41 protein-coding genes (1 of these 41 only partly in view) are annotated in these 57671 nt (G+C 70.9%); 20 read left to right on the top strand and 21 right to left on the bottom strand.

Annotation, left to right across the window (positions count from 1 at the left end; genetic code table 11):
* Positions 1-760 carry the 5' portion of an SDR family NAD(P)-dependent oxidoreductase gene (locus HH310_RS30555; protein WP_169179162.1) on the bottom strand. It extends 62 nt beyond the left edge of the window, so 760 of the gene's 822 nt are visible here — the first part of the coding sequence; it begins with the start codon at positions 758-760; its stop codon lies beyond the left edge, outside the window.
* 103 nt (positions 761-863) lie between these two features.
* Between HH310_RS30555 and HH310_RS30550 the strand changes: the two genes are divergently transcribed.
* Complete coding sequence (locus HH310_RS30550) at positions 864-1544, top strand: TetR/AcrR family transcriptional regulator (RefSeq protein ID WP_169179161.1); 681 nt, start codon at positions 864-866, stop codon at positions 1542-1544.
* Position 1545: 1 nt separating this feature from the next.
* On the opposite strand, the gene HH310_RS30545 is transcribed toward HH310_RS30550, so the two are convergent.
* Positions 1546-3489 carry a protease pro-enzyme activation domain-containing protein gene (locus HH310_RS30545; protein ID WP_169179160.1) on the bottom strand — a complete coding sequence of 648 codons (1944 nt, stop codon included), beginning with the start codon at positions 3487-3489 and terminating at the stop codon, positions 1546-1548.
* 129 nt (positions 3490-3618) lie between these two features.
* Here HH310_RS30545 and HH310_RS30540 point away from each other — a divergent pair, with 129 nt between their 5' ends.
* The 3 genes from HH310_RS30540 to HH310_RS30530 are packed head-to-tail and all read left to right on the top strand — an operon-like array spanning position 3619 to position 5755.
* Complete coding sequence (locus tag HH310_RS30540) at positions 3619-4251, top strand: B3/4 domain-containing protein (protein WP_169179159.1); 633 nt, start codon at positions 3619-3621, stop codon at positions 4249-4251.
* A 28-nt stretch (positions 4252-4279) separates the two neighbouring features.
* Positions 4280-4834, top strand: a complete 555-nt coding sequence (hpt, locus tag HH310_RS30535) for a hypoxanthine phosphoribosyltransferase (RefSeq protein ID WP_169179158.1) — start codon at positions 4280-4282, stop codon at positions 4832-4834.
* 51 nt (positions 4835-4885) lie between these two features.
* Positions 4886-5755 (top strand): PAC2 family protein, encoded by an 870-nt coding sequence (locus HH310_RS30530; protein ID WP_169179157.1) that lies wholly within the window; start codon positions 4886-4888, stop codon positions 5753-5755.
* Positions 5756-5976: 221 nt separating this feature from the next.
* Here the strand turns inward: HH310_RS30530 and HH310_RS30525 are convergent, their stop codons facing one another.
* On the bottom strand, positions 5977-6171 hold the full coding sequence (locus HH310_RS30525) for a DUF397 domain-containing protein (RefSeq protein ID WP_169179156.1): 195 nt from the start codon (positions 6169-6171) through the stop codon (positions 5977-5979).
* A gap of 138 nt (positions 6172-6309) precedes the next feature.
* Here HH310_RS30525 and HH310_RS30520 point away from each other — a divergent pair, with 138 nt between their 5' ends.
* Both HH310_RS30520 and HH310_RS45570 read left to right on the top strand, forming a co-directional pair.
* A complete protein-coding gene (locus HH310_RS30520; RefSeq protein WP_169179155.1) occupies positions 6310-7101 on the top strand; it encodes a GntR family transcriptional regulator in 792 nt (263 codons plus the stop codon).
* Positions 7102-8436: 1335 nt separating this feature from the next.
* A complete protein-coding gene (locus tag HH310_RS45570) occupies positions 8437-9165 on the top strand; it encodes a GNAT family N-acetyltransferase (RefSeq protein ID WP_211192792.1) in 729 nt (242 codons plus the stop codon).
* Here HH310_RS45570 and HH310_RS30510 read toward each other — a convergent pair.
* The gene (locus HH310_RS30510) at positions 9116-9631 is read right to left on the bottom strand and encodes a GNAT family N-acetyltransferase (RefSeq protein ID WP_169179153.1); all 516 of its coding nucleotides are present in this window, start codon (positions 9629-9631) and stop codon (positions 9116-9118) included. The genes HH310_RS45570 and HH310_RS30510 overlap by 50 nt on opposite strands.
* A gap of 142 nt (positions 9632-9773) precedes the next feature.
* On the opposite strand from HH310_RS30510, the gene HH310_RS30505 reads away from it, so the two are divergent.
* The gene (locus tag HH310_RS30505; protein ID WP_169179152.1) at positions 9774-10943 is read left to right on the top strand and encodes an acyl-CoA dehydrogenase family protein; all 1170 of its coding nucleotides are present in this window, start codon (positions 9774-9776) and stop codon (positions 10941-10943) included.
* A 71-nt stretch (positions 10944-11014) separates the two neighbouring features.
* Here the strand turns inward: HH310_RS30505 and HH310_RS30500 are convergent, their stop codons facing one another.
* From HH310_RS30500 to HH310_RS30475, 6 genes are all read right to left on the bottom strand, one after another.
* Positions 11015-11437: a hypothetical protein gene (locus tag HH310_RS30500; protein WP_169179151.1), complete on the bottom strand. Its 423-nt coding sequence runs from the start codon at positions 11435-11437 to the stop codon at positions 11015-11017.
* A 194-nt stretch (positions 11438-11631) separates the two neighbouring features.
* Positions 11632-12870 (bottom strand): cysteine--1-D-myo-inosityl 2-amino-2-deoxy-alpha-D-glucopyranoside ligase, encoded by a 1239-nt coding sequence (gene mshC / locus HH310_RS30495; RefSeq protein ID WP_169179150.1) that lies wholly within the window; start codon positions 12868-12870, stop codon positions 11632-11634.
* 51 nt (positions 12871-12921) lie between these two features.
* The gene (locus tag HH310_RS30490) at positions 12922-13737 is read right to left on the bottom strand and encodes an SCO1664 family protein (RefSeq protein ID WP_169179149.1); all 816 of its coding nucleotides are present in this window, start codon (positions 13735-13737) and stop codon (positions 12922-12924) included.
* A gap of 7 nt (positions 13738-13744) precedes the next feature.
* Positions 13745-14335, bottom strand: a complete 591-nt coding sequence (locus HH310_RS30485) for a DUF3090 domain-containing protein (protein ID WP_169179148.1) — start codon at positions 14333-14335, stop codon at positions 13745-13747.
* 109 nt (positions 14336-14444) lie between these two features.
* The gene (locus HH310_RS30480; RefSeq protein ID WP_169179147.1) at positions 14445-15125 is read right to left on the bottom strand and encodes an MSMEG_4193 family putative phosphomutase; all 681 of its coding nucleotides are present in this window, start codon (positions 15123-15125) and stop codon (positions 14445-14447) included.
* On the bottom strand, positions 15125-16177 hold the full coding sequence (locus HH310_RS30475) for an LLM class F420-dependent oxidoreductase (RefSeq protein ID WP_169179146.1): 1053 nt from the start codon (positions 16175-16177) through the stop codon (positions 15125-15127). Before HH310_RS30475 ends, HH310_RS30480 begins: the two co-directional genes overlap by 1 nt.
* 122 nt (positions 16178-16299) lie before the next feature.
* Here HH310_RS30475 and HH310_RS30470 point away from each other — a divergent pair, with 122 nt between their 5' ends.
* Positions 16300-17286, top strand: a complete 987-nt coding sequence (locus HH310_RS30470; protein ID WP_169179145.1) for an aldo/keto reductase — start codon at positions 16300-16302, stop codon at positions 17284-17286.
* A 46-nt stretch (positions 17287-17332) separates the two neighbouring features.
* Positions 17333-17524 (top strand): DUF5703 family protein, encoded by a 192-nt coding sequence (locus HH310_RS30465; protein ID WP_169179144.1) that lies wholly within the window; start codon positions 17333-17335, stop codon positions 17522-17524.
* A 42-nt stretch (positions 17525-17566) separates the two neighbouring features.
* Here the strand turns inward: HH310_RS30465 and HH310_RS30460 are convergent, their stop codons facing one another.
* Positions 17567-18241, bottom strand: coding sequence for a hypothetical protein (locus tag HH310_RS30460; protein WP_169179143.1), 675 nt, complete (start codon positions 18239-18241; stop codon positions 17567-17569).
* 23 nt (positions 18242-18264) lie between these two features.
* Complete coding sequence (locus HH310_RS30455) at positions 18265-19572, bottom strand: M20/M25/M40 family metallo-hydrolase (protein ID WP_169179142.1); 1308 nt, start codon at positions 19570-19572, stop codon at positions 18265-18267.
* Positions 19573-19639: 67 nt separating this feature from the next.
* Between HH310_RS30455 and HH310_RS30450 the strand changes: the two genes are divergently transcribed.
* Both HH310_RS30450 and HH310_RS30445 read left to right on the top strand, forming a co-directional pair.
* Positions 19640-20227 (top strand): hemerythrin domain-containing protein, encoded by a 588-nt coding sequence (locus tag HH310_RS30450; RefSeq protein WP_312034415.1) that lies wholly within the window; start codon positions 19640-19642, stop codon positions 20225-20227.
* A 94-nt stretch (positions 20228-20321) separates the two neighbouring features.
* A complete protein-coding gene (locus HH310_RS30445) occupies positions 20322-21308 on the top strand; it encodes a LysR family transcriptional regulator (RefSeq protein ID WP_169179140.1) in 987 nt (328 codons plus the stop codon).
* 42 nt (positions 21309-21350) lie between these two features.
* Here the strand turns inward: HH310_RS30445 and HH310_RS30440 are convergent, their stop codons facing one another.
* Positions 21351-23897, bottom strand: coding sequence for an ATP-dependent Clp protease ATP-binding subunit (locus HH310_RS30440; protein WP_169179139.1), 2547 nt, complete (start codon positions 23895-23897; stop codon positions 21351-21353).
* Between the two features lie 129 nt (positions 23898-24026).
* Between HH310_RS30440 and HH310_RS30435 the strand changes: the two genes are divergently transcribed.
* The 5 genes from HH310_RS30435 (at position 24027) to HH310_RS30415 (ending at position 30123) form a co-directional block, all read left to right on the top strand.
* The gene (locus HH310_RS30435) at positions 24027-24407 is read left to right on the top strand and encodes a hypothetical protein (protein ID WP_169179138.1); all 381 of its coding nucleotides are present in this window, start codon (positions 24027-24029) and stop codon (positions 24405-24407) included.
* A gap of 1238 nt (positions 24408-25645) precedes the next feature.
* Positions 25646-25906 carry a hypothetical protein gene (locus HH310_RS30430; protein ID WP_169179186.1) on the top strand — a complete coding sequence of 87 codons (261 nt, stop codon included), beginning with the start codon at positions 25646-25648 and terminating at the stop codon, positions 25904-25906.
* Positions 25907-25910: 4 nt separating this feature from the next.
* Entirely contained in the window at positions 25911-26798 is an 888-nt protein-coding gene (locus HH310_RS30425; protein WP_169179137.1) for a hypothetical protein, read from the top strand.
* A gap of 2 nt (positions 26799-26800) precedes the next feature.
* Positions 26801-29428 carry an FtsK/SpoIIIE domain-containing protein gene (locus tag HH310_RS30420; protein WP_169179136.1) on the top strand — a complete coding sequence of 876 codons (2628 nt, stop codon included), beginning with the start codon at positions 26801-26803 and terminating at the stop codon, positions 29426-29428.
* Complete coding sequence (locus tag HH310_RS30415) at positions 29425-30123, top strand: hypothetical protein (protein WP_169179135.1); 699 nt, start codon at positions 29425-29427, stop codon at positions 30121-30123. Before HH310_RS30420 ends, HH310_RS30415 begins: the two co-directional genes overlap by 4 nt.
* On the opposite strand, the gene HH310_RS30410 is transcribed toward HH310_RS30415, so the two are convergent.
* Together HH310_RS30410 and HH310_RS30405 are read right to left on the bottom strand one after the other, a co-directional pair.
* Entirely contained in the window at positions 30120-31340 is a 1221-nt protein-coding gene (locus HH310_RS30410) for a cupin domain-containing protein (RefSeq protein ID WP_169179134.1), read from the bottom strand. The genes HH310_RS30415 and HH310_RS30410 overlap by 4 nt on opposite strands.
* Positions 31324-31575 (bottom strand): BatC protein, encoded by a 252-nt coding sequence (locus tag HH310_RS30405; protein WP_169179133.1) that lies wholly within the window; start codon positions 31573-31575, stop codon positions 31324-31326. Before HH310_RS30405 ends, HH310_RS30410 begins: the two co-directional genes overlap by 17 nt.
* An 86-nt stretch (positions 31576-31661) precedes the next feature.
* Between HH310_RS30405 and HH310_RS30400 the strand changes: the two genes are divergently transcribed.
* Together HH310_RS30400 and HH310_RS30395 are read left to right on the top strand one after the other, a co-directional pair.
* Positions 31662-32390 (top strand): DUF72 domain-containing protein, encoded by a 729-nt coding sequence (locus HH310_RS30400; protein WP_169179132.1) that lies wholly within the window; start codon positions 31662-31664, stop codon positions 32388-32390.
* Between the two features lie 4 nt (positions 32391-32394).
* Complete coding sequence (locus HH310_RS30395; RefSeq protein WP_169179131.1) at positions 32395-33183, top strand: aminotransferase class IV; 789 nt, start codon at positions 32395-32397, stop codon at positions 33181-33183.
* On the opposite strand, the gene HH310_RS30390 is transcribed toward HH310_RS30395, so the two are convergent.
* The 5 genes from HH310_RS30390 to secA2 form a co-directional block, all read right to left on the bottom strand.
* Positions 33160-34035 carry a DUF72 domain-containing protein gene (locus HH310_RS30390; RefSeq protein ID WP_169179130.1) on the bottom strand — a complete coding sequence of 292 codons (876 nt, stop codon included), beginning with the start codon at positions 34033-34035 and terminating at the stop codon, positions 33160-33162. The genes HH310_RS30395 and HH310_RS30390 overlap by 24 nt on opposite strands.
* A 184-nt stretch (positions 34036-34219) precedes the next feature.
* Complete coding sequence (locus HH310_RS30385) at positions 34220-34636, bottom strand: TraR/DksA C4-type zinc finger protein (protein WP_169179129.1); 417 nt, start codon at positions 34634-34636, stop codon at positions 34220-34222.
* A gap of 168 nt (positions 34637-34804) precedes the next feature.
* A complete protein-coding gene (locus HH310_RS30380) occupies positions 34805-35437 on the bottom strand; it encodes a uridine kinase (protein ID WP_169179128.1) in 633 nt (210 codons plus the stop codon).
* 34 nt (positions 35438-35471) lie between these two features.
* Complete coding sequence (locus tag HH310_RS30375; RefSeq protein WP_169179127.1) at positions 35472-36023, bottom strand: winged helix-turn-helix domain-containing protein; 552 nt, start codon at positions 36021-36023, stop codon at positions 35472-35474.
* 479 nt (positions 36024-36502) lie between these two features.
* Positions 36503-38794, bottom strand: a complete 2292-nt coding sequence (gene secA2, locus HH310_RS30370; RefSeq protein ID WP_169179126.1) for an accessory Sec system translocase SecA2 — start codon at positions 38792-38794, stop codon at positions 36503-36505.
* Between the two features lie 222 nt (positions 38795-39016).
* Between secA2 and HH310_RS30365 the strand changes: the two genes are divergently transcribed.
* A complete protein-coding gene (locus tag HH310_RS30365; RefSeq protein WP_312034414.1) occupies positions 39017-39706 on the top strand; it encodes an ATP-binding protein in 690 nt (229 codons plus the stop codon).
* Between the two features lie 4968 nt (positions 39707-44674).
* Positions 44675-45196 carry a hypothetical protein gene (locus HH310_RS30360; RefSeq protein ID WP_169179124.1) on the top strand — a complete coding sequence of 174 codons (522 nt, stop codon included), beginning with the start codon at positions 44675-44677 and terminating at the stop codon, positions 45194-45196.
* A gap of 1410 nt (positions 45197-46606) precedes the next feature.
* Here HH310_RS30360 and HH310_RS30355 read toward each other — a convergent pair.
* Entirely contained in the window at positions 46607-57235 is a 10629-nt protein-coding gene (locus tag HH310_RS30355) for a DUF11 domain-containing protein (RefSeq protein WP_169179123.1), read from the bottom strand.
* Positions 57236-57671 lie beyond the last annotated feature (436 nt).

Below are 57671 nucleotides of genomic sequence, written 5' to 3'. Positions count from 1 at the left end.
CGGCCGCGTCCCAATATTGGACCGCGTCCTTTCCGAGCAGGATTCGCACCGGGGCGTCGTCGCGGCCGGCGAGCTCGGCCACGATGGCGGCGATCCGCGCCGGGTCGGCGACCTGCATCGGCTGCCCGCGCAGCATCTCGGCGACCACACCGACGGTCTGCCGGTACGGCTCGGTGACCGGCGGGATCGTCATCGACGAACGGGCCCACTCGGTGCGCATGCCACCCGGCTCCAGCACGGTGACCTTGATGCCCAGCGGCGCCACCTCCTGCGCGAGGACGGTCGAGAAGCCACCGACGGCCCATTTGGCGCTCTGGTACGCGGCGAGGCCGGGCGTGCCGATCCGGCCGCCGAGGGTGGAGACCTGGAAGATGTGCCCGCCGCCCTGGCTTCGCAGGATCGGGAGAACGGCCTTCGTGACGTTGACGACGCCGTAGAAATTCGCGTCGATCTGCGCGCGGAAGTCCTGCGGGGTGACGTCCTCGACGGCGGCGACGTCCGCGTAGCCGGCGTTGTTGACCACGACGTCGTAGCGGCCGAAAGCCGTCCGGCCCCGCTCGACGGCGTCGCGCACCGCGCCGGCGTCGGTGACGTCCAGCGCCACCGGCAGGATGCGGTCGCCGTACGCGTCGGCGAGGTCGTCGAGCAGCTCCGGCCGGCGGGCGCCGGCGACCACCTGGTCACCCGCCCGCAGCGCGTTCTCGACGATCGCGCGGCCCAGACCGCGCGAGCTGCCCGTGACAAACCAGACCTTTAACATGTCGTCCACATCCGTTCTTAACGTACCGGAGGTACCTTACGGATCCAGAATAAGAGACCGTCGGTACGGTGTCAACGTACTGGAGGTCTCTTAAGATGTCCTCATGGCCACGTTCCAGCGCGCCCGCAGCGAGGAAGCCCGCGAGATCCGCCGGCAGGCGATCCTGGACACCGCGTCGCAGATGCTCGCCGAGATGCCGACCGGCAGCATCACCCTCAACGAGCTGAGCCGGCGCAGCCGCCTCGCCAAGTCCGGCTTCGTCAAATACTTCGAGTCCCGCGAGGCGGTCCTGCTGGAGCTGCTCGACCGGGCGTGGCAGCAGTGGATCGCCGACCTGGGCGAGCAACTCGCCGCCGACGGGGACGACGATCCGGCCGTCCAGCGTCGAGGAGCCCGGACCGCCGTCGTGCTCGCCCGGACGCTGGCCGCGCACCCGCAACTGTGTGACCTGCTCAGCGCGCAAGCGGGCGTCCTCGAGCACAACGTCTCCGCGGCGGTCGCCGGTCGCTACAAACAGGCGGCCGCCGAGAACGTGCTCGCGATGGCCGCGCTGGTCCGCGCCCGGCTGCCCGAACTAGGTCCGGCGGCCGAGCAGCTGTGCGCCCAGATCATCATGGTGACCGGTGCCGTGTGGACGCACTCGCGGCCGTCGCCCGGCATGATCGCCGCCTACGACGCCCATCCCGAGCTCACCAAGTTTCGCCTGCCCTTCGCGTCCACCCTGGAAAGCATGGTCGCCACGCTGGTCGCCGGGGCGCTCACGCTCGCGGCCGGCCAGAGCTGACTCAGCGCGCGGCAGGTCCGGCCGGCGGGTCGAAGAAGCGCGGCCCGTTCGGCGCGCCCACCCCGGTCGACGTGTCGTAGCCGGTGCGGTCGTGCAGCGTCGTCGGGGTGTCGATGGTCTCGAGCTGGAACTTGCGGCCGCCGGTGGCGTCGCGGCCGTTGACGAAGTCGGCGCGCACCTGCGCAACCGGCGTGCTAGGCGCGACGACGTCGTACAGCGCGGGCGTCTTCAGCATTTTGTAGTACAGCGGGTTGACGAAACCGAGCCGGTGACCGGCGTTCTGGTCGGCGACCGCGATCATGCCGGCCAGCAGCGGCGCGGACAGGCTGGTGCCGCCGAGCCGGAACTGGCTCCAGCGCGGGCCGTCCGGGAAGCTCTGCGTCGCCCCCAGCAGAAAGCCGGTGTTCGAGTCACCGTCCACCGAGATGTCCGGCACCGTCCGCATCGTGCTGGCCGGCACGACCCCCTTCTGGTAGAAGGGCTGCGGATAGATCGCGCTGGTGCCACCGCCTCCCCCGGCGTGCAGATCCGGCGGACCCCAGGCGCCGTTCCGGGCGCCGCGGACGTAGGCGCTCTGCCATCCGTACTCGAACTTGCGCCGCCCGTCGCGGCCGATCGCCAGCGAGGTGGCCCCGACGCTGGTGACGTAGGGGTCGTCGGTCGGGAAGCTGACCGTCGTCGCCGGCGGCTGCGTGCCGCCGTCGCTGACATCGCCGGTCGCGAAGACGACCGTCATGCCGGTCAGCGCCGCCTCCAGCGCGAACTGGTCGAAGAACTTGACCATGTCGGCGCCGGCCGTGGCGGCGTCGTCGCCGCCCAGACTCCACGAGTCGGTGACGATGTCGGCGACGTGGTTGTCGATCGTCTCGGCCCAGGCGTTGGTCAGCCCCGTGTCGCAATCGGTGCCGGCGACATAGACGATGCCGGCGCCCGGGGCCATCGCGTGCACCGCCTCGACGTCGAGGGCCTGCTCGACATAGGCGCCCTGAGCGTCACATTCCTGAATTCGCCCGTAGCCGTCGGCCGCGGGGGTGATCTGCCGATACTGCCCCGGCCGGAACAGCGGCTGGTGATGCACCCGGTTGTACTGCTGCGCGTCGCCGGGCATGGTCCGCGACGCGTACGCCAGCACGACCGCCACGGTGACGCCACGGCCGTCGATTCCGGCATTTAACAACGAGCTTTCCCCGTACGCCGATTGGAGCTGATCGGGCGTGTAACCACAGATCGAATAGGGCTGTTTCCGCCCGTCGAACGCGGGCTGATCGGTGGCGGTCCGCTGCCCGTAATAGTCCGAGCAGGGGGTGCCGCTGGTCAGCGCGGGCGCCGGCGCGGGCTCAGGATCGGCCAGCTCGTGCAATTGCGCACCCTGGTCGATTCCGAGGACACCCCCGATCAGCCGTACGACCGATTTCGGGGTGTGCGACGGAAAGGACAGCTCGCCGGCGTTCGCGTGCACCAACGCGCCCCGGTACGAGAAATTGTCGACAGTGGTGCCGAAGACCTTGTTCACCCGCGCGGCGGTGCCACTCGCCTCGATGTACATTCCGCTCGGCAGAATCTTGTCGACGCGAAATCCCTGCGAGAGGATCCAGTCGCGAACCGCGGCGATGTCCGGCGGGGCCGGCGCGTACCGGTCCCGGAATTGCTTGTTCGACAGCCATCGGCCGTATTCGGGGCTGTCCGGATCGGAAATACGCCGCAGCGTGGCGACCGCGTCGTCGTGATCACGCATGCCGACGACCAGCCCGAAGTCGATGCGGCTGCCGCCGGGTGTCCCGCCGAGCTGCTGGGCCTGCGACAACCAGGTCGGCAGGCTGCCGGCGATCGCCAGCCGGCCGGGCGACGAAACGGGTGCGGCCCCGCCCAGCGCCAGCAGTGCCAGAACCGTGACAGCGGCGATGACGGCGATCGAGGCAGGCCCGTGGCGGGTGATTCCACGCAATCGGTGTGCCTCCACTAAGAAACGAGCGACTCAGGAAAACCCGCACCGATTCGTGCGTCAAGATCTGCTGGGCGAAATGTGGCGCTCCCCTCGCCGCCCCGGTTCCCCGGCCTGTGCGACCCTGCTCCCATGACGACCTTGGTGGTGGCCGGGGCGGTGCGCGAGGCGTACCCGGAAGTGCTGGTCGCCGTTCTGATCGCGGAGGGACTGGACAGCGGCGGCGACTGGGACGACGCGGCCCGGCCGGCGCTCACCCCGGCCTGCGAGGACGATCCGGCCATCGCGGCCTGGCACGCGGTGTACCGGCGGTTCGGCACCAACCCGCGGCGCATGCGGCCCAGCGTGGAGGCACTGAGCCGGCGGCTGGCCCGGACCGGCGCGCTGCCGCGCATCAACGCGCCGGTGGACGCGTACAACTGGGTCTCGGTCCGGTTTGTCGTGGCGGCCGGGGCGTTCGACCTCGACGCCGTGCGCGGCGACGTGGTGCTGCGCGAGGCCCGCGACGGGGACTGGTTCACGCCGCTCGGCGAGCCGGACACGGTGGAACATCCCAGGAGCGGCGAGATCGTGTACGCCGACGACGTATCCGTGCTCACCCGGCACTGGAACTATCACGACGCCGAACGCACCAAGGTCACGAGTTCCTCGCGGGATGTGATGTTCCTGCTGGAGAGCGCGGACGGGGCGGCCCGGCTGGACGAGGCGGTTCATGCTTTGCGGGAGATGGTGGCGCCGCATGCCACGTCGGTTCGTTCGCTCTGAAGTTCGTTTGCTCTGAAGGGGGACTCGGGTGGACGCCAAGGACGTCGCGGGGGATCTCGAATCGGTGATCCTGGAGGAGGAGCAGATCCTCGCCCGGGTCGCCGCGCTCGCCACCGAACTGCACGAGACCATGGCGGGCCGGGTTCCGGTGCTGGTCGGGGTGCTCGGCGGGGCGGCCACGTTCACCGTGGACCTGGCACGGGCGTACCCGGATCAGGTCGAGATCGGCTGGATGGCGATCAAGTCGTACAGCACCCGCAACCGGGCGTCGGGGTCGGTGCGCGTGCTGAAAGACCTGGACCTGGACATCACCGGCCGGGACGTGATCATCGTGGACGGGGTGATCGACACGGGGCTGACCATGTCCTGGCTGATCTCGAACCTGGCGCAGCGGCGGCCGGCGTCGATCTCGGTGTGTGCGCTGCTTCGCAAACCGGAGACCGCGCGATTCGCGTCTACTCCTACGTACATAGGATTTGATGTTGGGGACGGGTTGATCGTCGGATACGGGATGGATTTTAAAGGGAAATATCGTAATTTACGGTGTGCGGCGGTGCTCGGGTCGTGGGCGCAAGGCGTGTGACGCCCGACGTGCCGACGAGTGGCTTCCACGTGCCGCACGTAGGCTGTACTCATGACTGAGTTCGACGGCCTTCCTGTGCTCCGCTCCCCCGTGGCCATCGCGGCATTCGAGGGTTGGAATGATGCTGCGGACGCATCGACCGCGGCCGTGGAACACCTCGAGCAGGTGTGGCAGGCCCGGGAAATCGCCACGATCGACCCCGAGGACTTCTACGACTTTCAGGTCAGCCGCCCGACGGTGACCATGTCCGAGGGCGAAACCCGCAAGATCGAGTGGCCCACCACCCGGTTCACCGTGGCCAGCCCGCCCGGCAGCGACCGCGACGTGGTGCTCATCCGGGGCATCGAGCCGAGCATGCGCTGGCGCACCTTCTGCGAGCAGGTCCTGGAGATCTGCCACAGCCTCGAAGTCAACCGGATCGTGCTGCTGGGCGCTCTGCTGGCCGACGTGCCCTACACGCGGCCCCTGCCGATCAGCGGCACCACCACCGACAAGGACGCCGCCGAGAAGTACAACGTGGTCCCCACCCGCTACGACGGCCCCACCGGCATCGTCGGCGTGCTGCACGAGGCGGCCGGCCGCGCCGAGCTGGACGCGTTGTCGTTCTGGGTGCACGTGCCGCACTACGCGAACAACCCGCCCTGCCCGAAGGCGACGCTGTCCCTGCTGTCGCGGCTCGAGGACGTGCTCGACCTGCCGGTCCCGATGGCCGACCTGGCCGAGGAGGCCGACGAGTGGGAGAAGCGGGTCCGCGCGGCCGCCGAGCAGGACGCGGAGCTCGGCGAGTACGTGCGCGAGCTGGAGGAGCGCGTCGGCGACGAGGGCATCCAGCCGCTGACCGGCGACGAGATCGCCAGCGAGTTCGAGAAGTACCTGCGCCGCCGCGGCGGCTCGGCGGGCCCGACGGCCGGCTCCTGGTAGGGAGCGGCTTAGAACGGGCGGCCCTGGGTCGCGCGGGGCAGCCGCGTCGGGCCGGTGAGCCGGTCACCGTTGGTGCTCCGGCGTCTTCGGATCCCGTTGCGTCTTTCCGTGCCTTGTCTCTCCGGGGGCGTCGGCTCTCCGGGGGCGTCGACCCGGGGGCGTCGGCTCTCCGGGGGCGTCGGCTCTCCGGGAGACCGGCCGCCGCCATCGGCCGGCGCTCGTCAATCGTCGAACTCGCCGCGCTTCACGCCCCGCAGGAACTGCGCCCACTCGTCGGGCGTGAAGCGCAGCACATCCTCGGGGTCGCGGGCGCTACGCAGCATGACGCCCTCGGGCAGAAACCGGACTTCCACCCCGTCCTGATCCGGAAATTTCCCTTTTATCCACCCGGACTCAGCACGCTCGCGATCACTCATCGCACCACCTCCCCAGACGGTGAGTGACTCAGGCTACGAGATCGTCAGTGCTCGATGCGTCCACCTTTCGGCGTGTCGCGGCACCGTGTCGCACACCCTTTGGCGCATCCTAGGAACCTAGTCCTGAGGAGGTGCGCCATGACGATCAATCCGGGCGCCGCCGAGTTCCCCCACCGGCAGATCGCCGCGCAACTGCGCGAACGCATCCGCCGCGGCGACTGGCAACCGGGCGAACGCCTGCCGTCCATCCCGGCGATGGCCGAGATGTTCGGCGTGGCGAAACAGACGGTCCAGCGCACCGTCGACCAGCTGCGGGTCGAGGGCATCCTGATCACCAAACCCGGCTCCGGTACGTACGTACGAGGCACCCGCCGCCGCCTCAACCGCCTGTCCCGGGGCCGCTACGGCCCGCGCCGCGGCTACCACGCCGACCTCGCCGCACGCTACCGCCAACAGCTCACGGCGGTCGGCCGCGAGCCGGCCCCGGCCGAGGTGGCCGACGCGTTCGGCGTCCGCGACGGCACCGAGATGCTGGTCCGCCGCCACATCGTCCGCACCGACGAGGCGACCGTCGAGCTGGGCGCGTCCTGGTTCCGGGTGACCGACGCGAGCGGCACCTCCCTGGAGCGCGCCGAGGCGTTCGGGCGCCCCCTCTACCAGGAGGCCGAGGAGGTGCTCGGCAAGCGCTACGCCTCGGCGACCGACACGATCAGCGCCCGCCAGCCCAGCCGCGACGAGGCCGAGATCCTCCAGATCCGCCCCGACACTCCCGTCCTGCACCTGCTGCACGTGGCGTTCGACGAGTCCCGCAAGCCGATAGAGGTCGCCCAGGCGACGTGGCCCGGCCCGATGACGACGCTGACCGAGGAGTACAAGATCCCGGCCCCTTCCCCCGAGCCCGACCCCGACCCAGGCCTGGCCCTGGCCTAGACAAGTAAGTCCTAAGCCGAGTCGGTGGCAGTAGGCGAGTCAGCGACCTGATCACCGTCCGTCCGCCAGCCCCACGCCGCCCCCCTCGCATATCCGGTATTTCCGAATATTTGTGGGAGAGGCCAGGCCGCTGGACGGGCGGGCTCGGCGCGCGGCCGCGCGGCGCTTCCATTGTGTGAGACGGGTGACCGCCTGCTGAGACCCGCGTCCGCATCATGGACCCACCGTCCGCGATGTGGGACCAGCGTCCATTGTAGAGAGTATATTTGTCACGTAACGAGGCTTTCGCCCGGCAGCTTTTTCCGGCCGAATGTGAACCTTGGAGAGTTATTGGCTCGCATGTGGGCGCAACTCTCCAAGGTTCACAAAAGTCCACGATGTGACCGCGTTGTCCACATAGCGGGACCGCCGCGCTGCGGCTGGTGGTGGTCGGCGGCTCCCCGCTGTGAACGGATCGCCACAGCGCCTCAGCTCTGGCACCACCGCGCAACCGGAGCCACACCGTGACCAGGCCACGCATCGCCTACCACCACGGTAGGACTTACTCGTCTAGGGCCTCCGACGCGCGGCAACCTCGAACGCCAGCCCCGGCCCGCGGGGTTACCGGCCGAACCTCGCACCTTCGCGGGCCGCCCGCCCGATATCGTCGGGTGGCGGTCCGGCGTCTCCTTCAGCCGGACATTTCCGACTTGGCAAGCCGGTTCGGCGGTCGCGTCTCCTTCGGCCGGACACTTCCGACTTGGCCGGCCGGTTCGGCGGTCGCCGTGCCGCATTACGACCACGACGAGACATTTCCGACTTGGCTGCGCGGCGGCCACGAAGCGGCGGCCACGAAGCGGCGGCCATGAAGCGGCGGCCACGAAGCGGCGGAACGCGTTCGACGTGCGCGTCTCCTTCAGCCGGACATTTCCGACTTGGCCGGCCGGTTCGGCGGTCGCCGTGCCGCATTACGACCACGACGAGACATTTCCGACTTGGCTGCGCGGCGGCCATGAAGCGGCGGCCACGAAGCGGCGGAACGCGTTCGTCGCGCGCGTCTCCTTTGGCAGGATATTTCCGACTTCTCTATTCCGTCCATGTGGCGGCCGTGCCTCAGTACACCACGCTGTGTGTGGCCGTGTTCCTCGGCCCGTTCCTCACCAACGTCACCGAGGTCGCTGTGTCTCCACCAGCGTGACATTTCCGATTCTTCTGCTTTATCGCTTACTTCTGACGCCGCGGGCTCGCACCCGTGCCGGGAGGGCGGCAGCCGCAGGGCCGACCACAATGGCCACCGTCCTCCTGCCGGAATCCCCCGCGCGGCGCCCAGCTGCGGGGCCGACCACAATGGCCACCGTGATTGCAGAGCTTGCGCGCGTGCTGCAAGAGGCGGCCACGGCGGCCTTTCCCCCGGCGCGGCTGGCCCGGGTGGACGGCTGGTGGCTGCGGCACGCGGACACGCCCGACTGGTGGAACGCCTCGGTCCTCCCGCACGGGCCGGTGCCCCGGCACGCGCTCGCGGACCGCATCACCCGCGCCGAGCGGTTCTATCCGGGACCGGCCGCGTTCCAGATCAGTCCGGCCGCCACCCCGGGCCTGGACGCCGCGCTCACCGAACGCGGCTACCGGCGCGACGGCGAGATCTCCCTCCAGACGGCCCCGGTGGTCGCCCCGCCGCCAAGAGCTTTCCCGGTACGCCTGTCCAACACCCCGGACGACGACTGGTTCGCCACCTGGTCCGCCATGCACAGCACCCCGGGCGCGGAGCTCGACCAGCGCGCCCGGCTCGCCCGCATCGCGCACCCCACGGCGTACGTCTCGGTGCTGGATGATCTGGGGGTGATCGCCGTCGGGCGGGCCGTGCGCACGGACGGCTGGACCGGCGTCTACGGCATGGCGACCGTCCCGCGCGCGCGAGGCCGCGGCACCGCCCACCAGGTGCTGGCCGCGTTGTCCGCCTGGGCCGGCACCCCGTTGTTCCTGCAGGTGGAGCTGCGCAACGCCCCGGCGTTACTGCTCTACGCCCGGACCGGGTTCACCGAGCGCTACCGCTACCACTTCCGCCGGCAAACTCCCGGTACATGACGTGCAGCCCGACCCGCCCCTGCGACGGGTGCTCGAACGCGCGCGGCACCGTCCCGACGATCACGAACCCGAGCCGCCGGTACACCTCGACCGCCCCGAGGTTCGTCGCCGCGACGGCGTTGAACTGCATCGAGGCGTACCCCTGCTCCTCGGCCCAGGTCAGCGCGAACCGGCACAGCGCCGTCCCCACCCCGCGCCCGCGCTGCCCGTCCGCGACCATGAAGCTCGCCGTCGACACGTGCGCCCCGGGCCCGCCCCGGTTCGGGCCCATCTTGGCCGTCCCCACGATCTGACCGTCCCGCTCGGCGACGACGGTGAGCCCGGGCGGCGACTCGACCCACACCTCGCGGGCGACATTCTCGGACATGTCGGTCTCGTACGTGAAGGTGTCCCCGGCCCGCACCACCGCACGGACAATCTCCCACACGGCGGGCCAGTCACGCTCAGTGAATTCTCGGATCACCACGCGCGCACGCTATCGCCCGCACATCACACAGATCAATCCATTTCCGTACGCCATGATCAAAGTAACCGGGCAGGTCACCGATCCGCGCGGTGCCGATAGTGACCTGGACCACTGCCGAGATCCTGAACTCACCCACGGAACCGTGCGTTTCGAAGTTGTGAGTGAAGAGAATCCTGTTCCGGTCATCGACACGAGCTCGGCCGTCCCGGTGCTGCGCAAGTACGCGGACCAGGCCGACCGGGAAAGCCGGTTGCCGCAGGAGATGGTCGACGCGATGACCGCCGCCGGTCTTTTTCGCATGGGCGTGCCGCTCACCCTCGGGGGCCGGGAGCTTGACGTCGAGACGTCCATCCCGGTGTTCGCCGAGGTCGGCGCGGCCTGTGCGTCGTGCGGCTGGGTGGCCGCCATCTCGTACGGGTCGCAGCAGGTCGCCGGCGCGTTCGGCGATCGCGTCCGCGAGGAGCTCTGGGGGGACAGCCCGGACGTGCCGATCTGTTCCTCGCTGAACGGCACCGGCGTGACCGCGAACGCCGTGGCGGGTGGGGTCGAGATCTCCGGCCGCTGGCCGTGGGCGTCCGGCTGCCACGAGGCGCACTGGGCCGAACTGGACCTGCCGCTGCCCGACGGCGGCTACGGGCTCGTGCTGGTGCCGATGTCCGAGCTGACCATCGAGTCCTCATGGAACATGGTCGGGATGCGCGGCACCGCGAGCGACACGATCGTGGCCGAGGGCGTGGTCGTCCCGAGCCACCGGATCAAGTCCATGGCCGAGATCGTGAGCGGGAAGCTGGACGGAATCGAGCCGCTGTACCGGGTGCCGGCTGGCGCGATGACCCTGGCCCTGGCCGCGGCGCTGCTCGGCGCCACCCGCGAGGTGTACGCCCAGACGATCCAGGCGGTGGAGCGCGGCAAGCCGCTGTCCATGTCGTTCTACCGGTCGCTGGCCGACGCGCCGAGCGTGCAGGCCGCGCTGGCCGACGCCGCCAACCTGATCGACACGGCCGAGCTGCACATGTTCCGGTCCGCCCGCCGGGTGACCGACGCGTCCGCAGCCGGCGCCGAGCTGACGATGCGGCAGCGCACCCGGTTGCGGATGGACGGCGCGTACGCGGTGCAGTCCATGCTGGACGCGGTGCAGTTGCTGATGACCGTGCGGGGCGGGAGCGCGTTCGCCCACGCGAATGACATCCAGCGCCCGTGGCGGGATCTGCAGACCGCGGCCCGGCATCCGGCACTCAATCTCGGGCTGGCGCGGGAGATGTACGGCCGTGTGCTGGCCGGCATCGAGGAGCCGATCAGCGGGCTCATCTGAGCCGGGAAAAGGCGGAAGACCCGAGGTGCCGCAGGCACCTCGGGTCCGTGTATCACCGGTTGGCCGGCTCGTCAGAAGCCCAGGTCGAGGCCGGTGCCCTCGCCGCCCTCGCCACCGTCGCCGCCTTCGCCACCGTCGCCGCCCAGGGCCTTGGTGACCACGCCCAGCAGCGAGTCAAGGTTGCTCCGGGAGCGGGAGTCCGAGTCGGCGTTGCTGCGGTTGTCGTTGACGATGCGGATGTCGGGGTTGCTGTTGCTGTCGACATCCTGGTTGATGCGGCTGTCGAAGTCACCGCGGACGCTTCCGTCGAACTCGTCGTTCCACTCGTCGCCGCTGTTGAAGTAGTCGCCGTCGTCGTCCCAGTCGTACGGGTTGTACGAAGAAACGGACGACTGCGTGCCGTGCGAGACGGCGGCGGACGCCGGCAGCGCCATGGCGAAGCTCGAACCGGCCGCGAGCAGCAGGCCCGCGAGGATCGTAACCGGACGACGCATTGGTGTTTCCTTTCAGACGGTTTGTATGACCTCGAATAGCTTCGCCCATTTCGTGACCGAAATGTGGCTGATTTCTCCCAAGTCACGCCAAACACGTACTAAATCCCGAAACCGCCCGGTAACTCCCGTTTTGGGGTCTAAAGTCTCGCGGGGCGCGCTCTCCCCGACCGCGATGCGGCGCCCGCATCCGCGCCCTAGAGACGCACTCCCAGCAGGGCGTCCACGGTGCGCGACATCAGCGCCGGAGCGTGCTCGTCCTCGCCCGCACCGGCCAGCGCGGCGTCCGCCCAGGCGTCCACAACCGCCAGCACCGCCGGCGTGTCAAGATCGTTCGCCAGCGCCTCGCGCACCGCCGCCACCAGGCCCTCCCCGGACGGACCGGCCGGTGCCGCCGCCGCCGAACGCCAGCGCCCCAACTGCTCGGAACCACCCTTGAGTACGTCGTCGGTCCACTCGCGATCCGCGCGGTAGTGCCCGGACAGCAACCCCAACCGTACGGCCATCGGGTCCACCCCGTCGGCGCGCAACCGGGAGACGAAGACCAGATTTCCCTTCGACTTGGACATCTTCTCGCCGGCCAGGCCGATCATCCCGGCGTGCACGTAGTGCCGGGCGAACGGCGCCGCGCCGGTCAGCGCCTCGGCGTGCGCCGCCGAGCACTCGTGATGCGGGTACAGCAGGTCGTTCCCGCCGCCCTGCACGTCGATCGTGTCGCCGAGCAGGCCCAGCGCGATCGCCGCGCACTCGATGTGCCAGCCGGGACGGCCGAGCCCGAGGTCGCCGCCGTCCCAGGCCGGCTCGCCCTCGCGGGCGCCGCGCCACAACAGCGGATCCAGCGGGTCACGCTTGCCGGCCCGCGACGGGTCGCCGCCACGCTCGGCGGACAACGCGATCATCTCGGCGCGGGACAGATGCGACTCGTACCCGAACGAGGGCGCCGCCGCGACCGAGAAGTAGACGTCCCCGGTGCCGTCGCCGATGTCGTACGCCGCGCCGGAGGCCACCAGGTCACGTACGTGCCCGGCGATCGCGGGGATGGACTCGACCGCGCCGACGTAGTGCTCCGGCGGGACGATCCGCAACGCCTCCATGTCCTCGCGGAACAGCGCCGTCTCCCGCATGCCGAGGACGACCCAGTCCTCCCCGTCCCGCGCCGCCCGCTCCAGCAGCGGGTCGTCGATGTCGGTCACGTTCTGCACGTATCGCACCGACCGCCCGTTGTCGCGCCACAGCCGGTTGATCAGGTCGAACGTGATCATCGTGGCGGCGTGGCCGAGGTGGGTGGCGTCGTACGGGGTGATCCCGCAGACGTACATCGTGGCGACGTCGCCGGGAGCGGAAGGCTGCACCTGGCGGCGGGCGGAGTCGTAAAGGCGCGGCGCTGCCGGTGCGCCCGGCAACTGGGGGATGTCGTGCCCGGTCCATGGATCCATGGTCAGGAGCCTAACTGCGTGCGTGGGCAACTAATCCGGCGCCGTGAGCTATCAGATAGGCGGCCACGGGATGGCCGGCCAGTCCGGCGGCGGTTTCGGGAAGCGCCGGGACCGCAGCAGGCGACGGACCCGCAGGCGTACGTGCTGCACCTCGGTGATCGTCAGATGCTCCTCGAGCGCGGCACCCAGATCGCCGTCCAGCCGGGTCGCGAGGCCGGTCAGCACGTCGGACGCCTCGTCGATCAGCGGCGTGCCGGTCCAGCCCCACAGCACCGTACGCAGCTTGTTCTCCACGTGGAACGTGACGCCGTGGTCGACGCCGTGGATCGAGCCGGTGGCCGGGTAGAGCACGTGGCCGCCCTTGCGGTCACCGTTGTTGATCACCGCGTCGAACACCGCGAGGCGGGCCAGGCGCGGGTCGTCGGCGTGCGCCAGCGCGTACGCGTCGCCGTCCTCGTCGCGCGCGTTGGCCACCGCCAGCCAGCCCTCGGGCACGTCGTACGCGGGGACGAAGCCGATCAGCGACTCGGCGGTGGCCGGCTCGTCGATCCAGAGCTGCAGGGCGCCGATGCCGAGCGGGCCGTCGCGCAGAATGGTCGGCGGCACCACGTCCCAGCCGGTGGCCTGCGAGACCAGGAACGCCGACACCTCGCGCCCGGCGAGCGTGCCGTCCGGGAAGTCCCACAGCGGTTTCTCGCCGTCGACCGGTTTGTAGACGCAGCGCCGGGTGAGCCCGTCCAGCGTGATCTCGGCCCGCAACGTCGTGTTCGACGCGTCGACGAGCCGGCCCTCGATCTCGATCCGCCCGCGGGTGAGCAGCTCCAGAGCGTCGCGCTCGGCGAGCGCGGCAGCAGGCTCGGCCGTCACGAGGCGGTCACCGGTGGTAGCCGTTGTGCCGGGGGCAGAGGTGGCCGGCCGGGTCGAGCGGCTGACCGCACAGCGGGCACGGCGGCCGGCCGGCGGCGACCACGCGGCGGGCGCGGTCGATGAACGCGCGGGTCGCCTCGGGGGTGAGGCGCACGCGCAGCCGGTCGAGGTCGTCGGCGGGCTCGTCCTCGTCCTCGTCGTCGTCCTCGTCGAGCTCGGGCGAGTCGCTGCCGAGCTCGATCTCCACCTCGGCCTCGCCGGCCTCGATCGCCTCGATGACCACCGTGCTGGTGTCGACGTCGAAGGCCAGCCCCAGCGTGCCGACGCGGAACTCCTCGTCGACCGGCGTATCGAGCGGCTCGTTGTCGTGCGAGAAGACCTCGTCGTCGGGCAGTTTCACCCCGAAGCGCTTGTTGGCCTCGACGAGCAGCTCCTCGAGTTTCTCGGCGAGCAGCGACACCTGGACCTTCTCCAGCGCGACGGTGATCACCCGCCCGCCGCCACGCGCCTGGAGAAAGAACGTCCGGTCGCCGGGCTCGCCCACCGTCCCGGCGATGAACCGCTCCGGCGGCTCGAAGGAATGCACCTGGTGGGTCATGGAATCAACCCTAGCCATCGGGGCTGCCGGGCGCTCTCCCCGGCGGGGTCGGTTCGCCTAGGGCGCAACCCGCGTCTCAGTGCGGTGACGCGCACGTCACACAGTGCGGTCAGAGCCCTCCGCCGGCGCCGCCCCCGACCGCGGCGTCGGATTCCGCGGCGGTTTGCGGCGCGGGCACCAGCGATGCCAGGTCGGCGGTGTCGTTGACGCGTACGACAAAGGGTCGTTGCGCGGTGTAACGAATCACCGTGATCGATGCCGGATCGGCCACGATCCGCTGGAATTGATCGAGATGGAGGCCCAGGGCATCGGCGACGATGGCCTTGATCACATCTCCGTGGCTGCACGCCAGCCACAACGCGCCGGCGCCGTGCTCGGCCTGCACCGCGGCGTCCCAGCGCCGGACCGCGGCCACCGCCCGCGCGGACATCGCGGCCATCGACTCGCCGTTCGGGAAGGTGGCGCCGCTGGGATGCTGCTGCACGACCGGCCAGAGCGGGTCCTGGGCCAGCTCCTTGAGCGGGCGGCCCTCCCAGTCGCCGTAGCCGCACTCGGTCAGCCCCTCGTCGGCCACCGGGGTGGCGCCGGGCAGCGCCAGGTCGAGCGTCATCCGGCAGCGCAGCAACGGGCTGGTCACCACCTTGGCCAGCGGCAGCGGGCGCAGCCGCTCCCCGACGCGCTCGGCCTGCTTGCGGCCGATGTCGTCGAGCTCGACGGGACGGCGTCCGGCCAGCTCACCGGTCACGTTCGAGGTGGTACGCCCGTGCCGGAGCAGAAGTACGGTAGCCACTACTCGGCCACACCCGATTCCTCGTACGCCTCGGCCACGATCCGCAGCGTGTCGATGGCGCTCTTGCGATCCCCCACGTACGGGCTCACCGACAAGGTGCCGACGCCCGCCGACGCGTACATCTTGATCCGCTCCTTGACCTGGAATCTGTTGCCGATGATCGAGGTGCGCTCGATGAAGTCCTGCGGCACCGCCGACGCCGCCTCCGCCTTCTGGCCGGCGAGGTAGAGCTCCTGCACGCGAGCGGCCTCGTCGGCGTACCCCATGCGTACGGCGATCTGGTTGTAGAAGTTCTGCTCCCGGCTGCCCATGCCACCCAGGTAGAGAGCCGCGTACGGCCGGATCAGGTCGGCGCAGGCGGCCAGGCTGTCGCCGATCGCCACCGGCACGGTCGGCGCCACGTCGAAGCCGGTCAGTCCCAGCCCGAGCTTGGCCCGGCCGCGCTCGATGTGCTGCAGGACCTCGCCGGCCGCGTCCGGCGCGAAGAAGACCGACAGCCAGCCGTCCGCGATCTCGCCGGCCAGCTCCAGATTCTTCGGGCCGATGGCGGCCAGGTAGAGCGGTATCGCCTCGCGCGGCGGGTGGAACCCGAGCTTGAGCACCTTGCCCGGCCCGTCCGGCAGCGGCAGCGTGTAGTGCTCGCCCTGGTAGGAGACCGGCTGCCGGGCCACCGCCAGCTTGACGATCTCCACATACTCCCGGGTACGGGCGAGCGGCTTGTCGAACCGCACGCCGTGCCAGCCCTCGGACACCTGCGGCCCGGAGACGCCCAGGCCCAGCCGGAACCGGCCGCCGGACAGCGCGTCCAGGGTGGCGGCGGTCATCGCGGTCATCGCCGGCGTGCGCGCGGGGATCTGCATGGCCGCGGCGCCGAGGTCGATCTGCCGGGTCTGCCCGGCCATCCAGGCCAGCATGCTCACCGCGTCGGACCCGTACGCCTCGGCGGACCAGACGACCGCGAAGCCGAGCCGATCGGCCTCCTGGGCCATGGCCAGGTGATCCGCCGGGGTGGACCACGCGGACTGATAGCCGAGGTTGAGTCCGAGCCGCACGTGTGCCTCCTGGTGATCCGTGAGCCTGCTCGCAGCCTACTTATCGGCAGCGTCAGGTAACCGACCTGGTTGACCTGCTGCTGAGCATTTCCACCGAGACAATGTCTGAATAAGGTTCACTCATGCAACAGCGACCGCTCGGCCGAAGCGGGCTGGCGGTCTCGCGGCTCGCGCTCGGCACCATGACCTGGGGGCGTGACACCGACCCCGACGACGCGGCCGCGCAGCTCAAGTTCTACCTGGAGGCCGGCGGCACGCTGATCGACACCGCCGAGGTGTACGGCGACGGCGACGCCGAGTCGGTGATCGGCTCGCTGCTCGACCATCTGGTGCCGCGGGACGAGGTGGTGATCGCGACCAAGGCCGGCGTCACGCCGAACGCCTGGCGCCGCCGCGACAACTCCCGGGGAAACCTGCTGCGCTCGCTGGACGCCTCGCTGCGCCGCCTGGGCACCGACTACGTCGACCTGTGGCACGTGCACGGCTACGACTCGCACACCCCGTTCGAGGAGACGATGGCCGCGCTCGACCACGCCGTGACCAGCGGCCGGGTGCGGTACGCGGGGGTTTCGAACTTCGCCGCCTGGCAGACCGCGCGGGCCGCGACGTGGCAGGCCGGCTATCCCGCTCGCGCCCCGATCGTCGCCGCCCAGATGGAGTATTCGCTGCTGGAGCGCGGCATCGAGCGCGAGATGCTGCCCGCGTCCACGGCACTCGGCTTCGGCATCCTGGCCTGGTCGCCGCTGGGCCGCGGGGTGCTGACCGGCAAGTACCGCAACGGCCGCCCGATCGACTCGCGCGCCGCGACCGAGCACTTCGCCCCTTTCGTCCAGACCTATCTGGAACCGCGTAGTTCGAGCATCGTCGAGGCGGTGGTGACCGCGGCCACCGGGCTCGGCGTGTCCCCGCTCGAGGTGGCGCTCGCCTGGGTCCGCGACCGTCCCGGGGTGGCCGCGCCCATTCTCGGCGCCCGCACCGCCGCGCAGTTGCAGGGGGCGCTGGCCAGCGAAGACCTGACGCTGCCGGTGGAGATCGCGCAGGCACTCGACGACGTTTCCGCGATCGACAGCGGCTACCCGGAACGCGAGGGAACCGGCGTCCAGGAGTGAAACAAAGGGTGGTGCCTCGCCGGGGTCGCGGCGCATATTAGACGCCATGGACTACGAATACGCGCCGCTGCGGTTGCCATCGAATGTCGACAGGTTGACCGCGGCGGCGCAGCTCGCCATACAGGCGGAGTTCTCGGGGTGGGAGCTGGCGCGCGTGCAGCTCTTCCGGGACGGCACCCGCAAGGTGATGCTCCGCCGGCGCATACAGCCGACACCCCAGCCGGGGTTGAGTTACTAGAAGGCCGGCCTGGCCGAAAACCGGGCCGGCCTTCGCCGTCACTCAGCCGTGGTTGTGGCCGGCGTGATCCTCTTCCTCGTCCGGGAGGAAGGGGTGCTCGTCGAGCCTGCCGACCAGCAGGTCGGACTCGTTCGGGGTGAACGGGCCGGCGCCGTCCGAGTCCTCGTACTGGTCGAGGTCGAGCGGCTCGGCGATCTCGCTCACGGTCAGCAGGCCGTCGAGCGGCTCCAGCTCGGGCACGTCCAGCGACGAGAGCGACCCGTCGCCGGCCTGCAGCAGTTCCAGCACCGCCTCGCCGACCGACTCGACTGCGCCCGGGTCCTCGTCCTCCGGCACCGACGTGCGCCGGGCCGCCTCGGCCGCCCGCAGCAGCGCCGACACGCTGGGCACGCGGTAGTCGCGGCGCTGCCGCACCGAGATCACCTGCGGGTACGGATCCGTCGACTCCTCGCCCTCGCCGCCGTCGACGCCCAGGCCGAAGCGCTGGTCGGCCTCGTCCGGGTCGATCGACTCGACGTCCCACGGCGTGACCTCGCCGTAGGCGTCGAGCAGCCGCTCGTCGTACGCGTAGGAAGCGTTGTTCAGCTTGACGTACGCCTGCCAGACGTCGTCGTCGTCGATCCGGCCCTCGGCCGCCCGGACCGCCGCGAGATGCGCGCGGGCAGCCTCGATGACCTGCTCGAGGGCAGCATCGAGCTCGTCGTTCTGGTCGGTCATGCTATGGGTCCTTCCAACAAGTGTCAGCTTGTCCGCAGGAGGCGGTCGAGCACGCGCACGCCGAACTTTAGTCCCTCGGTCGGGACCCGCTCGTCGATGCCATGGAACAGCGCCGAGAAGTTCAGATCCGCCGGGATCTTCAGCGGGGCGAACCCGAAGCAGCGCATCCCCAGCTCGGCGAAGTACGCGGCGTCGGTGGCACCGAACATCAGGTACGGAACGGTACGCGCCCCCGGGTCCTCGGCCCGCAGCGCGGCACCCATCGCGTTGACCAGGTCGCCGTCGAACTCGGTCTCCACCGGGTGCAGCCGCTGCGGGTGCGAGATCTCGATGTCCGGCCCGATCACCTCGGCGATCTCGGCCAGGAACTGCTCGCCGTAGCCGGGCAGCGTCCGGCAGTCGATCAACGCGGACGCGCTGCCCGGGATCACGTTGTCCTTGTACCCGGCGTCGAAGCGGGTCGGGTTCGCCGTGTTCCGGATCGACGCCCCGATGATGTTCTTGATGCCGCCCAGCTTGGCGATCAGCGGCTCCGGGTCGTCCGGGTTGAACTCGACGCCCATCTCGTCGGCGACCAGCTCCAGGAACGTGCGCACCGTCGGGGTCAGCACGATCGGGAAACGGTGCCGGCCCACCCGCGCGACCGCCTCGGCGAGCGCGGTGATCGCGTTGTCGTCGTGCACCATCGAGCCGTGCCCGGGCCGGCCGGTCGCGGTCAGCCGCAGCCAGTCCAGCCCCTTCTCGGCGGTCTGCACCAGATACAGCCGCCGGTCGTCGTTGACCGTGTACGAATACCCGCCCACCTCGCCGATCGCCTCGGTGCACCCGGCGAACAGGTCCGGGTGGTTCTCCACCAGCCATTTCGAGCCGAAGGTCATCCCGGCTTCCTCGTCCGCGGTGAACGCGATCACGATGTCACGCGGCGGGACGTAACCGATGCGCCTCCAGTCCCGGACCACGGCCAGGATCATCGCGTCGAAGTCCTTCATGTCGATCGCGCCGCGGCCGTAGAGGTAGCCGTCCTTCTCGATGCCCTCGAACGGCGGCACCGACCACTCACCCGCCTCGGCCGGCACCACATCCAGATGACCGTGCAGCAGCAGCGCACCACGCGACGGGTCGGCGCCGGTGATGCGGGCGACGACGTTGGCCCGGTTCGGACCGGACTCGAGGATGCGGGCCTCGATACCGGCCTCGGCCAGCAGGCGCGCGACGTACTCGGCGGCGACCCGCTCACCGACGGTCGTCTCCGGTACGCCGGTGTTGGTGGTGTCGATGCGCAACAGATCGCGGCAGATACCGACTACTTCGTCGGCGGCGGTGAGCTCCATCTGCCTTTCTTACCAGGGTGGTGACGCAAAGTTTGACGAGGGAGATGTATCGGGTATCACCCGGCCCGTGACCGCATTGAATCTTCCCCCGTTGCCCCCGATCCCCGGCGACGCCACCGGCCGCAACGTCGTCGACGTCGTCACCGAGCAGCACGACGAGTTGCTCGACCTCGGCGAGCTGCTGGCGGCGGCCCCGCACGACCAGCGGCTGGCCGGAGTCGTGATCGCCGCCCTGTCCCGGCATCTCAGCGCCGAGGAGCAATACCTTTATCCCGCCGTACGCCTCGTGGTGCCCGGCGGCGAGGCGATCGCCGACCGGGAGCTGGCCGAGGACCACGAGCTCCTGATCACGCTGAAGCGTCTTGCCGACGGCGAGCCGGTCGCGGCCGGCCTGGTCGAGGGGATGCGCCGGCACGTGGCGGCGGACGCCGAGGAGCTGCTGCCGGTGCTGGTCGCGATGGCGCCGGTGGACGAGCTGATCCGGGTCGGCAACCGGTTCGAGACCGCGCAGGAGGCGGCCCCGACGCGACCGCATCCGTCGACCCCGTCCACGCCGCCGTGGAACAAGGTTGTTGATCCAGCCGTCGCGGTTTTGGACAAAGTGCGCGATGCCGTCACCGGGCGCGCGACGTACCCGAAAGATTTGAACCGATAACAGGCGGTTCATTTGCGGAATTGTCGCAAGTGTACGATCTATCGCCAGTCCAGAAGACTAGCCATCGATGTCGTTAAGGTCCTACCGTCACGCTATGAACCTGGAGCTGCGGCATCTCAAGGTGGTCTGCGCCATCGCGGAGACGGGCAGCGTGACCAAGGCGGCCTCACAACTCGGCTTGGCCCAGCCGGCACTCACCGCGCAGCTGCAGCGGATCGAGCGCACCCTCGGCGGGCCGTTGTTCGAGCGGGACCGGCGCGGCGCGCGGCCCACCGCACTCGGCGAGCTGGTGCTGGCCCGGGCCCGGGTGCTGCTGCCCGCGATGAAGGGCCTGCAGGACGAGGCCGCCCGGATGGCCGGCGCGAGCGGGACCGACGCGATGAGCCGGTACCGGATCGGCGCGATCGGCGGCCCGATCCTCGGCGGCATGGTGCACCGGCTCTCGGTCGCTCAGCCGGACGCGCAGATCACCACCCACGCGTCGTACTACGTGGAGGATCTGGCCAACATGGTCCTGGCCGGCAAGCTCGACTACGCGCAGGTGGGCGTCTGCGGCGACGCGATCCCGTCGGCCGACTACGGGCTGGTGTGGCAGACCGTCGCGGTCGACGCGGTGTGCGTGCTGATGCCCGAGGACCATCCGGCCGCCAAGGACGTCGACGTGGACCTCGCCGAGCTGGCCAGCGAGCAATGGGTGGCGGGCACCGGCGACGGCTGCTTCAGCGACTGTTTCGTGGCGGCGTGCGCGCGGGCCGGGTTCACTCCACTGCGGATGCTGGAGAGCGACATCCGCGGCTGTGTCGACATGGTCGAGTCCGGTCTGGCGCTGGGCCTCTGCCAGCCGACGTTCCGGGCGCCGGCCGGGCTGGCTCACCGCCCGTTGCGCGGTGCCCCGCTGCGCTGGCGGTACGTGCTCGGCTGGCACCCCGACTCGGAGGCGGCACGCAGCGCGCCGAAGCTGATGGAGATGGCCCAGGAGGCGTACGTGGAGGTCGTCGCCCGCAATCCGTCCTATCTGGCCTGGCGCGGCAACTACTCCCACCTGGGGATAGTCGACGGGCTGGCGTTGCACGGCCGATGAAAAAGGCCCGGCCTTCCGGCCGGGCCTTCTCCGTTGTCCGGCTCAGGCGTTCGCGTTCGCATTCGCGTTCGCATTCGCCGGAGCGGTCACCTCGAACGTCAGCTTGCCGTCGGCGACGTCCACCCGCACCGTCTGGCCGGACGCCACGTCGGTGTTGAGCAGCATCCGCGACAACCGGTTGTCCAGCTCCCGCTGGATCGTGCGGCGCAACGGCCGGGCGCCGAACTCGGGCTGGAAACCCTTGTCCGCGAGCCAGTCGATCGCGGCGGTGCTGATGTCCAGCGCGACGCCCTGCGCGTGCAGGCGGCGCTTCGTGTCCTCCAGCAGCAGCTCGGTGATCTTCCGGAGCTGGTCGGTCTCGAGCGACCGGAAGATGATGATCTCATCGATCCGGTTCAGGAACTCGGGACGCAACTGGTCCTTCAGCCGCCGGTCCAGCTTCTCGCGCAGACCCTCGTCGGCCGCCGCGTCGTCGCCGGTGCCGAAGCCCACGCTGCGACGCGTACCGCTGATGATGTCCGACCCGATGTTGCTGGTCATGATCAGCACGGTGTTCTTGAAGCTCACCGTCCGGCCCTGGCTGTCGGTCAGGCGCCCGTCGTCCAGCACCTGCAACAGGATGTTGAACACGTCCGGGTGCGCCTTCTCGATCTCGTCCAGCAGCACCACGCTGTACGGGCGGCGCCGCACCGCCTCGGTGAGCTGCCCGGCCTCGTCGTAGCCGACGTATCCGGGCGGGGCACCGACCAGCCGCGACACGGTGTGCCGCTCCTGGAACTCGCTCATGTCCAGCCGGATCATCCGCTCCTGGTCGCCGAACAGCGCGCCGGCCAGCGACCGGGCCAGCTCGGTCTTGCCGACACCGGTCGGCCCGAGGAACAGGAAGCTGCCCACCGGACGGTCCGGGTCACCCAGCCCGGCCCGGGAACGCCGGACCGCCTCGGCGACCGCGACGACCGCGTCGTCCTGGCCGATGACGTGCTCATGCAGGTGAGCTTCGAGGCGCAGCAGGCGGTCCCGCTCCTCCTCGGTGAGCTGCGCGACCGGGATGCCGGTGGCCCGCGAGACCACCTCGGCGATGTCCGCGTCGGTCACCTGCGGAACACCGTCGGGGCTGACCGTGGCCGCCGCCAGCTTCTCCTTGATCGCGTTGATCTCGTCGCGGAGCTGCGAGGCCTTCTCGTAGTTCTCCGCCGACACCGCCTGGTCACGGTCACGGCTGAGCTGCTCGAGACGCCGCTCGTCCTCGCGCGTGTCCGCCGACGGGGTCTTCACCCGCAGCCGCACCCGCGCGCCGGCCTGGTCGATCAGGTCGATCGCCTTGTCCGGCAGGAACCGGTCGGTGATGTAGCGGTCGGACAGCTCCGCCGCGGCGTCCAGCGCCTCGTCGGTGATCCGCACCTGGTGGTGCGCCTCGTAGTTGTCGCGCAGGCCGCGCAGGATCTGCACGGTGTCCTCGACGCTGGGCTCGCCGACCAGCACCGGCTGGAAACGCCGGGCCAGTGCCGCGTCCTTCTCGATGTACTTGCGGTACTCGTCGAGCGTGGTCGCGCCGACCACCCGCAGCTGCCCGCGCGCCAACGCCGGCTTCAACATGTTGCTGGCGTCCATGCCGCCACCGTCCCCGCCGCCGCCACCGGCGCCGACCAGGGTGTGGATCTCGTCGAGGAAGACGATCAGGCCGTCGCCCTCGTTCTGGATCTCGTCGATGACCTTGCGCAGGCGCTCCTCGAAGTCGCCGCGGTAGCGGGTGCCCGCCACCAGGCCGGCCAGGTCGAGCTGGATGACCCGCTTGCCCTCCAGGGTCAGCGGGACGTCGCCGTCCACGATGCGCTGGGCCAGGCCCTCGACGATCGCGGTCTTGCCGACGCCGGCCTCACCGATCAGCACCGGGTTGTTCTTGGTACGCCTCGACAGGATCTCCACGGCCTGCTCGATCTCGTCCGCGCGGCCGATGACCGGGTCGATCTCGCCGCGCCGGGCGAGCTCGGTCAGGTCCACGCCGTACTGCTCGAGGGTGGGGGTGTTGCCGCCTTGATTTCCGCCGCCCCGAGCCGGCTGGGGCTCGCCGGCCTGCTGCTGCAGCGCCTGCGGGTCCAGCTTGCCGGCCAGCAGCCGCCCGGCCGCCGAGTCCGGGTTCAGCCCGAGCGCCATCAGGATGTGCTCCGGGCCGACGTACGACGAGCCCAGCGCCCGGGAGATCTGCAGGCTGTCGAGCAGCGCGCGCTTGGCCGCCGGGGTCAGCGCCACCTGCTGCGGCATCTCCTCGCGTACGCCCGCGGGCCGTCCCAGCGCGCCGAGCAGCGCGTCCGGGTCGGCGCCGGCGCGGCGCACGGTCTGCTTCATCGGCTCCTGCTGCAGGACACCCCACAGGAGGTGGTCGGTGTCCAGGTCAGCGATCGAGCGGTCGGGGTCGGCGAGCTCGGCGGCCCGCCGGGCGGCGGCGGAGAGAACCTCGCGAGCATCGCCGCTCATGTACTTCGTGATGTCGATACGCGCCGGGCGGCGCGGGTCAGCCGCACCGAAGAAGCGCGCGAAGAAGTCGTCCCATTCGCCGGGCCGCCCAGGCCCGATCGGTCCGATGCTCATACGTCTTCTCTCTCTCACTACCTCAGTCATTCGTGCTTCCCAGGGGTCCGCACGCCCCTGACTTAGCGCCCTGCCCCCGGGAATGATTCCCAGTTTCGGCGAGAAGTTGACACGGGTAGGCTCAACTTCATGACCGTACCCCTCGTGATCGTCGACGGGGCCAACGTCGTCGGTTCCGTCCCCGATGGGTGGTGGCGTGACCGTCCGGCCGCGGCGGCCCGGCTACGCGACCGCCTCGCGGCGGTCCTGGCCGAGGGACTCCCCGATCTCCCCGGCCCCGTCGAAGTGGCGCTGGTCGTGGAGGGCAAGGCCCGCGACATCCCCCAGACCAGCAACGGTGTACGCATCGAGCGAGCCCCCGCTTCCGGCGACGACAAGATCACCGATCTCGTACGCGTCGAGGCCCCGGCCCGGCGCACCGTGGTCGTGACGGCGGACCGGGGGTTACGGGCACGGGTCGTCCCGCTGGGCGCGGAGGTGCGCGGCCCGTCCAGCGTCCCCCGGCGTTAGGTTAACGCCGCGCAGACCGCGGCCGGCCCGATCCGGGCGCGCCCGCTCCCCTCACTCTGCTACGGCCCGCCACGTTTCGCAGTGGGCCGCGTCTCTGCGCGGCCTTCTCTGTGGGCACCAGGTGACGGCCGACACTTGGCGTGAACAGACCTGCCGCCGGTCCACAGCCAGGCTCCGGCCAGCGCGAGATCAAGCGTTCGCTCGGTGCCTCTGACCGCGTTCGCCGCGACCGCTGTGGCGCCCGAGCCGGATTTTCGAGACCTTGGAGAGTTATGGCTCGTATGTGGGCGTAACTCTCCAAGGTCTCGAAATCGAACGCCGAATGCTTGGCGCAAAAGCCGTGGAAAGGGGCAAAGTCACCGTCCTTTTCGGATGATCGCTCACGATGTGGTCGCCCTCGACCGAATACTGGAACAGAGATCGCCGCGTGGCCAGCTCGATCGCATGACATTTCCGATTTGTGACGAATGACGACGCGCTCGGAGCGATACGGCACCGTCGGTGCGGGCCACACCGCGGGGCCTCCGGGCCAGTATCGGAGAACGAACGTTCGTTTTGTCGCCCCCGGCGCGGCGGAGGCCGGGCTGTGCTGGTCGCCGCGGTGCCGCTCCGTTCGTTTTGTCGCCCCCGGCGCGGCGAGGGCCGGGCTGCGCTGGTCGCCGCGGCGCCGCTCTCCATGCCGACCTCGTCGTTCTGGACGCCGCCTGAGCATGCATGAACCGAAGCACCGCGAACGAACGTTCGTTTTTCGCCCCCGGCGCGGCGGAGGCCGGGCTGCGCTGGTCGCCGCAGCGCCGCTCTCCATGCCGACCTCGTCGTTCTGGACGCCGCCTGAGCATGCGTGAACCGAAGCACCGCGAACGAACGTTCGTTTTCCGGCAACTGCGGCCGGACCCGGAGCCGGCCGTGCCGGAGCCGGAGTTCCTGATCGACAAGCCGTGGCGCGCAGGCGAACGGAGTGCGGGGAGCCGGGGAGCCACGGCGGCGGAGGGGGCCACGCTGCGCGGCGTACGGGGAGTCATTCATGTTTTGTCATGGTCGGATCTTGGACAGTGGGCGGGCTTGCCAGGGCGCGGGCGGCGATGCTCCGGAGAGGCGGCAAATGGGGTGTGCCCGGACGGCCGGGCAGGAAGGGGGCAGTACGCTGAGGAGGTTCAGAGCCATCGGGTTCCGGACAGCCGATGTCCCGACAACCGGGTACCGCTCGCGTGGGTACCGCACAGCAGGAGGCTGCACGGGTGGCCAGCGTCGCCGAGGTCAAAGCGGCCGTGGATGCCGCGCTCCAGCAGGTCAAGGAGGGGCAGGCGGCGATCCAGGCGGCCCGCGAGAAGATCGGCGAGGCGCAGCAGAGCATGGCCGCGGCCTTCGACGGCAGTGCGCACGACTCGGTGGGCGCCGCGCACGCCTCGCTGACCCAGGCCGACCAGGCCCTGGAGGACTGTCTCGGCGCCACGCATCTGGCCGTCGAGCAGGCGCAGACCTACACGGCGATGCTCTGAGAAGATGTCGCTGATCCAGGAACTCGGCGCCCAGCTTCGCGCTACCTCCGACGAACTGCCCACCGGACTCGTCACGGTCGCGATGGAGAAGCTGCGCAGCGCCACCGAGATCCTCATGTGGGTGCGGGAGGAGTCGATCGACCCGGTCGGCGTCCCGCAGCTGGGCAACGCGACCGAGCACGCCGAGCGGGCCGCCGCCGCGCTGCGCCTGACCCAGGACGCGATCGCCACCTACCTGGCCGCCATCGGCCTGACCGGCGACGCCGCCGCGCCGCCCGATCAGGAGTGGCGCGCCGGCCTCAAGGCCCCAGATCATGAAAAATCCGGACAAAACGGGGGTGCCACCACGCCCGAACAACTGGGCCCCTGGTGGCAGGCCCGCGTCGCGGAACTCACCGGCGAACCCGCTCCCCAAGGCGACGAACGCCGCGACGGCACCGACACGGCCGAGCTCCTGCGGCGCGTGGCCAGCGGCGTACGGGCGGGAGACCGGGCCCGCGTCGGCCGTGACCTGCACGCGGTGAACGCCGCCACCGGCCTGGCGATGTCCGCGGTCACCCCGGCGGTGCTGCACAGACTGGCCGGCGACCTGCTGGGCCACGAGCCCCGCCCGGACGACGTGCCCCGGCTGCGGACCGCCGCCGAGGGCCGGGTGCGCTCGCTGCTGCCGGGCACCTCCCCGGCGGTGCTGGAGACGCTGATCGCCCGCATCTGCCGCGTTCCCACCCGCGGTGGCGACAACCCGAAGCCCGGCCACCCCGCGGACAGCGCGGTCACCGCGGGCGTGCTCACCGGCGTGCTGCTGGCCCGTCTCGGCCGGGACGCCACCGCGCTGGATCCGGACGCCCCGGAACCGTTGCACCGGCCCGACGAAAAAGCCGGCAAAGAATAGACATGGCTGAGTCGACACAGCAGGTGATGGACATCCGGGCCGGGCTCTCGCACGCGCTCGGCGCCGCCACGGACGCCGTCCAGGCGGCCCACGACGCGTACGAGGAAGCCCTGGACCGCCGCCGCCGGATCGTCGAGGCCGCCGTGGCCCGGCGCACCAAGGTCGCCGAGACGCGCGACGGCCGCCTGCGCGACATCGACCAGCGGCATCACGACGACCTGGCCGCGTACGCCGAGGCCGCCGCGCACGCCGCCGACCGCGCGGCTCCGGGCGCGGCCGGCGACCCGTGGGACGACTGGCAGCCGACCCCGCTGGAGGTCGCCGCCGAGCTGCGCGTGGGCCGGCTGCTGCTGCCGCACCCGGAACACGTGCCGGCGCTGGTCCCGCTGCTCGACCAGGGCCACGTCGTGGTGCGTGGCGACCGCCGGGTCGGCGACGACGTGGTCGCCGGTCTGCTGCTGCGCGCGCTCGGCACCGCCGCGCCGGGCCGGGTGCAGCTCATCGGCTACGACCCGGAGCATCTGGGCGGCGGGCTGGCCCGGTTCGCCCCGCTCGCGCCCGCCGGGGTGCTGACCTTCGTCGGGCCGGGCGGGCTGCCCGCTCTGCTCGACGATCTGGTCGCCAACGTGCGGCGCATCAACGAGACCGTGCTGGCCGGCGAGTACACGTCGTTGCGCGAGCTGGCCGCGGCCACGCACCGGCGGCCGGAGCCGTGGCGGGTGGCCGTGCTGCTGGGTGCGGGCGAGCTGAGCCGCCATGAGCAGACGCAGCTGCAGCGGCTGTTGCGCACCGGCGCCGCCTGCGGCGTGCACCTGGTCATCCAGGGCCTGCCGGTGCCGGCCGGCGACGGCATCGAGTTCATCACGGCCGCCGCCGACGATCACGCCCGGATGTCCGGCGCCGGTTCCCTGGCGGTACGCCTCGACCCCGGCCCGCCGCAGCCGGTGGTCGCCGCCGCGTGCCGCCGGATCGCCGAAGCCGTCGCGGCCGGTCCCGCCCCGGTCGCCCTGGACAGCCTGCTTCCGCAGGAGGAATGGCAGGAGAGCGCGGCGACCGGGTTGACCGCCCCGCTCGGCGACAGTCCCCAGGGCGTACCGGTAAATGTGACGTTGAGTGACTATCCGCCGCACGCCTTGATCGCCGGCCCGTCCGGCACCGGCAAGACCAACCTGATCTACGCCTGGATGGGTGCGCTCGCCGCCCGCTACTCCCCCGCCGAGCTGGCCTTCTACCTGCTCGACTTCAAGGAGGGCGTGTCGTTCGCCCGGTTCGCGCCGGGCCGCCGCGATCAGAGCTGGCTGCCGCACGTCCGCCTGGTCGGCCTCAACGTCAACACCGACCGGGAGTTCGGCCTGGCGCTGCTGCGGTTCCTCAGCGACGAGCTGCGCCGCCGTGCGGACGCCGCCAAGCAGTACGAGGTGACCAACCTGGCCGAGCTGCGCGCCGAGAACCCGGAGGGCGCGTGGCCGCGGATCGTCGCGGTGGTCGACGAGTTCCAGGTGCTGCTCTCCGGCCGGGACGCGGTCGCCGCCGAGGCCGTCGACCTGCTGGAAGACCTGGCGCGGCGGGGTCGTTCGCAGGGCATCCATCTGATCCTGGCGAGCCAGGACGTGTCCGGCATCGAGGCGTTGTGGGGCCGGCCCGCGCTGGTCGCGCAGTTCTCGCTGCGGATCGCTCTGCCCCGGGCCCGGCGGGTGCTGGCCGAGACGAACACGGCGGCCGAGTCGCTGCCGCGCTACCACGCGGTGGTGAACGCGGACTCCGGCGCGACCGAGGCGAACCGGATCGTGCGGGTGCCCTCGGCCGGTGACCGGGATTCGTGGAACAAGCTGCAGCACCGGCTGTGGCGGATGCGCCCGGCGGAGCTGGGCCCGCCGCGGCTGTTCGACGGTGACGTGGTGCCGCGGCTGGTGGACAGCCCGGACTTCCGGCGGCTGGCGCCGGCCGAGTCGAATCCGGCGCCGGTGGTGCTGCTCGGCGAGACCATCGACGTCGAGGCCCGATCCGCCCGTACGGTGTTGCGCCGCGCCCCGGGCCGCAACCTGGCCGTGCTCGGCACCCGGGTCGACGACGCCTGCGCCGTGCTGAGCACCGCCGCGTTGTCGCTGGCCGCGCAGTTCCCGCCGGACGGCGCCCGGTTCTCCATCCTGTGCCTGGACGGCGACGCGCTGCCCGGTGCGGAGGCGTTGCGCGACGCGCTGCCGGAGTGCGGCTGGTACCAGTCGGACAACTACGACTGGCTGCTGGAGGATGCCGCGTCCGAGGCGTCCGCGTCCTGGCCGGCGGATCGCCCGCACTTCATCTTCATCTTCGCCGCGGACGCGCTGCCCGGCGGCAAGGACGCGGCCGACGCGCTGCGCACGATCCTGCGGCAGGGCCCGGAGCGGCGCATCCACGTGCTGGGCTGGTGGCGCGGGGCCGCGCTGCTGCGGGACACGCTGGGCGGTCAGGCGTCGCGTACCGATCCGATCGGCGCGTGGGTGGCGCTGGACGTGCACGGCAGCGAGCTCAACCCGTTCTACCCGGGCGCCGGCGCCCCGCCGTGGTATCCGCGGCCGTGGCGCGCGCTGCATTTCGACCGCTCGGTGCATCGTGGCGCTGAGGTGATCATCCCTTATGGACTCTCATGACGCAGATTCAACCGGCCGACTTCGAGACCGCCGACTATCGCACGGTGCTGCGGCGGCTCACCACGCTGGACGACGAGGCCGCGGCGATGCGGGCCGAGGCGGTGCGCTGGCACGACAGCCGGGTCGAGGCGGCGGACGACGCGGTCCGTGACGCCGACCGGCAGGTCGCCGAGGCGCAGCGGGCGATCACGCACGCGCAGCGCGCCGCGGAGCAGGTGGACGCGCGGGCCGCGCAGATCTGGTCGGAATACGTGCACAAGGTCGGCCCGGTCGCCGAGCGGTTCGGCAAGACGCCGCCGCAGCCGGCGATCCCGCATCAGCGTGGCGAGCGCGAGCCGGACGACTACCTCGACGAGGTGGCGGCCAAGGTGGAGTACACGCCGAAGGCCCGGCCGATCAACGTCGGGGTGAAGGGACTGTTCATCCTGTTCGGGGTGGCCGGTGGCCTGGCCGGGGCGGCCGCGAACGAGGCGCTGCGGCAGCTCGGCGGCAGCCGCACCGACACGTGGCAGGACGCGCTGCCGGTGGTGGCGCTGGTGGTGCTGCTCGCCTGTCCGGTGCTGGCGGTGGTGGCGACCAAGCGGGTGGCCGACCATCGCGGCGTCGGCCTGGACGCCGCGACGGTCGCGCTGGTGCTGGTCGCCGGCCTGGTCACGGCCGGCCTGGTGATCGCCGCGCTGCGCACCACCGGCTAGGCCGGCACGACCAGGGATTCGTTGAGCAGGCGGCGGGCCAGCACGAGCCGGTCCGCGCCGGTGTCGAGCGGCAGGTCGCCGACCCGGCACGGTCCGCCGCCGAGGACGGTGCGCAGCGCCGCCGCGCAGGAGACCGGGAAGTTCAGCGTGCGACCGACCAGCCGCAGCACGATCCGGTCGGCGCCGTCCTCGTGCAGCCGCCACCGCAGGCCCGCCCGCACCGCGATCACGTCGTCGGGGCCGAGCCCGGCCGCGAAGTCGAGTTGCGCGAGCGGGTGCAGCGGCGCCGCCCGCGCGGCCGGCCAGTCCCGGGCCAGCAGCCGGTCGGCCACCTCGGTCACCGGCGCGGTGGCGAGCCAGTCGCGCAGCGCCTCGATCGTCTCGGTGAGTTCCGGCTCGATCGCGTCCGGGTCGGAGACGTCCAGCCGGTACGGGAGGGTGGCGCGCAGCCGCTGGTCGCCCATGGCCAGGCCGAGCAGTTCCTGGACCATCGCGTACCGGGTCAGCGACCGGATGCCGACGGTCAGATGCAGGGAACGGGAGCCGAGCGCCTCGGCCGAGTGCAGCCAGCCGCGGGGCAGATACATCGCGTCGCCGGGGGCGAGGACCACGTCCAGGGCCGGCGCACCGGACGCGGTGGCGGCCACCTCCTCCTGCCGGCCGCCCCACGCCTGGTCCTCCAGCGGGTCGCTCAGGACCGGTTCGTGCACCCGCCAGCGCTTGGTGCCGTCGACCTGCAGGACGAAGACGTCGTGGGTGTCGTAGTGGGTGTGGAAGCCCTGGCTGCCCGGTGGGGTCAGATACGCGTTGACCTGCAGCGGGCGCCGCAGTTCCGCGCCGAGCCGACCGGCGAACTCGATCAGCGGCGGCCAGATCCGGTGCAGGCCTTGCAGGACCAGGGTGGCCCCACCGGCGTACAGGCTCATCACTTGATCGTCGATGACCTGGTCGGTGATCTCGGCCCCGGCCCCGCCGCCGCCGGTGAAGCGGGCGGCGGGCAGCACCTTGCCGTTCTGCGCGACCCGCAGGAACGGGGTGCGCAGGCCGCGCCGGCTGAGCAGCTCGTCCACCGCGTCCGGGGACAACAGGCCGGTGAAGCCGTCCGGGCCGGCCAGCTCGCCGGCCCGCGACAGCAGTGGTGCCTTGCCCCAGTACGCCGCCGCGAACTTGTCCTGCTCGGCGGCGACGACCCGGGAAAGCTCAGCGGGCACTGCCATCGGCGCCCCCGTCGTGGCCCTGCGGGTTCGCGCCGCCGTCGGCCGGTCCTTCACCGGCGCCGCCGTCCGCCCCGCCGTCGTGCCCGCCCGGGTTCGCGCCGCCGTCCGCGGGTCCTTCGCCCGCGCCGCCGTCCGCCCCGCCGTCGTGCCCGCCCGGGTTCGCGCCGCCGTCCGCCGGGCCTTCGCCGCCGCGCGATGCCGGGCCACCGGTGATGTCGTCGTCGCTGAGTGACATGGCCGCTCCCTCTCGTTGTCGGTGACGCCCGTCGTACCCGGTCCTGATCACGTCTAACCTCCGGGCGGCGCGGGTATCTCCTGGTCGTGCTCACGATTGGGACGTCCGGCTGGCAGTACCGCGACTGGCGGGGCCCGTTCTACCCGCCCGGCGTGCCGCAACGGCTCTGGCTGGAGGAGTACGCCACGCACTTCGACGCGGTGGAGGTCAACAACGCGTTCTACCGGCTGCCCGAGCGCGCCACGTTCGAGCAGTGGCGGGCGCGGACCCCGGCGGGCTTCCGGTTCGCGGTGAAGATGAGCCGGTATCTCACCCACATCCGGCGGCTGAAGGATCCGGCCGAGCCGGTGGCCCGCTTCCTGGGCCGGGCGGCCGGGCTCGGCGACAAGCTGGGTCCGGTGCTGCTGCAGCTGCCGCCGAATCTGCGCGCTGATCTGGCGGCGCTCGACGAGACCCTCGATCAATTTCCGTCCCCCGTACGCGTCGTGGTCGAACCCCGGCACGACAGCTGGTTCACCGAGGACTGCCGCAAGCTGCTGGAACGGCATCACGCGGCGCTGAGCTGGGCGGACCGTCAGGGTCGCCCGGTCACCCCGTTGTGGACCACGGCCGGGTTCGGCTACCTGCGGATGCACGTGGGCCGCGCGCGGCCGCGTCCCCGGTACGGCCGGGCCGCGTTGCGCAGCTGGGTGGGCCGGCTCGAGGGGCTGGCGGAGGCGTACGTCTTCTTCAACAACGACACCGGTGGCGCGGCGGTGGCCGACGCCCGCGCGATGGCCGCGATCGCCGCCAGGCGTGGCATCCCACTAGGCTGACGCCGTGCGGAATCTGGAGCTCAACGGACGCGCGCCCGATCCGGCCGAGTGCCAGCGGCTCGCCACCGTGAACTACGGGCACTACACGGCGATGCAGGTGCGCGGCGGGGCGGTCCGCGGGCTGGCGCTGCACTTCGCGCGGCTCGCCGACGGGAACGAGGCCTTCTTCGACTGGGCCATGGACATCGACGACGAACACCGCGTACGGGAATTGATCTCGCGGGCTTTGCAGGACGAGACCGAGGCTTCCGTACGCGTGCAGTTCGTCCCCGCGCAGGATCCGCTCGCGCCGCCCGACGTCCTGGTGGCCGTCTCCGATCCGCGGCCGGAGACCGTGCCCGCGCCGGTGCGGTTGCGCACCGACACCTATCAGCGGCCGTGGCCGGCGCACAAGCACGCGGCCACCATGGGCCAGGTCCTGGCCCGGCGCCGGGCGGTGGCGAACGGCTTCGACGACGCGTTGTTCGTCGATCCCGCGAACCGGGTCACCGAGGGCAGCTCGTGGAATCTCGCGCTGTTCGACGGCGAGCAGGTGGTCTGGCCGCAGGCGCCGATGCTCAAGGGCACCACGATGGTGCTGCTGCAGGTGGCGATGACCATGCGGGGCACGCCGTGGACGCTGCGCCCGGTCGACGCGGCCGAGCTGCCGCTGATGGCCGGGGCGGTCACCGCGAACGCGAACTGCCCGGCCCGCCCGGTCGCCGCGGTGGACGGGGTGCCGTTCCCGGCCGACGACAAACTCGCCGGGCTGCTCGGCGACGCCTGGCGCTCAGTCCCCTTCGACGTCCTGTAGGAGGTCGATCAGCGTCGACGCGTTGGTCTGGGCGTAGTCGCGGTAGCAGTTGTTGAAGTAGATCTGGGTGCGGTCGGCCCGCTCGGCGAGCTGCTGAAGTTTCGGCGCCCACTCGTCGAGTTCCGTCGCCGAGTACCGGTAGCCGAACTTCTCGTGGATGTCGGTGCTGGTCCACTTGTCGCTGTGCCCGTGGAAGCGCACCACGGCCAGGTCGGAGGTCGCCTCCACGATCGGCGGCACCGACGACTTGTAACCCTGCGGCATGTCGACGCAGACGAACGGCAGGTGGTGCTCGCGCATGAAGTCCAGCGTCTCGTCTTTGTTGTCGCCGTCGAACCAGGACGCGTTGCGCAGCTCGAAGACCGGCCGCAGCGGCTTGCAGCGGGCCGCGACCTCGACCATGTACTCCTTGTTGGACCGCTTGATGCCGAACCACGGCGGAAACTGGAAGAGCAGGGCGCCGAGCTTCCCGGCCTCGGCGAGCGGATCCAGCGCCGAGAGAAACCGGCTCCAGACCTGCTCGTACGCCTCCGGCGGCAGATCACCCGGGTAGATGTTCTTCTTGTCCGTCTCCGGGCGCAGGTCCTTGTAGAGCGCGGACACCCTGGTCGGGTGGCCGGTCAGCATGCTGAACGCCTTGATGTTGAAGGTGAAGGCGTCCGGGGTGCGCTGCGCCCACAGCCGGGTGGTCTGCTCGGCCGGCGGCCCGTAGTAGGTGGAGTCGACCTCGACCACCGGGAACTGCTTGGCGTAGTAGGCGAGCCGTTTCTCGGGGTTGTCCGCGGACTGCGGATACCAGCCCGACTCGAGAAGCGTCTTGTCCGTCCAGGACGCCGTGCCCACCTCGATCATTGCTCTCCTAAGCACTGAGCTGTCCCGCGTTATCGCGCGTGCGCCGCTGAAAGTTGATGAGTTCGGGCTGCGCTCGACGACGGCTGCGCCGGCGGCGACCGAAGCCCGAACTCATCAACGCGGCAACGCGCGATAACGCCGAATCCGCCGCTGGTCAGGGCGGCGGATCCGGGACGCTGTGGTGCTAACTCGCGCGGCGCTCGCGCGTCTGCTTGCAGTTGACGCAGGTGGTCGCCGAGGGGAACACCTCCAGCCGCTCCACCGGGATCGGGTTGCCGCAACCCTCGCAGTTGCCGTACGTCCCGTTCTCCAGGGCCTGCATGGCGTGCTCCGCCTGGGTGCGCCGGTCGAGCAGCGTGCGGATCAGCGACGTGGCGGCGTCCCGTTCCGCCGTCTTCGATCCGCTGTCGGCCTGGTCGTCGCCCGCGGCGTCACCGATCTCGACGAGCCGCAGCTTCTGGTTCTCGCTGACGGCCACCTCGTACTCGGCGGTCAGATCGTCGTACCGGCCATGCAGGATCGCCCGGATCTGCTCGACCTCTTCCGCCGACCGTCCCTTGGCGGCACCCTTGCCCGTGATTACCGCTCCATTGACGAGCATGTGCTCCCCCTGCCCCTTCCTCTGCCCCTGCGGGTGGTTCCCCCGGGAGCGGCCCTGTCACGCCGTGGAGACCGCTCATACCCACCGCCGGAGGACCCAAACGAGTGCCTCCGCTGAAAAAGTAACCGGAGCATAACTGTCAGTGGCCGACTCCGCTACGGACTCGCGTCACCAACGTTCCGTGACGATCGCGGGATGCCGCAGATCGTCGGTGCGGACCACGAGGTCGGCGAAGGAGGCCGGGGCGACCTCGTCGGCGTACCTCGCGAACGCGGGCAGCGTCCATCGGTCCTGCTCAGGGGTGCGGCGGCGCAGCGCGGCAGCGGAGATTTCGAGATGGACCGTGAAATCGAACACGAGACCGCCGCCGAGCAGCAGCGGGCCGCTCACCACCACCACGGCACCGGGTGGCAGGTCGAGGTACGGCTGGCGGGCCGCGCGATCGGTGCCGGCGTCCCACAGTCTGGTCAGGATGCGTCCGGAACCGGCCGGGCCGGCCGGCTCCAGGACCTCGCGGGCGAGCCCGGACTCGTCGTACCAGCCCAGATAGTAGGAGTCCGGGTTCTCGCGGCCGAACTCCAGGCGCAGCGAGGCCGGGCGCAGGAAGTCCGCGGTGTTCACGCGGGCGACCGGGCGGCCGCCGGCACGCAGCGGGCCGACCAGGGCGTCGGCGAGACGCTCCGGGGCCGCCGCGTCCGGGCCATCGATACCGACCCGGACGCGACTGTCGGAATCCCGACTCAGGATCCGGTCGGTGAGCTCCGTCACGAGGACGTCGGGTGAGACGGGACGTGCTTGCACTCGCCGAAGCGTACCGGCGGGAATTTAGTGCTTTTTACTCGTGCGGCTGGATCACGACCCGTGCGTCGTCGGAGAGCCGGTAGCCCACGCCGTACACCGTGGTGATCACCGGAAGCGTGCCGCCCAGCTTGAGCCGCAGCCGGCGCACGTGCACGTCGACGGTGCGCTCGCCGGTGTGGTCGTAGCCCCAGACGCCGTCCAGCAGCTGCCCCCGGGTGAACACCCGGCGCGGCCGCTCGGCCAGGAACAGCAGCAGGTCGAACTCGAGGCGGGTCAGCGGCAGCGCGTCATTGTCCAGGAACACCTGACGCGACGAGGTGAGAATGCGGACCTCCGGACCGGCCGGAAGATCCTCGCGGACCGGCAACGATGCCGGCTGCTCGACGATGACGGCACCCTGGCTGATCTCCGCCAGCTCACGCACCGCCTCGATCAGCCGATGCGCCTGCGGAGCGAGCGCGTCGGTGGTCAACGGGATGTTGAGCGTGACGGTCAGAGCGGGTTCGGCCGGGCGGCGCGGTGCGGTACCGCGTCCCGGCCCGGTGGTGTGACGGTTCGTTCGTGGCGACAGTGCGCTGACCGGCATTGAGAGAGCCCCCCAGTTGAAACTCAGGCAACCGAATATGCCCGATCACCCTCTGTTAATCGCTGTAGATATTTCCGCCGACGTGGTAGCCCGGTCAAGGCGCGACCACACTTCGGAAATATCTTCCGCGTCAGCTTTGACTCGCGGAAATGCAATCTGAGAACGGATTCTGTCAGCTTGTTTAAGCATTGCCCAACCGACACATGATGCCGTTCCGGGCCGCGACAGAAGCTCACCATGCCTGCTCAACGCTCGTTAACACCGCGTTCTACCAGGACAGACGGGCTGATACGGACGTGCTTGAGCCTATAGCACGGATGGATCCGCGACGATACTGAGAGCAGGGCGAGGTGACACACTTCTCAGACTCAGGGCGTACACAATCCCGAAAAAACCTTCAGCCGTCAACGAAGGGCCGAAAGATCATGTGGCGCGCGCCAAAATTGTGAGACGCGCGCCACGAAAAATGCGTTGGCCCCTCACTCACCGCGGCCGGTGAGCCGGCGGCCGACGCTGGCGATGAGCCGGTCCAGCTCGGAACCGAACGGGTTGTCGTGCACCAGGTACGTCCAGGTGGCGCTGGGCCGGACGATGTCGGCGTTCTCCGGCTGCCAGCCGTCGGAGAGATCCGTCTCCTCGAACGTCGCGATGGTGCGTGACTCGATCTCCAGCAGCAGCTTCTGGAAGGCCGGCACGGCGGCCCGGTGGAACTCGTCCAGCGGGTCCAGCTTGCCCAGCGCGCGCAGGTGCACGCCCTCGCGCACCTCGTTGAGCTCGGCCAGGTGCTCGGCCCAGAGCCGGTCCAGGTGGAACAGCGCGATCGCGCGGGCGGCCTCGGAGAGCACGTCCTCGTCGGTCTCCTTGGCCTTCTCGCTCGACCGCTCGAGCAGCATGATCGCGGCGATCTCGGAGGTGAGCAGCCGCTCCCGGCGCTCGGCCAGGGCGACCCGCTGCTGCTCGATGACCACGCTGTAGCGCCAGGTGTTGCGGTGGATCTCGTGGTTCACGCCCTCGGCGACCCGCTGGGCGTGCTCGACCGCGTACTCCACCTGGTCGTCGTGCACCACGCCGTCCATGTCCATCCGCGGCGAGGCCGGCAGCGCGTCGCCGGCGTGCCGGGTGACCAGCTCGTCCTCGAGGCTCACGAAGAACACCGAGCCACCGGGGTCACCCTGGCGGCCGGCGCGGCCCCGCAGCTGGTCGTCGACGCGGCGGCTGTCGTGCCGTCCGGAGCCGATCACGAACAGGCCGCCCAGCTCGACGACCTCGTCCCGGTCGGCCTCGTCGCTGCCGCCCAGCCGGATGTCGACACCACGGCCGGCCATCTGGGTGGAGACGGTGACCGCGCCCTTCGCGCCCGCCTCCGCGATGATCGACGCTTCCTCGGCGTCGTTCTTCGCGTTCAGCACGTGCGACGGCACACCGGCCGCGGCCAGCTGCTTGGCGAGCAGCTCGGACGCCTTCACGTCGAGGGTGCCGATCAGCACCGGCCGGCCCTTCTCGTGCGCCAGCTTGATCTCCTCGACCAGGGCCTCGTCGCGCATGTCGTGCGCCGAGTAGATCCGGTCCGGCTCGTCCTCGCGGACGTTCGGCGTGTTCGGCGGGATCACCGCGACCTCGAGCTTGAAATACTCGCGGAGCTGCTCACCGACGTGCACCGCGGTCGCCGTCATGCCGCACACATGCTGATAGAGCGCGATGTACGCCTGCACGGTGATCGTGTCGAGGACCTCGCCCTCGGCCGTCGCGCTCAGCCCCTCCTTCGCCTCGACCGCCGCCTGCAGACCGTCCGGCCAGCGGCGGCGCTGGGCGACCCGGCCGCGCATCTCGTCGACCAGCTCGACCGTGCCGTTGCGCACGATGTAGTCGACGTCGCGGTCCAGCAGCGTCTGGGCGTGCAGCGCCACGTTGATCGCGGAGAGGTGGGCGACCTGATCGTCCGCGTACAGGTCGATGCCGCCGAGTTTCTCCTCGACCTTCTTCAGGCCGTTGTCGGTGAGCGCGACGCTGCGGCCGTCGTCGGCGACCTCGTAGTCCTTGGCGGTGAGCTCGCGGACGAGGTCGGCGGCCTCGTGCACCGGGTCGCTCTCGGTGGCGACGCTGCCGGCCAGCACCATCGGCACCCGGGCCTCGTCGATGAGGATCGAGTCGGCCTCGTCGACGATCGCGGTGGCCAGCTCGCGCTGCACCCGCTCCTCGACGTCGGTGACCAGCTGGTCGCGCAGGTAGTCGAAGCCGCCCTCGCTCACCGAGACGTAGGTCACGTCCTTGAGGTACGCCTCGCGGCGCTCGTCGTGCGTGGACGCCTCGGTCACCCAGCCCACGGTCAGGCCGAGCAGGGTGTAGACCGGCTCCATCCACTCCGCGTCGCGCCGGGCCAGATAGTCGTTGACGGTCAGCACGTGCACCGGCCCGTGCCCCATCCGGACATGCCCGTACGCGGCGACGGCGGCGGTGAGCGTCTTGCCCTCACCGGTGGCCATCTCGGCGACCTCGTCGGAGAGCAGCGCCATGACACCGAGCAGCTGCACGTCGTACGGCCGCTGCTCGATCGCCCGCCGGGCGGCCTCCCGGCCGACCGCGCAGATCTCCACGAACTCGGTCGCGTCCTGAGCCGCCGCGGTCAGAGCCCCGTCGTCCAGTTCCTGAAGCGACTCCTCACGGGCTTCGATGGCGTCGAGGCGCTTACGGAAGGGGCCGAGGTCCACCGTCGTGCCCGGACGCTGGAGAAACTTGCGGAACCGGCCTTTGAGCCGCGTAGACACACCCATGGCGGGCAACGCTACTTCATTTTGCTGAGCGGTAGGTCACGACACCGGCCTCCGAGGCACCTGAGAAAGATCGCCGCCGGCGGGCGTGGTTTGTCGAGGCCCGCGGGCGGGCGTGGTTTGTCGAGGCCCGCGGGCGGGCACCATCAGCGGGTTGACGCCGTTCCGATGGTGGGGGGCGAGGTGCCGAGTCAGTTGGTGTGCCGCCCGGAGCAGGATCTCCCGGTGGCGGTGCTTCGCGTCAGCGGCACGCTCGACCTGGTCACCGGCGACGCCCTGCAGCTGGCCGTCCGGCGCAGCCTGGCCGTCCAGCCCACCCACCTGCTGCTGGACGTCGCGGACCTGCGCGTCGGCGACCCACTCGCGTTGGCGGCGCTGGGCACGGTGATCTGCGAAACCGCGGAGTGGCCGAGCATCCCGATCGTGCTCTGCGGTTGCGACCCCCGCACCTACGCGATGATCTCGGCGTACCCCGACTGCGCCGGCCTGCGCTACGCCCCTTCGTGCGCGGCCGCGCTGGCCGAGGCGGGCACGGCACCAACGCCACCGAAGATCCGCGTACGCCTGCGCCCCGTCCCCGACGCCTGCCGCCAGGTCCGCCAGCTGGTGAGCCAGGCCTGCACCGCGTGGCACCGCGCCGAGCTGACCGCCACCGCCTCCTTGATCGCCACCGAGCTGGTCGCCAACGTGGTCCGCCACGCCCACACGACGATGGAGTTCACGCTGGGCTTACAGGGCGGCCGCCTGAGCATGACAGTGCGCGACGGCAGCCGCCGCCTCCCCAGGCCGGTCGACACGACCCCGTCCGACGCGGGCGGGCGCGGCTTACAGCTTGTGCGCGACTTGACGGAGGCGTGGGGCGTCCTCCCGGTCCCCGACGGCAAGGTCGTCTGGACCCGCCTGACCTCGGCCTGACTGAGCCCCGGCCCTTAACCTCAGCCTGACTCCCGGCCCTCTGCCGCCCCTTAACCTCAGCCTGACTCCCGGCCCTGTGCCGCCCACACCGTCCCCGCCCACGCAACAACTCGCGCGCCAGACCGTCTGCCTCCACCTCTCGCTCGCCCTAACCGGCACGCAGATAGTGGTGGTCCGATGTCGTCGCGGTCGCGCGGCGATCCGCTCGCGGCCCGGAAGGCTCCCGATGCGGAACTGTTCAGCTGGTTCTCGCGCCGCTCACCCTCCGATGCGTTGGCCTTCCGTGGCGGACCTGAGGGCCGTCGCCGTGGGGAGCTGGGGCGTTCCGGCCGTGGCGGGTCCCCACACCCGCTGTGGGTCGCCGCGGTGTGGGGAACCACAGCCTCCCCGCCGTCGCGACTCCCCACACGTGGGTGAGGGTGGCCGCGGTGTGGGCAGCCACAGCCTCCCCCGCGTCGCTACTGCCCACACCCGGGTGAGGCGCCGACTGTGGGAACTGGGACCTGCCCGGGCCTGGCGGCGTCGCCTCGCACGGGGATTCCCGGCCGACGGAACCAGCTGAACAGTTACGCGATGCGGGACGCGGCGCCCACATCGTGCACTTTCGTGAACCTTGGAGAGTTGCGCCCACATACCGACCACAACTCTCCAAGGTTCACATTCGGTCGGAAATATCAGCCGCGCAAAAGTAGCGTTAGGTGACAAATCCACCCTCCATCGTGGATGAGAATCTCGCATCGCGGACGCTGGGTCCACCATGTGGTCGCCGGTCTCAGCAGGCGGCCGCCCGTCCCACGGAGTGGGAGCGCCGCACCCAGCCCAGCTGGCTCTAAGCCCAGCAGGCCCGGCGGATCACCGGAAATACCGGATATGCGAGGAATGGCCAAGCCGCCTACCGCCGGTGCGGGCCGCATGGGCTGGCGTTCCCCGCCGACCGCCCGGCCGCTGGCACCTGTCCATCACCTGAGCGCCTGGGACTTGCGGTCCAGGGCGCGACACCGCCGACGCTTCATGACGCATCCGCCCCTGGCGTTGCCTTTGCACCAATCAAGCCCGGCCCGGACGGCAGCCTGGATCAAGCCCGGCCGGACGGCAGCACGGATCAAGCCTTGTCGGCGGGTGGTGCTTCGGGGTCGTCGCTACCCGGCATCGGGCGGTTCAGTTGGCCCATCTGAGGTGGCTCCAGCCGTGGCCGGTTTCGGCGGCCTCCCGGAGCTGTCGCGTCGGAGGGAGCACCAGCCTGGCCGGCACCGCCTGCTGCGTCCGGTCCCGGTGACTGTTGATCCTTCGGGGAGGCCGCTTCGCCGCGAGCCGGCCTCCCGGTCGGGTGGATCGTGCGGGGCGCGGTGGTGCTGCTGGACTGATCCGGCGCGGCCGGCTGGCCCGCGCCGGGCGGCGGCGAGCCGGGGCGGGCCGCGAGACTTGGATGGGCGGCGGACGGATGGCCGGGCGGGTTCGCGGCGGCGGGTGGGCGGTTCGGCTGACCCGAAGGTGGGGGCTCGAGACGCGGGCGGTTGCTCCGGCCTACCGGTTGAGGGCCTTGACCGCCGGTGGCCGCCGCATGATCAGCGTCGGCGGAGCCCGCGAACCGCGCGGGACCATTGCCCAATCCGGACGGTGGTCCCGACGGCGTCGTCGAATGAGGCGCTCCGGTCTGGGCCGCACCGGCCGGGTCCGGGCGGCCGAGACCTGACGGCTCGACGCCGGACGGCCCGAAGGGTCCCGACGGTCCGGAGGATCCCGACGATCCGGACGGTCCGGAGGATCCCAACGGTCCGGACGGTCCGGACGGTCCGGAGGATCCCGACGGCTCCGACGGTCCCGGCAGACCGGCAAACCCGGACGGGCCGGAGCCCCGGGTGTGGGCATTACCCGGAAGCCCGGACGGCTCGCTACCGGCCATGCCGCCCGCGACGGGAAGCCCCGACGTGGCGTCGCCTGAGGGATAGGCCGGGCCGGTGGACTCGGCTGAACCCGCGGCGGCCGGGCGTGCTAAACCTGCCCCTGCGGTCTCGACGAAGTTGGAGGGGCTCCCAAGAGCCGTGCCCGGCTTGGCCTGGCCGAGGTCGAATCCACTCAGGCCGGACCGTTGCTCGTCGCTGGGTGCGTCCACATTCAACCATTCGGAACGACCGGGCCCGAGGTCGGACTGGCCGGGGCGCGCGGGCAGGCTCGGATCGCTCGGCATGGCCGGGCTCGTCTGCGGCACACCGGACAGCTGCGTCGGCGGGGGCGCGGACTGCCCTGATCCAACGGGTTGGCCAGAACCGGACGCAACGCCCGCCTGCGGCGCGGATCCCGGAAGCGGCACAGACCCCGGATGCGCGACACCTCCCGCTTGCGGCGCAGAACCCGGCTGCGAGGCGCCTCCCGGATGCAGCGCGGAACCCGGCTGCGAAGCACCTCCCGGATGCAGCGCGGAACCCGGCTGCGGGACGGGTCCCGGATGCGGAACGGCACCCGCTTGCGGCCCGGCTCCCGACAGCGCCGATCCGGGATGCGGAAGTGCACCCGGATGAGGCGCGGACGCCGGCTGCGGGGTGGATCGCGGGGGCAGGAGACCGGAAGGATGGCCAGGGCCCTGCGGGACGGGGCCCGGGGCTTGGGACGGAGCGGCTAACGGGCTCGGCTGGCCGGGGGCGGAAAAGCCTGGCGTCCCCGGAGTGGCTGGTGGCTGCGCGGATCCGGCGGCATGCGGCAGGGGGAAGCTGCCGCCGGCGTCGCTGGCGGGTGCGGGGCGAGCCGACGGCTTGAACCGTGGGGCGTCCAGCGGCCGGTCTTGCAAGTAGGTCACGGGTGGCTTGCTGAGCAGTTCTTCGTCTGACGGGATGTGGCTTTGGAACTGCGGAGGAGGCGATGCAGGATCGGCTGGTGACAAAGGTGCGGGGGCTTGGGTCGCCGCGGACAGGCCCTCGGGTGCCGAACCGGGTTGGACAGTGGGCGAGTCTGCGCCCGGCCGGGCGACCACGGGTGGGGCATCGGCAAACCCCGGAGCTTCGCCATGTTGCGGAGCCAGGCCAGACCCCGAGACGGAAGGCTGCGCCGTGGACTCGACCGGCCCGGCGCCGGCCGGTGCCGGTCCCTCGATGCCGGAGCCCAGCGCCACCTGCGGCGGCCCGCCAAACCCGGAAGGCGGCTCAGCGGACGCGGGCCGCGGCTCGCCGAATCCAGGAGTCGCCTCGGCCGGCCCGGGCTGCGGCCCGCCAAGCCCCGAAGACGGCTCAACCCCCACGGGCTGCGGCCCGCCGAACCCCGAAGACGGCTCAGCCCCCGGCCCGCCGAACCCCGAAGACGGCTCAACCCCCACGGGCTGCGGCCCGCCGAACCCGAAAGACGGCTCCGCGGACACGGGCCGTGGTCCGGCGAGACCGGAAGGCGGCTCAGCCGAAGCGGGCTGGGACCCGGCGGGCGACACCGGCTGCGGGGCCGACGGACCGGATGCCGGGTCGGCCGGCCTGGACTGCGGTGCGGCAAGGCCAGAAAACGGGTCGGCCGGGTCGGGCTGAGAGCCGGCGAGACCCGAGGGCGGCTCAGTCGGCGGGAGCAGAGACCCCGCGAGACCGATAGGCACCTCGGCCGAAGGCGGCTGCGACCCGGTCGGACCAGAAAGCAGCTCGGCCGAAGGCGACTGCGACCCGGTCGGACCGCCTGGCAGGTCAGCCGACGCGGGAGGACTCCCGGCGGGGCCAGAAAACGGCTCGGCCGACGCGGGCTCGCCGAGGGCTGGCGGGGGCTGGGTGGCGGCAAGGCCGGAAGGCGCGGCGTCTGGCTGCGGGGCCGCGTGGGCGAGGCGGGATGCCATTTCCGACGGCGGGACGGCGGGCGGCTCCAGCCCACCGGGTCGTGCGGACGGCTCCAGCCCACCGGGTCGTGCGGACGGCTCCAGCCCACCGGGTCGTGCGGACGGCTCCAGCCCGCCAGGTCGTGCGGACGGCTCCAGCCCGCCAGGTCGTGCGGACGGCTCCAGCCCACCGGGTCGTGCGGACGGCTCCAGCCCGCCGGGTCCGGCTGACGGCTCCGCGGGGATCCGGCCACCCAGCGCGGACAAGTCGGATCGCTTGCCGAAATCCGATAAATCCGATTCTTCAGGGAGAGGGGCGCGCGCTGAGGAACGGGGCAGATCCAGTGCGGCCGGCTGATCCGGTCGCGACGCCTCGGGGCCGAGCAGCGGAGACGCGCTCAGCGAGGAGGGCGGCTCACCGGTGCGCGACCGAGAGGCGGAAGTCGATTCGGGGCCGGGCAACGCGGACCGCTCGGGACCCGCCGACGAAGTCACGTCACGGCTCAGCGACCGATTCGGCTCAAGGCTGGGCGCAGACGGTTCGGCGCCGGGCAGCGCAGTCCGCTCAGGCCCCGCCGACGAGGACGCATGAAGGTCAGGCGACCGGGACGGCTCAAAGTCGAGCGCAGACGGTTCAAGGCTGAGAGACGCAGACGACTCGGGCCGGACCGACCGCGACGATTCAAGGCCGGGCAACGGCGACGACTCCGGGCCGCCCAACGGCGACGACTCCGGCCCGCGCCCCCCTCGCGCCGCCGACACCAGCCCCGACAACTCCGCCAGCCCCGCCGCCGAAACCACCTCCGCGGCCGACAACCCCGCAGGGCACGGCAACAGCGCCCCGCAGGCCGGGCACGGCGTCCCGTCGACGCCGCTGTGTGCCGAGAGCACCTCGCCGGCCGTACGAGCCAGCAAGCTCTCCGGCTTCACGAAAGCAGCACCCATGGTTCTTCCCCCCGTCGGGGCCGCGCGCCATAACACGGTCCGAGCTCAAGTTCACCGCCCCACGCGGGCGATTCGCGCGATTTTCGCCATATCGGTGACGGGGTGGCTGGTGTGAACCCGAAAAACGGCGCGGACCTGCGGAAACGGCCCCATGAGCGACAACGAGGAGTAAGTATTCACTCGCGGTACACGGAGAGTGACATTCCGTACGATAAGCAATACCCCCAGGAGGTGATCCCCGTATGGACGACGTCGAGCTGTACCGCGAGCGAATCCTCCGGCACGCCGGGCCCGTCATCACCGGTCGTTTTGCCGGCTTCCAAACCTCGTACACCAGGGAAATCAGTCTGCGTAAACCGGTGCTGCTCCTGGTCTTCCTCACCGCGGGCATCGCCCAGATGATCGGCTCGCTGCTGCGGATGAAGCCGGCGCGCCGCACCTTCAAGGAGCTCAAGAAGGGCCCGGAGTTCCTGGTGACTCCCCTTCGCGTACGGGATGAGCTCGGTCAGGTCTATGAGGTGGAGATGCACGGGCACCTGCCGCAGTCCGCGATCCACCGTGGCGACCTGGTCCAGCTGCGGGTCAAACCCCAACGAGATCCAGTGCTTCCGGTACGCCTGGAGCAGGTCATCAACCTCACCACGATGCAGCCGCTCACGCCCCGGATCCCGACGATGTGGTCGCACATGGGTCCGGCTCTGCTGATTCAGGCGACCATCGGCGTCCTGGTCGCGGCCCTGCTGATCGCCTTCGCGATGCGGTAGCGGACCCACAGTGGACCTGGTCCGCCGCACGCCTGGCGCCGATCGGATCGGTATAGCAAGGTTGAGATGGCCGACGAAGGTGGTGTGCGGTGGGCGAGGAAGTCGAGCAGACCAAGTTCACCCGAGAGGATCGGGCGCGCTACAGACACAAGATCCGGCGCAGTCTGGACGTTTTCGCCGCGATGCTGCGGGAGTCGCGGTTCGAGTTCGAGCGGCCGCTGACCGGCATGGAGATCGAGCTCAACCTCATCGACAACGGGGCCGACCCGGCGATGCGCAACTCCGAGGTGCTGAACGCGATCGCCGACCCGGATTTCCAGACCGAGCTGGGCCAGTTCAACATCGAGATCAACGTGCCGCCGCGCCGGCTGGCCGGCGACGAGAACGCGGATCTCGAGCGGACGCTGCGCGCGAGCCTGAACCACGCGGAGAAGCGGGCCCGCGAGGTCGGCGCCCATACCGTGATGATCGGGATATTACCGACATTACGCCGCGAGCACATGACCGAAGACGCACTGAGCGTCAATCCCCGGTACAAGCTGCTGAACGAGCAGATCTTCGCGGCCCGCGGCGAGGATCTGGACATCCGGATCGACGGGGTGGACCGGCTCGCGGTCACCACCGACACGATCGCGCCCGAGTCCGCCTGCACCAGCACCCAGTTCCACCTGCAGGTCAGCCCCGCGCAGTTCGCCGCGTACTGGAATGCCGCCCAGGTCATCGCGGGCGTCCAGGTGGCGCTCGGCTCGAACTCGCCGCTGCTGTTCGGCCGCGAGTTGTGGCGCGAGACCCGCATCCCGCTGTTCGAGCAGGCCACCGACACCCGGTCGGAGGAGATCAGGGCGCAGGGCGTACGGCCGCGGGTGTGGTTCGGGGAACGCTGGATCACGAGCGTGTTCGACCTGTTCGAGGAGAACGTCCGCTACTTCCCGGCGCTGCTGCCGATCTGTGACGACGCCGACCCGACCGACATCCTGGAACGCGGCGAGATCCCTGAGCTGGGCGAGCTGCGGCTGCACAACGGCACGGTCTACCGCTGGAACCGGCCGATCTACGCGGTGGTCAAGGGCCGGCCGCATCTGCGGGTGGAGAACCGGGTGTTGCCAGCCGGTCCGACGGTCATCGACACGATGGCCAACGCGGCGTTCTACTACGGCCTGATCCGCACGCTCGCGGACGCCGAGCGCCCGTTGTGGACGCAGATGAGCTTCAGCGCCGCCGAGGAGAATTTCCACACCTGCGCCCGGCACGGCATCGAGGCCAGCGTGTTCTGGCCGGGCCTGGGCTACATCCAGGTGACCGAGCTGGTGCTGCGGCGGTTGCTGCCGCTCGCGCACGCCGGGCTGGACAAGTGGGGTGTCTCGCCGGCCGAGCGGGACCGGCTGCTCGGGGTGATCGAGCAGCGCTGCCTCACTCACCGCAACGGTGCCGCCTGGCAGGTGCAGACCTTGCATGCCGTGGAGGCCGACGGGTACGACCGACGCGAAGCGCTCCACGAAATGCTTCGGCGATACCTTCCGCTGATGCATGAGAACCGGCCCGTGCACGAGTGGCCGTACCCGGCCTGAGCCCCCGCTCGCGGGCCAGCGTGACGGTCGTGAAGCCGACGACCATCATGATCATCGAGAGCAGGGCGAGGCCGGTGATCTGCGCACCGGTCTTGGCGAGCCGGCCGCCCGCGTTGTTGGTGCCGCCGCCGGTGCCGCTGGTGTCGCCGCCCGACCCACTCGATCCGTCATTATCCGGATTTGTCCCGTTATCGGAGGCGGCGGCCAGCACCAACGGGATGTCCACCGCGTTGTCCGAGGTGTTGCCGTCCGCGCTGCTGGTCGACACGGTCACCCGCATGAGGTGGGTGCCGGCCTTCGCGCCCGAGCCCACCTTGAGGGTCAGCCACAGCTCGCTTCCGGACAGCGCCGCCGAGTCGGGCGCCTCGCAGGCCACCTCGTTGGCCGCGCCCGAGGCCACGCCGGTGCACGTGGTGTCCACCATGGTCGTCTCGGCGGCCAGCGCCTGCACCTCGGCGTTCGAGTCGTCGATCAGGACGGTCGCCTTCGCCACCCAGACGTCCTCCGGCGGCGCGATCGTGAAGGCCACGTTGTCGGCGATCAGGGTGCCGTCGTTGGCGTACGGGACCTTGACCACCAGCCCGTCCTCACCCAGCTTGATGGGAACCGTCGCTCCCCCGTACGAGATGGCCAGGTTGACGGCGTGCCGGCCGACCTCGAATCCGGGGATCGCCACGTCGTCGTCGCCACCGCAGGTGTAGTCGAACTTCGGGGTGCCGGTGGCCAGCGCACCGTCCAGGCAGCCGTCCGAGACCTGGTCGCCGGGCTTGGCGTCGTCGTCGACCACGATCGGCACCTCGAGGTTCACCGACTCCCCCGCGGGCACGGTGACCTTGCAGATCACGATGCTCGCCTTCGCGCCCTCGACGCAGCCGGCCGGCAGGGTGCCGTGCTTCGTGCCGGGCGGGACGACCACCACCATCTCGTACGGTTTCGCGTCGCCCGGACCGGAGTTCACGATGTGGATCGGCAGGACCGCGGTGTCGCCGGACGCGGGCTTGGCCGGCGACGGGGAGCCGATGGTGACGCTGACCGTGTACGCCGGGGTGTCCGTGGTCACCAGCGTGCCGGACGCGGTGAGCCGGTCGGTGGCGTCGTCCGCGTCGGCCAGCACGATGCCGGTGGCCTTCCACGCGGTGCCCGCGCTCACCCCGGAACCGACGGCCACATCGATCGTCAACGTACGCGGCGTGTCCGCCGCCAGATCGACGCCGGTGCACCGGATCTGGGTGCTCGTCACGGTGCAGGACGCGTCCGCCATCGACGCGCCGGTCACCTTGATGCCGGTGGGCAGCGCGCTCAACGGGACGGTCAGCGTGAGGTTGTCGTGGTCCACCGTGGCCGAGATGGTCACGCTCGTGGTCGCCGGCTCGCCCGGTTTCGCCACGACGGTGCCGAGCTGCACCGCGCCGGTCCTGCTCAGCGGCTGGTCGACCGGCGTGTCGCCGACCGCGACGTCGGCCGGGTCGCCGCAGGTCTTGTCGGTCCCGGCGGATACACAGCCGTCGGAGAGGGTGTCGCCGTCCTGGGCGTCGCCGTCCACCTCCAGCGGCACGACCCATTCCAGGCTGGTCGCCGGGTCCACGTCGTACGTGCAGTTCAGTTGGGTGTCGCTGGTGCGCGTGCAGTCCTTCGCGACCTGGCCGGACAATGCTCCGAACTTCGTGTGGGTGGGCGCGTTGATCGTCGCGGTGCGGCCGGTGGCGACCGACGGGCCGGCGTTGGCGACGCTGATCCGCAACGTGGTGGTGTCGCCGGGCGCGACGCTGCCGGACGGGCCGGTGACGGTGAACGAGACCGGCGCCACCGGGGCACCGGGGGTGATGAGATCCGCCGTGCCGGTCACGGTCGCGTTGCCGGCGACCACCGTGACGGTGGGCCGCCAGGTCACCGACGACGTCGCGTTCGCCGGCGTCCGCACGGTGATCTTCACGGGCGTGTCGCCGCCACTTTCCACGGTGACTCCCGTGCACTTCACCTCGGTGGCGGTCTTCGAGCATTGCGAGCCGGTCGGTCCGGACGCTCCGACGTAGGTGAATCCGGCCGGCAGCCCGGTCAGCGGCACCGTGACGGTGGCGCCGGTGATCTTCGTCGGCGAGGTGACCACGACGCCGCCGGTCCCGTTGGCGCCGGGGGCCGGGTGGTCCGGCGCGCCGGTCACCACGATCGTGTCGGCGGCCGGCCGGAACAGCTGGATGTCCGGGATCGGCGCGTCCGAGGACCGGCAGTCCGACCCGAGGCCGGTGCGCACGCACCCGCCGGTCAGCGGCTTGGCCGGGTCCGCGCCGGCGGCGGCCTCGAAGGTGATCGGGAACTGGGTGCGCGCGTTCCCGCCGACGTCCACGGTGCAGTCCAGCCGGATGTCCGAGACCTTCGCGCACATCTGCCCGGTGGTGCCGGTCTGCGCCGGGAACGTGACGCCGTCCGGCGCGACGATCGAGAACTGCTGGGCGCCGGCGAACGACGTGCCGCCGTTGGTCAGCTTGACACCGATGGTGCCGGTGCCGCCCGCGTGCACCGTCCCGGCCGAGGGCACGTCGGCCACCTCGGCCGTGACCGCGATGTCCGCGGCGCCGATGACGGCGGCGTTCGTGAGCCTCTTGTGCAGCGTCTGCTTCCCGTCGGTGGCGGTGATCGCGGGCGACCAGCCGTCGCCGGGGTGCGCCGCCGGTTTGACCGCGACGTCGAGCGTGATGAGCGTGGCCCCGCCGGCCGGGACGCTCAGGCCGGAACAGGTGACGTCGCCGGTGCCGAGCACACACGTGCCGCTGCCGGCGCGTGCCCCGGTGACGGTCATGCCGGGCGGCAGGTCGTCGAACGGGATCGTCACGCTGATGCCGTTCTGCACGTGGGTGGCCGCGACCTTGACGGCGACCGTGCCGGACCGGCCCGGCGTGATCTCGGCCGGGTCCGCGGACAGCGTGACGGCCTGCACGAACGTCGGGGTCAGCGCGATGTCGGGCAGCGTGATGTCGCCGGTCCCGCACCCGTCGCGGTCCTTGTCGACGCACCCGCCGGTGACCGGCCTGGCCGGGTCGGCGCTCGCCGGGACCTGGATCGGCAGGTTCCACTTCACCGTGGCACCGTTGGCGAGGCTGAACTTGCAGTCGAACACGGTGTTGCCGACCGCGACGCATCCGGCCGGCGGCGGCGAGCCGAACAGGGTGCCGTCCGGGGCCTTCACGCGGGTGGTGACGTCGGTGGCGTCGGACGGGCCGGCGTTGCCCACCGTCACCGCCATGGTCACCGTGTCACCGGGCTTGACCGTGCCGGTGACCGCGGCCGGCGCGTAGGTGATGGTGGACTCCGGCGCGCCGCTGGTGATCAGTACGCCGCTGGCCTGCACCGGGCTGCCGGAGCTGTCCGCGAGCGTCACGATCGGCGTCCAGGTGACCCCGGCGGCGATGTCGGGATCCGCGGCGACGGTCACGGTGACCACATGGTGCGATCCGGATTGGACGGTGACCGCGGTACACGAGATCTTTCCGGTCCACGTGCACTGCGAGCCGGTTCCCGCGGTCACGTTCGTGACGCGCATCTTCGCCGGCAGCGCGTTCGCACCGGTGGTGGGGATCGTCAGCGACGCGTTGGTGAACGTCTGATCCGCGACGGCGAGCACCCGGCCGGTGCCGGTGCGGCCGGGGACCACCGTGCCGCCCTCGACGCTCAGGTCGACGTGATCGGCGAACGTCTTGCCGAGCTGGATCGTGATCTTGACCGGATCGTTGCCGTTGCAGACGTTGTTGCCGTCGTTGTCGATGCAGCCGCCGCCCAGGGTGCTGCCGGGGTCGGCGTTGTCGGCCACCTTCAGGCCCAGGTCGAAGACCACGTCGCCGGGCGGCACGTTGAGCGTGCACGTGACCAGCACGTCCGAGGCCCGCTGGCAGTAGCCGGCGGCGTCACCGGTCAGCGCGGTGAACGTGCTGTTGGCCGGCGCCCGGAAGGCGTACGTGGCACCGACCTTGGTGGACGGCCCGGTGTTGTGCAGCGTGACCGTCACGACGGCGGTGTCGCCGGCCAGCACCTTGCCCGGCGGCGGCACGGCGACGCTCGCCGTGACCGTGGCGTCCGGCGGGTTGACCGTGACCACGTCCGGGCGCAGCTGGGTGGAGTCCTTGACCGTGCTGCCGGCCATCTCGGCGATGGTCACCGCGGGCGACCAGGTCTTGGCCGCGGTGATCGGCGCGGCGGTCAGATCCAGCGCGAGGATGAGCGTCTTGCCGCCCTGGAAGTCCACCGGCGTACAGGTGATGGTGTTCGCGGTGTTGTCGACGTTGCAGGTGGTGCTGCCGATCTTGGCGGTGGTGATCACCAGCCCGGCCGGCCGGTCGCTGGTGTCGATCGTGACCAGCAGGCCGGGGCGCAGGGCGTTGGCGCTGAGGTCGACCTCGGCGGTGGCGGTGCGGCCCGGCGTGATCGTCTCGACCGCGCCCGGCACCTCGCTGATCACCTGCGGCAGCGGCACCCGCAGCACGAACTTGGGCAACGCCACGTCGGGCGCGGAGGTGCTACAGGTCGCGTCGCCGTTGAAGTCGAGACAACCGCCGTCGATCGTGCCGCCGGCCGTGCTGGGCACCACGATCGGCAGGGTGAGCGGGCCGACCGTCCCGTTGTTGGCCGGCACGGTGACCGTGCAGGTCAGGGTGGTCGGCGTCCGGGTCGGGCACAGCGACAAGGTGGTTCCGCTGAGCGCGCCGAAGGTGGTGCCGGCCGGGGCGCGCAGCGTCACCGGGATCGAGGGCGCCGGGTCGGTGCCGGTGTTCTTGATGGTGGCGGTGATCGTGCCGGTGCCGCCGGGCAGCACGACGTCGTCGGCCTGCGCGGTGGTGGTCGCCGTCAGGTGGTACTGCGGCGCGGACGTATGGACCAGCACCCCGCCGCCGGTGACCGACTCGCCGGGGTTCGCCCCGGTCACCGTGATGGCGCTGCTCGCCCAGGTGATCGGCTGGCTCACCTGGGCGACCGCGACGTTCAGCGTGACGGTGATGTCGCCCGGCGCGGCCAGGGTGATGTTGTCGCAGTCGATCGTCGTGGTGACCGTGCAGGGGGTGTTGTTCGCGGTCGCCCCGCTCACCCCGATCTCGGCCGGCTTGCCGGTCAGCGGGATGCTGACGTCCAAGGTCTGCGCGGTGGTCGAGTGCACGACGACCGCCGCGGTGCCGCTGCTGTTCGAACCGATCGTGCCGGGCTGCGTGGTGATCGAGATCTGCCGGTCGAACGGGGTGCCGACCGTGATCGCCGGCAGCGCGAAGTCCGGCGGGGTGGCGCAGTAGCTGTCGTTGTTGATGTCCACACAGCCGCCGGCCAGCGCGGCGCCCGGGTCCGCGGTGCCGCTGACCTGGACCGGGACGGACGTCGTGACGGTGGCGCCGGGGGCGAAGTCGTCGGTGCAGATGAGCCGGCGCGACGACGCCGGGTCCGCCACACAGTTCCCCGGCAGGGTGCCGAAGCTGACGCCGGCCGGGACCATCACGCCGTACTTGACGCCGGACGCCTTCGACGGTCCACTGTGCTGCACCGTGACGGAGTAGGTCCCGGTGCCGCCCGGCAGAATCGTGGCGGGGCTCAGCGTCGCGCCGGGCGTCAGTGTGTAGGAGGGCGCGCCGGTGGTGGCCATCGGACGGTCCACCTGGATGGAGTCCGAGGCGTCACTGACCTTGATGCCCTGCGCGGTCCACGTCAGGGACGTGGGCGCGTCTGGGTCCGCGGTCACGGTCACGCTCAGCACGGTGGTCGTCTTGTCCGCGATCGACGCGATCGTGCACGTCCAGTCGGTCGAGCTCACCGGCGGCGGGGTGCAGCTCGCGCCGCTGATCGCGGTGACGTGCATCTTGCCCGGCAGGTCGCCGGTCGGCACCACCACGGTGACGCCGCTGAGCGCGCCGTTGGTGGCGGTGACCTTGAGCTGCGCGGTGCCCGATGCGCCCGGGGTGACGGTGGCCGGGGTGGTGGTCACGGTCGCCCGCCGCGCGAGCGGGACCTTCAGCACGATCGGGTCGATGACCTCGTCGTCCGGGCCTTTGCAGTCGCCGCCGTCGAGGTTGACGCATCCGTTGCCGAGCGGGGTGAAGGGGTCGGCGTCGTCCGGGATGTGCACCTTGAAGCTCAGGACCGGGCCGGGTCCCACCGAGGCGGGCACGTTGACCGAGCAGGTGGCGAGGGCCGGGAGGGTGATGGCGCAGCCGCTCGGCACCGTGACGAAGGTGGTGCCGTCCGGCGCCTTCACGGTGAACTTCGTGGTCGGCGAGTCGGACGGCCCGGCGTTGTCGACGCGCACCGTGAACGTCGCGTCGTCGCCGGCCGACACCGTGCCCGCCGCCGGAACGCCGTCGGTGACGGTGATCGAGGTCCGCGGCGCGAGGACGGTGGCGAGGTCACCGGCTTCGGCGGCGGTCTCGGTGGCCGTCTTCGCGGTCATGCCGCTGGTGGTCCACGTGCTCTGCGGCGCGTTCGGCGGCGCGGTCATGCCGATCGAGATCACCTTCGGCGTGTTCGCCGCGAGGGTGATGCCGGTGCACTGGATCTGTCCGTTCCAGGTGCAGGTGCTGCCCGGGACGGTCGCCGAGCCGACCGTGATGCTTCCGTCCTTGCCCGTGTACGGGATGGTGACGGCGAGCCCGGTCTCGGCCGTCGTCGAGGTCAGCGTCACGGTGGCGGTGCTGGTGGTCGGGTCGCCGGGGACGATCCCGGCCGGGTCGGTGACCACGGTCAGGCGCTTGGACAACGGCGTACCGAGGGTGATCTGGATGTTGCGATCGGAGGCCGCGGTGCACGCGCCGTCGCTGTTCAGGTCGACACACCCGGAGATGGGCTGCCCGGCCGGCGCCGACGCGTCGATCCGGATCGGCAGGTTGAGCGTCACCTGCTGCTGGTAGGCCAGGTCGAGCGTGCACTGCGCCCGCGTGTCGTCGGGCAGCATCACCGTGCAGTAGCTGGACGTCGGCGGGGCGAGCGCGGTGAAATGCGCACCCGCCGGGGCCAGCACGGTGATCTTGGCGTTGTTCGCGTCGGACGGTCCGTTGTTGTTGTCGACGGTGACCTGCAGGGTGCTGGTGCCGCCGGGCAGCAGCGTCGTCGCGGGCGGCAGCGTCACGGTCGCGCCGAGTTTGTAGGCGGGCGGCCCGACGTCGGCGAGGTCCAGCGACGTCTGCGTCGAAGCGCCGGCCGCGGCGGCGGTGATGGCCGGGTTCCAGCTGCCCTGCGGCGCGTCCGAGGTCGCGGCCACGGTCATCGTGATGTCGGCGGTCTGACCGTCCGCCAGCGACAGCGGGCCACATTGCACGGTGGTGGTCACGACGCAGGGGGTGGTGACGCCGCCGACGGTCACGGTGGCGCCCGGGCCGACGCTGACCCCGGCCGGGATCGGGCTCAGCGGGACCGTCACGGTCAGCCCGCTGAGCGCGCCGTGCGCGGCCGTGACGTGCAGCGTCGCGGTGCCGTTCGAGCCCGGTGTCACCGCGGCCGGGTCGGCGGCGAAGGTCAGCCGGGACGCGAACGGCCACTTCAGCTTGATGTCCGGGATGACCGCGTCGTCCGCGCCCAGGCAGCCGGCCACGCCGTCGGTGTTGACGCAGCCGCCGGTGAGTTTCGTGTCCGGGCCGGCCGACGCGGGGACGCTCACCGGCAGCGTGACGGTGCTGGTCGACTGGCCGACGCCGGCGGTCACCTTACAGGTGAGCACGCTGCCCACCCGGGTCGGGCAGAGCGCCACGGCGGCCGGGTCGGTGAGCGTGCCGAACGTCGTACCAATCGGCGGGGTGACCGTGACGGTGGCGTTGGTCGCGGCGGACGGGCCCTGGTTCGTGATCGTCATCCCGACGTTCGCGGTCTGGCCGGGCTCGACGGTGTTGTCCGGCGGCACCGTGACGACGGCGGTCAGCCGCGCGGCCGGCGCCGTGGTGGTCGCCAGCTTGCCGTCGCTCACGTCCTTCTCGACCCCCGACATCACGGTGATGCCGTTCGCCGTCCAGGTGGCCGGCTGGGTCGTCGGGCCCAGCGAGATGAGGATGGACACGTCCTTCGGCTGGCCCGCGGTCAGGCTGATCCCGGTGCAGGTGATCGGCGGGCCGATCGAACAGACCGGGCCGCCCGCCACGCTCGCCGAGAGCGGGGTGAAGCCGGCCGGCAGGTCGGTGGTCGGGACGGTGAGGTTCAGGCCGGTCTCGTCCTGAGCGGACGTCAGCCGTACCTTGGCGGTCCCGGTCGTGCCCGGCGTGATCGTGGCGGGGACGGTGTCCACGGTGAGCCTGGTCTCGAGCGCGGTGCGCAAGGTGAACGCGGGCAGACTCGGGTCGGTCCCGCCGCATCCCGCGACCCCGTCGGTGCTGACGCAGCCTCCGGTGATCGGCTGGGTGGTGTCGGCGGCCGCCGACACCGTGAGCGGCAGCGTCAGGGTGACCCCCGGATCGCCGGCGTTGAGCGGGGTCGCGCAGGTCAGCGTGGTGCTGGTCTGCGTCGGGCAGACGGCCGTCGAGACGCCGGTCGGCTGGGCGAACGTGGTGTTCGGCGGCGCGACCACCACGAACGAGGCGCCCGGCGCGTTGGACGGCCCCTGGTCGTACACCCGGACCGTCATGCTGGTCGTCTGCCCGGGGCTCACCTTGCCGTCCGGTGGTGCGGTCGCGCTGATCCCCAACGCGTACGACGGCTTCGGGGTGATCAGCGTGCCGGAGACCGTGCCGCTCGACCCGCCGCCGGCCGAGGTGACCGCCCCCGTCCAGGGCGCCGTGACCGCCGGGCCGAGGGTGACCGGGATGGTGACGGTGACGAAGCCCTTGGCCGGCACGGTGACGCCGGTGCATCCGGTCGCGGTGCATGTCCCGCCGCCGGAGGTGGTGACCGGTCCGACGGTGTATCCGGCGGGCGCCGCGGGCAGCGTGATCGTGGTGCCGGTGGCGTTGGTGGCACCCACGTTGGCGACCTTCACCTGCTGGGTCACCTGCGGTCCACCCGGGACGGCGTCCATCCCGGTGAAGCTGACGCCGCTGTCCAGGTTGACGTCGGGGTCGGTGATGGTGATGAGGTTCCCGCTGGTGCTGAGGTTGGCGCTGCTGTTGAGGGTGGCGGTGGCGGTGGTGACGTTGACGGTCGAGCCCACCGCGGTAAGGGGTCCGGCGGCGACGTCGAAGTCGACCGAGACGGTGCCGCCGGCGGGCACGTTCACGTTCGGGCAGGTGATCGTGCTCGTGCCGGTGCAGAGGTTGCCGCCAACCTTCACCGAATTGACCTGTACGCCGGTGGGCAGCGCGCTTCGAGCAATGGTGATCGTGGTGTTCGCCGCGTCGGACGGGCCGTTGTTGGTGATCGTGACCTTCGCGGTGCCGTTCTTGCCGGCCTGCAGTTGCAGCGGCACCACGTTGAGCGCGCCGCCGGTGCTCAACGGCGGGCTGGCGGTGACCAGCGTGCCGGTGCCGGTCTGGCTGATCGTGCCGCCGGCGCCCGCGACCGGCGTGCTGACCACGGTGATCCCGCCCGTGCCGGAGGCCCAGTTGGCGGCGGCCACGCCGGTGGCGTTGGCGTTGAGGGTGACCGGCAGGGAGACCTTCACGCTGCCGCCGGCCGGGACGGTGACCCCGCTGCAGGTGGTGACCTGGGCGGCGTTCTTGGTGCAGGTGCCGCCGCCGGTGACGGTGGGGGTGCCGAGGGTGTAGCCGGACGGGGGCGCCGGGATCGTGATGACCGTGTTCGGGGTGCCGACCTCGCCGATGTTGCTGACGGTGACGGTCGGGGTGCCGCTCTGGCCGGGGCTCAGCGTCGCCCCGTCGACGACGACGTTGCCGTATTTGACATAGCCCTTGCAGGTCGACGTGGCGATGTTGACGGTGCCGCTGGCGATGATGCTGAGCGCGTTGAGCAGGTCGACGTCCACGGCGCCGACCCGGTAGGTCAGCAGCCCAGTGTTCGAATCCCAGGTGAGAGTCCGGTGGTCGACGGTCGCGGTAAGGAGACCGGGGACATCGACCGCGACGTTCACGTCCGGGTTGACCGCCAGGTTGCTCACCTTGAGCGCGGCGACGTCGGTGAACGAGGAGATACCCGACGGCGTGAGGTCACAGGAAGTCTTGATAGCGCCGACGCTGGTCACGGCGCCGAGCAGATTGAGGTTGGCGACGCTCGCGTCCGCGTGGCTGCCGCCGCCGGCCGGCGAGTTCGCGTTGAGCGTGATGACGCCGGCCGACGCGAGCTGTCCGAGACCGAGGATGTTGAGGACGTTGGTCTGCGGGTTCTGCGTTGTCAGAGAACCCGGCCAGGCGCTCGGGCTGGCCGGGACACCGACGTTCAGCGTCACTCCGCTGTTCTGCCCCAGGATGGGCAGCTGCAGAAGCTTGACGGTTGCCCGGATGCCGTCGGCCGAGCTGCCGAGCAGGCTTACCGCCATCGCCCACTGCGGCGGCGCCGACATGGTCAGGACGAGGACGACCGCCACCAGCAGGGCCAGCCGCCGGACGGGATGAAACCGGAGGACCACCACAAGTTAGATTCAAGTGCCATCGACACCCAAAAATCCTGCTTTTTCAGAATGTCTTAGCTTTCCCGCGCAGCATTCCCAAAGCACACTCCCAGCACTTCAGAAACAGCCGCAACATGGAAAACGCAAAACGGCCCGCGCATTCCCCTTTAAATGCTTCCCGCCCCAGTAATCCAACGCGTTTCCTCGAATACCGTTCATTGCTTGTACTCGGTCGGGCGCCGGCGCCTTGTCATTCCCCGCCAAATCTGGTGCAAACCTCGCAGCCGCGGGTCTCACAGACGCACAGCGGATCACCCCGTCACAACTCGCAGCCATCCAGAGAGGGCCCTGGCTACAAGGCCATGACAGTTCGGCCCATCCGGATCTTCAGTGACGGCGACCGGCCGCGCCCGCCACCCCTCCCCGCGTAACCGAACACGGCCAGGCGCGTCCGGAA

The sequence above is a fragment of the Actinoplanes sp. TBRC 11911 genome, from assembly GCF_012933445.1.
Classification (GTDB): domain Bacteria; phylum Actinomycetota; class Actinomycetes; order Mycobacteriales; family Micromonosporaceae; genus Actinoplanes.
This window is presented reverse-complemented; position numbering and strand designations above follow the sequence as displayed.

Bases quoted from the DNA above. Each gene is read 5' to 3' on its own strand.
- HH310_RS30550 (WP_169179161.1), top strand. From the start codon at position 864: ATGGCCACGTTCCAGCGCGCCCGCAGCGAGGAAGCCCGCGAGATCCGC.
- HH310_RS30540 (WP_169179159.1), top strand. From the start codon at position 3,619: ATGACGACCTTGGTGGTGGCCGGGGCGGTGCGCGAGGCGTACCCGGAA.
- HH310_RS30530 (WP_169179157.1), top strand. From the start codon at position 4,886: ATGACTGAGTTCGACGGCCTTCCTGTGCTCCGCTCCCCCGTGGCCATC.
- HH310_RS30525 (WP_169179156.1), bottom strand. From the start codon at position 6,171: ATGAGTGATCGCGAGCGTGCTGAGTCCGGGTGGATAAAAGGGAAATTT.
- HH310_RS30520 (WP_169179155.1), top strand. From the start codon at position 6,310: ATGACGATCAATCCGGGCGCCGCCGAGTTCCCCCACCGGCAGATCGCC.
- HH310_RS30500 (WP_169179151.1), bottom strand. From the start codon at position 11,437: ATGCGTCGTCCGGTTACGATCCTCGCGGGCCTGCTGCTCGCGGCCGGT.
- mshC (WP_169179150.1), bottom strand. From the start codon at position 12,870: ATGGATCCATGGACCGGGCACGACATCCCCCAGTTGCCGGGCGCACCG.
- HH310_RS30485 (WP_169179148.1), bottom strand. From the start codon at position 14,335: ATGACCCACCAGGTGCATTCCTTCGAGCCGCCGGAGCGGTTCATCGCC.
- HH310_RS30470 (WP_169179145.1), top strand. From the start codon at position 16,300: ATGCAACAGCGACCGCTCGGCCGAAGCGGGCTGGCGGTCTCGCGGCTC.
- HH310_RS30465 (WP_169179144.1), top strand. From the start codon at position 17,333: ATGGACTACGAATACGCGCCGCTGCGGTTGCCATCGAATGTCGACAGG.
- HH310_RS30460 (WP_169179143.1), bottom strand. From the start codon at position 18,241: ATGACCGACCAGAACGACGAGCTCGATGCTGCCCTCGAGCAGGTCATC.
- HH310_RS30455 (WP_169179142.1), bottom strand. From the start codon at position 19,572: ATGGAGCTCACCGCCGCCGACGAAGTAGTCGGTATCTGCCGCGATCTG.
- HH310_RS30445 (WP_169179140.1), top strand. From the start codon at position 20,322: ATGAACCTGGAGCTGCGGCATCTCAAGGTGGTCTGCGCCATCGCGGAG.
- HH310_RS30440 (WP_169179139.1), bottom strand. From the start codon at position 23,897: ATGAGCATCGGACCGATCGGGCCTGGGCGGCCCGGCGAATGGGACGAC.
- HH310_RS30435 (WP_169179138.1), top strand. From the start codon at position 24,027: ATGACCGTACCCCTCGTGATCGTCGACGGGGCCAACGTCGTCGGTTCC.
- HH310_RS30425 (WP_169179137.1), top strand. From the start codon at position 25,911: ATGTCGCTGATCCAGGAACTCGGCGCCCAGCTTCGCGCTACCTCCGAC.
- HH310_RS30420 (WP_169179136.1), top strand. From the start codon at position 26,801: ATGGCTGAGTCGACACAGCAGGTGATGGACATCCGGGCCGGGCTCTCG.
- HH310_RS30415 (WP_169179135.1), top strand. From the start codon at position 29,425: ATGACGCAGATTCAACCGGCCGACTTCGAGACCGCCGACTATCGCACG.
- HH310_RS30410 (WP_169179134.1), bottom strand. From the start codon at position 31,340: ATGGCAGTGCCCGCTGAGCTTTCCCGGGTCGTCGCCGCCGAGCAGGAC.
- HH310_RS30405 (WP_169179133.1), bottom strand. From the start codon at position 31,575: ATGTCACTCAGCGACGACGACATCACCGGTGGCCCGGCATCGCGCGGC.
- HH310_RS30390 (WP_169179130.1), bottom strand. From the start codon at position 34,035: ATGATCGAGGTGGGCACGGCGTCCTGGACGGACAAGACGCTTCTCGAG.
- HH310_RS30385 (WP_169179129.1), bottom strand. From the start codon at position 34,636: ATGCTCGTCAATGGAGCGGTAATCACGGGCAAGGGTGCCGCCAAGGGA.
- HH310_RS30375 (WP_169179127.1), bottom strand. From the start codon at position 36,023: ATGCCGGTCAGCGCACTGTCGCCACGAACGAACCGTCACACCACCGGG.
- secA2 (WP_169179126.1), bottom strand. From the start codon at position 38,794: ATGGGTGTGTCTACGCGGCTCAAAGGCCGGTTCCGCAAGTTTCTCCAG.
- HH310_RS30360 (WP_169179124.1), top strand. From the start codon at position 44,675: ATGGACGACGTCGAGCTGTACCGCGAGCGAATCCTCCGGCACGCCGGG.